Consider the following 56,997-nt stretch of genomic DNA (forward strand, 5'->3'; position numbering starts at 1 on the left):
GCGCCGCCGACGGGTGCGTCCTGGCAGACCAGCTCCCCGCCGTGGGCGCGGACGATGCCGCGCGCGATCGGCAGACCCAGCCCGGCGCCACCGGCGTGCCGCGATCGGGCGTCGTCCAGGCGCACCAGCCGCTCGAAGATCCGTTCGCGGTCCTCGGCCGGCACCCCGGACCCGTCGTCGTCGACGTCGACGACCACGTCGTCCGGTGCATCGGCGCGCACCGTGACCGAGACGGTGCCGGCCCCGGCGTGCAGCGCGTTGTCGACCAGGTTGCCCAGCACCTGGGTCAGCCGGTCCGGGTCGCCGCGCACCTCGACGTCGTCGCCGCTCACCTCGAGTCGGGCGGCCGGATGACGTGCGAGGGCGTCCTGCACCACCTGCTCGGCCAGCGGCCGCAGCGCGACTGGACGCGGCTCGAGCTGGAGGCCCTCGTCGATCCTGGCCATCAGCAGCATGTCCTCGACCAGCCGCGTCGCGCGACCGCTCTCGCGCAGCAGCGCGAGCAGCGTCGCCTCACGCTCGGTGCGCGGCGGGTCCTCGCGCAGCAGCAGCTCGCCCGAGGCCTGGATGCCGGTCAGCGGGGTGCGCAGCTCGTGCGCGACGTCGGAGAGGAACGCCCGGAGCCGGTCCTCTGAGTCCAGCGCCCGCCGCTCGGCGCCGACGACGTCGTCGAGCATCGCGTCGAAGGCCACCGCGGTGCGTCCCAGCTCGGTGCCCGGCTGTCGCGGTCGCAGCCGCCGGTCGCGGTCGCCGTGGCCGATCGACCGTGCGACGTCGGTGAAGGTGCGCAGCGGCGCGATCGCGCGCGAGACCACCAGCGGCACGGCGACCGCCGCCACCAGCAGCACGAGCGCGGCGGCCAGCCACAGCACCAGCCGCACCTGACGCAGGGTGGCGGCGGTGTCGCGGGTGTCGACGCTGAGCACCAGCGCGCTGCCATCGGTCAGCGTGTGCCGGATGACCAGCTCGCTGCCGCGTCGCGTGACGTCCTGCGTCGTGGCCGCCACCCCCGCCACCGGGCTCGGACGCGCGGCCGGCGGCGAGGCGGTGGGTCGGCTCCCCGGCGGCGGCGGACCCTCGGCGTACGTCTTCCCCGAGGCGGTGGTCAGCGCGACCGACACCCCGTCGCCGCTGAGCCGCCGGCTCAGGTCGCGGCCGCTGAGCCGGTCGACGAGCGCGTCGGCCACCACGGCACGGTCGACCAGCCGCTGTCGCAGCTGGTTCTCCAGCCGGCTGCGCAGCACCACCTCGCTGACCGCCACGAGCGTCACCAGCATCGCCGCGATGAGGACCAGCACCACCAGCGTCACCCGGCGCCGCAGCGACGGCGTACGCAGCGGCTCAGCCACCGGTGCTCCGGGCGTGCGCGGGCGTGCGCAGCACGTAGCCCAGGCCGCGCTCGGTGTGCACCAGCCGCTCGCCGTGCGCCTCGAGCTTGCGGCGCAGCGCGCTGATGTGGACCTGCACCAGGTTGTCGGCGTAGTCGTCGTAGCCCCACACCTGCGTCAGGATCTGCGCCGTCGAGAGCACCTGGTCGCGGTGGGCGGCCAGGTGGGTCAGCAGCCGGAACTCGGTGGCGGTCAACGCCACGCGCTCGCCGCCGCGCGTCACCGCGCCCGCCGCCTCGTCGATGACCAGGTCGTCGACCTCCACCCGTGCCGGGATGCTGCCAAGCCGACGCAGCACGGCCCGGATCCGCGCCACCAGCTCCTCGGTGACGAACGGCTTGGCCACGTAGTCGTCGACGCCGACGTCGAAGCCGCGCAGCCGGTCGGTCACCGACTCGCGCGCGGTGAGCATGACGATCCCGGCCGCGCTGCGGCGCCGGACCACCGTGACCAGGGCCGGTCCGTCGCGTCCGGGCAGCATCCAGTCGAGCACCACCAGGGCCGGCGCGAAGCGCTCCAGCGCCGCCTCGAGCGAGTCGCCGTCGGGCAGCGCCAGCACCTCGAAGCCGCGGGCCCGCAGGGCGGCGGCCAGTGACGTGCGGATCGACTCGTCGTCCTCGACGAGCAGCAGGCGGGCGGTGGCACTCACTCCACGAGCATGCCGGGCGCGTCTGAAGACCACCTGAAGAAGTCGCCTGCGCGCTGGGCGGATTGAGGTCGTCTTCAGGTCCGGCGCACAGGGTCGGAGACGTCCCCACAGGAAGGAAGCCCATGAACGACGACACCCAGCCCATGCGCCCCATCGGCCCCGCACCCGACGACCGGCCCGACGACACCACGGTGCTGCCCCGACGTCGCACCCCCCGGCGTCGCACCCTGGCGCTCGGCACCGGGGCCGCCGTGGCGGTGGGCGCCGTGGTGGCGTTCGCCGTCCCGGCCCTGGCCGGTGGCGCGAGCGGCGCCACCAGCTCGGTGGCCGGCAGCGGCACCGCCGCTGCGTCCGACTCCGCCTCGAGCTCCGCGTCGGGGTCGGCGAGCAGCTGCCCGAAGCCGAAGGCGGGGGAGAAGGCCCCGACGCCGCCCAGCGGAGCGCCCTCGCCCAAGGCGGGCGAGAAGGCGCCCACTCCGCCGAGCGGGGCGCCCTCGCCGAGGGCCGGTGAGAAGGCCCCGACGCCGCCGAGTGGCGCGCCCTCGCCCAAGGCCGGTGAGAAGGCGCCGAAGCCGCCGAGCGGCGGACCGAAGGCGGGGTGCGCTCCGGCACCGCGGGCCGGCTGCGGACCCGCGGCCGCACCGTCGGCCAGCCCCAGCAAGGGCTCCGACGACAGCTCCGGCAGCAGCTCCGACAGCGAGGGCTAGCCGGACGTCATACGTCCTGGTCGCTCGGGCGACCAGGGGGTATGACGCTGGAACCGCCGCGCGACCGGGTGCGTCCCACCGGCATGAGGATCGACGCAGCGAGGAACGCACCGAGGTACACGGCGCTGTCCGCGGCCCTGGCCACGACACTGCTCGCCGTCGGCGCCTGCGGCGCCCGACCGGCCTCGGAGTCCGCGGCCTCCTCGTCGTCGACCGCCCCGAAGGCCTCCCCGAGCGCGGAGCTCTGCGTCGGCGCCATCAGCAAGACCGGGACCGCCGATCTCGACGGCGACGGGAAGCCCGACCAGGTGAACTTCCAGGCCGCGAGCGGGAAGTGCCAGGCGCAGCTGGTGGCCGCGGACCTGAAGACCGCCACCGACGTCGGCTCGCTGCAGCCCACGTCGATCAAGCCGCTCACCGTGCCCGGGCGGACGGGCCAGCTGGTCATCGTCCGCGAGACGCACCCGCGGGGCGGCTACCAGGACCACCTCTACGGCTACGCCGACGGCAAGCTGGTCGAGCTGAAGGTCGACGGCCGCACGCTGCTGCCCTTCGTCGCCACCGACACCACCGACCCGGCCGCCGGCTACAAGCTGCAGTGCGCCGACGGCACCATCACCGTCATCCGGGCGGTGGCCCACAAGCCCGTCGGCATCGCGCCGGCCTACGACATCGTGTCCACGACCTACGCCGTCGACGGCACCGTCTTGAAGGTCGCCGGTCAGCGCGAGCTCAAGGACAACGTGCTGCACAACGACCTCGGTCAGGACTTCCCCGACATCCCGCAGCACCAGCTGCTCAGCTCCGGCTGCGCCTGACGTCGTCGGTGGTGCGAGGCCGGTCCAGGGCGAACACCTCGGGCGGGCGGCCCCACTCGTTGCGGCCGAGCCGTGAGAGCGGACGCAGCTCGTCCATCATCGGGTGGTCGCCGTCGAGCGCGGCGTCGTCGACGGTGACGGCCAGCACCTGGCCGATCACCACGGCGCTGCTGCCCACCGGCACCACCTCGAGCAGCCGGCACTCCAGCGACGCCGGGGAGTCGGCGACCCGGGGTGGCGCGACCATCTCCGAGGCCGCCAGCGCGATGCCGAGCTCGCCGGCCTCGTCCACGCCGGGCTCGAAAGGCGCACTGGAGTCGTTGACGAGGTCGAGCAGGTCGGCGGAGGCGATGCTCACCACGAACTCGCCGGTCGCGCGGACGTTGCGCAGCGTGTCCTTCTCGCCGACCGAGGTGAACATCAGCGCCGGCGGATCGGCGCTGGCCACGGAGAAGAACGAGTGGGGCGCGAGGTTGCCGCGTCCCTCGGCGTCCAGCGTGCTGACCCAGGCGATGGGTCGCGGGACGACCAGGGAGTTCAGCAGCGGGTAGGCGTCGACGTCGTCGTCGGCCAGGTCGAACACGCGGCGCGCCATGTCGCTCAGGATAGGTGGCGCTGCCGAGCCGCTTCGTAGAGGAGCACGGTGGCGGCGTTGGCCGCGTTCAGCGACGACGCCGAGCCCCGGATGGGGATGCGCAGCACGTGGTCGCACCGCTCGCGCCAGGCCGCGCTCATGCCGCGGGTCTCGTTGCCGACGACCAGCAGCACCGGTCCGGTCAGGTCCGCCGCGTGGAGGTCCAGGTCGCCGGTCTCGTCGCTGCCGAGCACGGTGACGCGGTCGCCGATTGCGTCGAGCACGTCGTCGGGTCGCTCGCTGCGCACCACCGGCAGCGAGAACAGCGACCCGGTGCTGGCGCGCACCGCCTGCGGGTCGTAGGGGTCGGCCGCGTGGCCGGCGACGACGACGCCGTGGGCACCGAAGGCGTCGGCCGAGCGGACCACGGAACCCAGGTTCCCGGGGGAGGAGGGCCGGTCGAGGCAGACCGCGAAGAGGTCGGGCACGTCGGGCGGCAGCTGCTCGTCGCGGGTGGCCACCACCGCGACCACCTCGGCGTCCTTGCCGGCCAGCTCGGCGAGCAGGTCGGCGGAGAGCCCGACCGCCTCGTGGCGCCCGACCAGAGCCCGGGCCCAGTCCGAGAGCCGGCGGTCGGCGTCGTAGAGCACGGTCCGCACCTGCCAGTCGTGCTCCTCGGCGAGGGTGATCGGCCGGACGCCCTGCACCAGGAAGGCGCCCTCGCGGTGGCGCTTGGTGCGGTTGGTCAGCAGCGCCTGCCACTGCTGGAACTGGGCGTTGGGCCTGGTCACACGCACCGGACCAGTCTGCCCGTCGCGAGGATGCGTAGACATTGCCCAGCTTCTTGTGGTCTGCGCCACATGGACGCCGTACGCTCGCGGCGTGAGTACCGGGCAGCTGGCGATGCCTCCGGGGACCGACCCCCAGGAGCTCAGCCGCCTGCTCGCGCTCGCCCACGACGCGTTCGTGGACTGCGGCGACCCGGGGAGCGCCGTGCGCCAGCTCGTGCTGGACTCCTGGCGCCGCAGCGTCGCCTCCGGTCTTGACCCCGAGCTCGCCCAGGCGCCGATCCGGCTCGACGACGAGGAGCTGGCCGCGATCCGCGAGGCGCACCCGCTGACCAGCGTGATGCCGGTGATCCGGCGGCTGCTGGTCGAGAGCGCCGCCGACGCAGGGCTGCTGGTGGCGGTCAGCGACGCCGCCGGGCAGCTGCTCTACGTCGAGGGCTCCTCCTCGCTGCGCTCGCGGGCGGAGTCGATGAACTTCCTGCCCGGCGCCGACTGGAGCGAGGCCGTGGCCGGTACCAACGCGCCGGGCACCGCGCTCGCGCTGGAGCGCCCGGTGCAGATCTTCGCCGGCGAGCACCTCTCACGACAGGTCACGCCGTGGAGCTGCTCGGCCGCGCCGATCCACGACCCCGACAGCCGCGCGATGCTGGGCGTCCTCGACGTGACCGGCAGCGCCGAGGTGGCGACGCCGTACGCCCTGCAGCTGGTGCGCGCCACGGCCGCAGCAGCCGAGGCGGAGCTGCGGATCGCGCGCCTGTCCGGCGCACGCGCCCACGTGGCCGTCAGTCCGGGCTGGAGCGCTCCACGGCTCGGCGTGCTGGGTCGCAACGCCGCCGTGGTGGAGCACAGCGGCAGCACCAGCCGGCTCTCGCTGCGGCACAGCGAGGTGCTGCTGGTGCTCGCGGGCGCGCGCGACGGGCTCAGCACGGCCCAGCTCGCCCTGGCGCTGAGCGAGGACGACCAGGCGGCCGTCACCGTGCGGGCCGAGGTGTCGCGGCTGCGCCAGATCCTGGCCGGGCTCACGGGCGGGCCCGAGCTGGCCTCGCGGCCCTACCGCCTCACCGCGGCGCTGCCCACCGACGTCGAGGAGGTGCGCTCGGCGCTGCGCGCGGGGCAGCTGCGCCGCGCGGTCGCGGCGTACCCGGGACCGGTGCTGCCGTCGTCGGTCGCGCCGGGTGTGGTGGAGATCCGCGACGCGCTGCACGCCGAGGTGCGCTCGGCGGTGCTCGCCGCCACCGACGCCGACGCCGTGCTCTCCTTCGCCGACACCGGCCACGGCCGCGACGACTACGAGGTCTGGCAGCACGCGCTGCAGGTGCTGCCGGCCTCCTCGCCGCGCTACGCGCAGGTGAGCGGGCACGTGGAGCGGCTCGACCTCGAGCTGGGGTAGCGGGCCCTCACAGGCACCGCAGAACCGCTGCAACGTCTGGGCAACGGGTCCGTGCCTAGCGTCACAGGCACACCCCAGCGACGAAGGAGTCAGCCATGCCGACGTATGCACAGCCGGGCACCGAGGGGAGCGTCGTCTCCTACAAGCCCCGCTACGACCACTGGATCGGCGGCGAGTACGTCGCCCCGGTCAAGGGCCAGTACTTCGAGAACGTCTCGCCGGTCAACGGCAAGGTGTTCACCGAGATCGCGCGCGGCACCGCCGAGGACATCGAGGCCGCCCTCGACGCAGCGCACGTCGCCGCACCGGCCTGGGGCAAGACCGCCGTGGCCGAGCGCGCCAACGTCCTCAACAAGATCGCCGACCGCATCGAGGCCAACCTCGAGATGCTGGCGGTGGGGGAGACCTGGGACAACGGCAAGCCGGTGCGCGAGACCATGGCCGCCGACCTGCCGCTCGCCGTCGACCACTTCCGGTACTTCGCCGGCGCGGTCCGCGCGCAGGAGGGACACCTCTCGCAGATCGACGACGACACCGTCGCCTACCACTTCCACGAGCCGCTGGGCGTCGTCGGCCAGATCATCCCGTGGAACTTCCCGCTGCTGATGGCGGTCTGGAAGCTGGCCCCCGCACTGGCCGCCGGCAACGCGGTCGTCATCAAGCCCGCCGAGCAGACCCCGGCCTCGATCATGCTGCTGATGGAGCTGATCGCCGACCTGCTGCCCGCGGGCGTGGTCAACGTCGTCAACGGGTTCGGCGCCGAGGCGGGCGCGCCGCTGGCGTCCTCGAGCCGCATCCGGAAGATCGCCTTCACCGGCGAGACCACGACCGGCCGGCTGATCATGCAGTACGCCAGCCAGAACCTCATCCCGGTCACCCTCGAGCTCGGCGGCAAGTCGCCGAACATCTTCTTCGAGGACGTCGCGGCCAAGGACGACGACTTCTACGACAAGGCGCTCGAGGGCTTCTCGATGTTCGCGCTCAACCAGGGCGAGGTCTGCACCTGCCCGAGCCGCTCGCTCATCCAGAACTCGATCCTCGAGCAGTTCCTGCCCGCCGCCACGGAGCGGACCAAGCGGATCGTGCAGGGCAACCCGCTCGACACCGACACGATGATCGGCGCGCAGGCCAGCAACGACCAGCTGGAGAAGATCCTGTCCTACATCGACATCGGCACCCAGGAAGGCGCCCGGATCATCACCGGCGGCGAGCGCGTCGACCTCGGCGGCGACCTGTCCGGCGGCTACTACGTGGCGCCGACGATCTTCCAGGGCACCAACAAGATGCGGATCTTCCAGGAGGAGATCTTCGGCCCGGTCGTCTCGGTCACCGGCTTCGACGGCTACGACGACGCGATGCAGATCGCCAACGACACCCTCTACGGGCTCGGCGCCGGCGTCTGGTCGCGCGACACCAACACCGCCTACCGCGCGGGCCGCGACATCCAGGCGGGTCGCGTGTGGACGAACTGCTACCACCTCTACCCGGCGCACGCGGCCTTCGGCGGCTACAAGTCCTCGGGCATCGGGCGGGAGAACCACTCGATGATGCTCGACCACTACCAGCAGACGAAGAATCTGCTGGTGAGCTACTCGCCCAAGGCGATGGGGTTCTTCTGATCGGTGCCGAGCGAAGCGAGGGACCGATCGATGGTGGTTGAGCAGCGAGCGCGGCTGAGGAACGAAGCCGCGACGGAGCGTGCCGAAACCAGATGCCGGGACGTCGGCACATGAGAGTCGAGCGCGTCGCGATCACCCCGGGGGCTGCGGACCTGCTCCGCAGCCTCCGGGCCGACCACGCCAAGCCGCTGATGTTCCACCAGTCCGGCGGCTGCTGCGACGGCTCCGCGCCGATGTGCTTCACCCAGGGGACCTACCTAGTGAGCCCGGCCGACGTGCACCTCGGCGACCTCGACATCGGTCCGCTCGACGATGTCGACGACACGGGCGTCGTGCCGGTCTACATCTCGCGCGAGCAGTTCCGGTACTGGTCGCACACCCACATCACCATCGACGTGGTGCCCGGACGGGGAGCGGGCTTCTCGATCGAGGGTCCGACCGGCCATCGGTTCATCATTCGCTCGCGGATCTTCACCGACGCTGAGGCCGATGAGCTCGCCACCGAACCGGCCGGCTAGCCGGTCGGACGGGCCGCCTCAGCCCTGGGTGACCTTGACCAGCTCGACGGAGACCACCGGCTTGCCGTCGTACCCGTCGGCCTCGCCCTTCGTGGCCTTCTTGGCCTCGGCCTGCACCAGCTTGATGCTGGCCGCGTCGAGCTGGCCGAACTGGGTGTAGTCCTTGGGCAGCTGGGTGGTGTCGTAGTCGATGAAGAACTGGCCGCCGGAGGTGTCGGCCTGGCCGGTGTTGGCCAGGGCGAGGCTGCCGATCTTGTAGTCCTCCTGGCCGGTGAGCTCCTCGGCGAAGGCGTAGCCGGGGGTGCCGGTGCCGGTGCCGGTCGGGTCGCCGCACTGCAGCACGTGGAATCCCCTGCTGTCGCTGGTGATCCGGTGGCACGGGGTCTTGTCGTAGTAGCCCTGCTTGGCCAAGGAGAGGAACGAGTTCACCGCGCACGGTGCGTTCTTGGCGTCGAGGGTGGCCTTGAGCGTGCCGAAGTTGGTCTGGATGGTGACGGCGACGTCGCCCGTGGCGACCGGCGTGCTCGGCGGCAGGTCCACCTTGCGGGCCACCTCGCCGTTCTGGGTCGGCGTGTAGGTGCACTGCCCGTCCTTGGACGCGCTGGCACTCGCGCTGCCGGACGCCGAGGACCCGGCGTCCTGGGAGCCCGACGCGCCACAGCCCGCGAGGCCGAGGCCGACGAGGGGGACCAGGACGCAGAGGCGGGCCAGGCGGGAACGTGTGCTCACAGGGCCCGAGACTATCCAGCAGGCCTATCCGCGACATGCCCCGGTTCGTCGCAGGATCTCCGCATACGCCGCGATGCGTCATCGAGGATTTACGGGAAGGGGGTTCCGCTGCGAGAGCCCGGTCGCTAGCGTGCAAAAGGTTCATCGGCCAGCCCGGGCCGATCTCGACGGGATGGACACCTCTATGAAGAACGCACGCAGACCACTGACCGCAGTGGTCGTCGTAGGCGCACTGGCAGCAGCCGGCGTCGCCGCCACGACTCCGGGGGCGCAGGCGAGCAGTCGTCGCAACGTGCCTCACAGCAGGCCCGGCTGGGTCGCCAGGTCGCACAGCCTCGGCAAGCCGGCCGCCTCGAAGCAGACCACGCTGAAGGTGTACCTGGCCCCCCACGGTGGGCTGGCCGCGCTCAAGGACGACGTCGCCGCGGTGTCCACGCCCGGCAACGCGCGCTACGGCAAGTTCCTCAGCGCCTCGCAGTACCACGCCACCTACGACCCGACCAGTGCCGAGGTCAAGGCGGTCAAGACCTACCTCAAGGACCAGCACGTCACCACCACCGGCGTCGCGGCCCACCACGCCTACCTCACGGTGCGGGGCACCAACGCCCACATCAGCAAGGCCTTCGGTGTCTCCCTGGCGAAGTTCCAGCACCAGGGCCAGGCCGTGCAGGCCAACACCGACGCCGTCACCCTGCCGGGCACCATCGCCTCCAGCGTGCTCACCGTCACCGGTCTGGACACGACCAAGACCAAGATCCAGCACCTCAGCTCCACCCCGGCGCCGCCGCCGGCCGGCTTCAACAACGCCCGGCCGTGCTCGACGTTCTACGGGCAGGTGCTGGCCACCAAGCAGGCCGACTACAAGACCCCGCTGCCCAAGTTCAACGGCAAGTCGTTGCCCTACGCGGTGTGCGGCTACACCGGTCCGCAGCTGCGTGCTGCCTACCAGGGCGCCAACCCCAGCGGTCTCGACGGCAGCGGCGTCACCGTCGGCATCCTCGACGCCTACGCCTCGCCGACGATCGCCCAGGACGCGCAGACCTACGCCACCAACCACGGCGACGGCAGCTACGCCAAGAACCAGCTGACCCAGGTCACTCCGAGCGCCTACACCAACCAGGCCGACTGCGACCCCTCCGGCTGGTTCGGCGAGGAGACCCTCGACGTGGAGGCCGTGCACGCCATGGCTCCCGGCTCGAAGGTCCGTTACTACGCGGCGGCCAGCTGCTACGACGACGACTTCCTCAACGGGCTGACCAAGATCGTCAACCAGAACAAGGTGCAGGTCGTCAGCAACTCGTGGGGCGAGCCCGACGAGGGTGAGAACGGCGACGCGCTCGCGGCCTACCAGGAGGTCTTCATGCAGGCCTCGATGCAGGGCATCAGCGTGCTGTTCTCCTCCGGTGACAACGGTGACGAGCTGGCCAACACCGCCATCAAGCAGACCGACTCCCCGGCCTCGAGCCCGTACGTCACCGCCGTGGGCGGCACCGCCGCCGGCATCGGCTCCGACGGTTCAATGACCTTCCAGACCGGTTGGGGCACCCAGAAGTACAGCCTGAGCGCCAGCGGTCAGGCCTGGACCCCGGTGGGTTACCTCTACGGCGCCGGTGGTGGCACCTCGTCTCTGTTCAACCAGCCCAGCTACCAGAAGGGTGTCGTGCCGTCGTCGCAGGCCAACGGCCGTGCGGTTCCTGACGTCGCGATGGACGCCGACCCGACCACGGGCATGCTGGTCGGTGAGACGCAGACCTTCACCGACGGCGTGCGCTACGGCGAGTACCGCATCGGCGGCACCAGCCTGGCCTCGCCGCTGTTCGCGGGCCAGACCGCGCTGATGCTGCAGAACAGCGGGGGCAAGTCCGCCGGACTGCTGAACCCGCTGCTCTACAAGCAGCTGAACAAGGCGGCCTACGTCGACGACGTCAGCGGACCCGGCCCCGACGCCGGCAACGTGCGCGTCGACTACTCCAACGGCGAGAACGCCTCGGACGGCCTGCTGTACTCCATCCGGACCTTCAACCAGGATTCGTCCCTGACCGTCACGAAGGGTTGGGACAACGTCACCGGTGTGGGTTCGCCGAACGCGGGCTACATCAACTACAAGCTGAAGTAGCACCTCGCGTGTGGCCCAGGACGTGCTCGGCACGTCCTGGGCCACACGTCTGTCCACACCTAGAGTGAGGGCGTGGACCCGATCGCGAGGCGGCTGGCCAAGGTGGGCGGCTCGATGCTCATCGTCGCCGCGTTCCTCGTGCTGATCCTGGTGCTGGCACGCCACCTGACGTGGTTCACCCTCGTCGCGCTGCTGGTCGCGATGGCGGTGGTGCTGCGCCTCAACATCGCCCGGGTGGACCGCAAGTTCGACCGCGCTCCGCGCTGAGGCCCCTCTAGTCCGGGCTCATACTGAGCGGCTTGCTCTCGATCACCTGAGGAGCCGCGGCCGTGCCGGAACATCACGGCAGCGGGTCCGGTTGCCACGGACATGCGTGTACTACTCACCGGAGGAACAGGTCTCATCGGCTCGGCGACGCTGCAGGCGCTGCGCGACTCGGGGCACGAGGTGATCGCCGCGGTCCGCAGCGACAGCTCGGCGCAGACGGTGGCGGCGGGCGGTGCGACGCCCCTGGTCGGCGACATCACCGACGTCGCGTGGCTGACCGAGCAGCTGCGAGGTGTCGACGGCGCGGTCCACCTGGCCGCCGACAACCGGGGCCCGGCCATGGACGAGGCCGTCACCGACGCGGTCATCGCCGCGTTCGACGGCACCGACAAGCCGTACGTCCACACCGGCGGCGTGTGGGTGTGGGGGAGTGGCTCGGACCTCAGCGAAGACGACCCGCAGAACCCGCCCGCCATCACGGCGTGGCGCTCGGGACCGGAGACCAAGATCCTGCAGTCCGGCGTCAAGGCCAGCCTGGTGGCGCCCGGCATCGTCTACGGCGCGGGCGGGGAAGGCATTCCCCGCATGCTGGTCGACGGACCCCGCGACGAGAGCGGTGCTCTCACGCTGATCGGCACAGGGGAGCAGCACTGGACCACCGTGGCCGCCTCCGACCTCGGCGAGCTCTACGTGCTGGCGCTGGAGCGCTCGAGCGGTGGCACCTACATCGGCGCCAGCGGGCAGAACCCCACCGTGCGCGAGCTCGGCGAGGCGGCTGCGGACAGCGTCGTGGCCGGCAGTGCCGACGAGGCGCGCGAGCGGCTGGGCGAGGGCTTCGGCGACGCGCTGTTGCTGGATCAGCAGGCCAGCGGGGCCAAGGCCCGCTCGGAGCTGGGCTGGGAGCCCAACGCGCGCTCGCTGGTCGAGGAGCTCAGAGGCTGACCTCGTCGCCGATCCGGACGGTGCCGCCGCGAACGGTGCGGAACACCGTGCCGGCCCGGCGGCGCAGAGCGGCGGCGGCGCCCGGCGCGATCTCGTCGTCGAGGATCCGGCACGGCGCGGCCACCCGCACGACCTCCAGCTCCACCTCACCGATCCGCACCCGGGCGCCGGGAGTCGTCGGCACTTGGCCGTGGTCGATCGTGATGTTGCGGCGGGTGCCGGCCGGCTTCACCTCGAGCCCGAGGTCGACGGCCGCCGCCGCGAGCCCGTCGGCCGACTGCACGGTGACCTGCCGGTGTCTGGCGTTCTCGTAGCGGTCGCCGGTGATGCCGTGACCGGTCTCGACGACGACCTCGTCGACGGCCTTCATCGGCAACCGCCGGCCGGGGGAGAGGTGGAGCGCGGCGACGGTCGGCACCCGACCATTGTGGATGGCGCACGGTGAGGTTGTGATGCCATCAGGTTTCCTGTCAAACTTCGGGACGTGACGACCCCGACGACGGGCGAGACCCCGGTGAACCGGGAGGGACTGCCGCCGACCCTCGAGCTGGCCCGCGTCGACGACGTGCTGGTCGTGCGCCTGAACCGCGCCGCGAAGCGCAACGCGCTGGACCTGGCGACGGTCGACGGGCTGGAGGCGGTCTTCGCCGACCCGCCGGAGTGGGCGCGTGCGGCGGTCGTCGACGCCGACGGCGAGCACTTCTCCGCGGGCCTGGACTTCGCCTCGCTGACCGACCTGGACCCGGTGGCCAGCCTGCACCACTCGCGTCGTTGGCATGCCGCCTTCGACACCATCGAACGGGGCCGGATCGCCGTCGTGGCGGTCCTGCGGGGGGCGGTCATCGGCGGCGGTCTGGAGCTGGCGAGCGCCTGCCACCTCAGGGTCGCGGAGCCGTCGGCGTACTTCGCGCTGCCCGAAGGGCAGCGTGGTCTCTTCGTGGGGGGAGGCGCCTCGGTACGGGTGCCGCGCCTCATCGGCGTGCACCGGGTGATGGACATGATGCTCACCGGCCGTGTCATCTCGGCCGCGGACGCGGTGCCGCTGGGGCTGGCGCAGTACGCCGCCGACGAGGGCGCCGGCTACGGGCTCGCGCTCGAGCTGGCCTCCAAGATCGCGACCACCCCGACGATGACGACGTACGCGGCGCTGCACGCGCTGCCCCGCATCGCCGACGCCGACCCCGACAAGGGCCTCTACCTGGAGTCGCTCATGGCCGCCATCGCCAGCAGCAGCGAGGAGGCGCAAGCGCTGATGGGGGAGTTCCTGGCCGGCCGCGGGGCGCGGGTGACTCAGCACGATCGGTGAGCGTTGCTTATCGAGAGCAGGCTCGATGACAGCATGCGGTCAGCATCTACGATGCTATGCCGTCACCGTGCGTACGACGGTCACGTTGGACTCCGACACCGAGTCACTCGTTCGCCAGCTGATGGAGGAGCGAGGCGACTCCTTCAAGCAGGCTCTCAATGACGCCATCCGCGACGGTGCGTAGCGCCGCCCACAGGTCGCGTTCGAGACCACGGTGCGTCGCCTCGGTCGACCGACGGTGAACCTCGACCAGGCGTTGCGCCTGGCAGGTGAGTTCGAGGATGAGGAGCTGGTTCGTCGCATGCGCACCGGACGATGAAGCTCGTCGATGCGAACGTGCACCTGGCCGGCCCTGGCCGTCGAGTTGACATAATGTAGCTTATCGGCGACGAATGACGATCGCGGGCCACGCAAGAACTGAGAGCTGTCGGTGGGCTGGTGGAGACTCGGCCCGTGGACGAGTACTCCGAGACCGACCGGTTCCGTGGCGCGCGGATCCACCTGAGCGACCTGGCCGGCCTGGAGATCCGAGACTGCGAGGTCAGCGGGCTCAAGATCGTCGACTGCTACGGCGAGCAGATCAGCATCGGCGGCGGCTTCGATCGCGTGGTGGTCAACGACGTCGACGTGACGGCCTTCGTGGAGGGCGAGCTCGACCGGCAGCACCCGGCGCGGGCCCTGGCGCGCGAGGCCGTCACCGCCGAGGACTACCGGGCGGCGTGGTCGGTGATCGGCGACGACTGGCGCCGCACGTTCGAGCGTGCCGGCCGGCTGCCGCAGGACCTGCTGCACGAGCGGGTCGACGACGAGTGGTCGTTCGTGGAGACCCACCGTCACCTGCTCTTCGCCGCCGACGCCTGGGTGGGCAACGCCGTGCTCGAGGAGGACGACCCCTACCACCCGCTGGGCTTCCCGGCCGGCGCGATGCCCGAGGCGGACGCCGCTGGGCTCGGGCTGCGGCTCTCGGCGCGGCCGAGCCTCGAGGAGGTGCTCGCGGCACGGCGGGACCGGACCAGCAGCGTCCAGCGGTTCCTCGACTCCCTCACCGACGACGAGCTCGACCGGGTGTGCGGGCGCAAGCCGGCCGACCCCTACCCCGACGACCGCTACGTCGTGCGGCGGTGCCTCACGGTGGTGCTCAAGGAGGAGGCCGAGCACCACCGGTACGCCGTGCGCGACCTGGCCGTGCTCGAGTCGCGCTGAGCGGAGCCGGAAACCCCTCAGACCGCGCCCCGAGGTGCCGATCCACTTCTCGTGGTCTCTCCCCTGCCTCTCGTCGAGACGCCACGCCCTAGCCGCCTCCCTATCCGCATCGGCCCCCTGCGCTCGCTGACGGACCTGGTCCGCTCGTGGCTCCCCCGCGGCAACATGCTGCGCCCGGCCAGCTTCGAGCATCGCCACCGCCTCATCACGCGCTTCGCGCTGATCCAGGGCTTCGGGCTGATGCTGCTCGGCCCGGTGCTGCACCAGGGGGTCGTCGAGTCGGTGTTCGTCGGCTTCGTCGCCGTCGCGCCCGCCCTGCTGGCGCTGGGCAGTACGGTGCCGCGCCGCGTGCGGATGCTCTCGACCGTGGTCAGCTTGATGTTCGCCTCGGCCGGGCTGGTCGACCTGTGCCAGGGACTGACCGAGGCGCACTTCCACTTCTTCGTGATGGTCGGCGTGGTCTCGCTCTACCAGGACTGGGCCGCCTTCGGTATGTGCGTGCTGATCACCGTCGTGCACCACGCGGTGATGGGTCTGACCGTGCCCGACCTGGTGTTCGCCTCGGCTGCCGAGCGCGCCGACCCGGTCGGCTGGGCCTGCCTGCACGGCGGGTTCGTGCTGGCTGCGAGCGTGACCCACCTCATCGCCTGGCGGCTCAACGAGCAGCAGGAGCTGCGCGACCCGCTGACCCAGCTGCCCAACCGAGCGGCGTTCCTCCACGGGCTCACGACGATGCTGCGCGAGAGCGACGCCCCGGTCTCGGTGCTGTTCGTCGACATCGACGACTTCAAGACCATCAACGACTCCGGCGGCCACCACGTCGGCGATCAGGCGCTCTTCCACGCGGCGCACAAGATGGCGGACTCGTTGCGCTCCGGTGACCTGATCGCCCGCATCGGCGGCGACGAGTTCGCGGTGCTGATCCCCGCCACGGCCGACGTCGCCACCGAGGCTGCCGACCGCATGGCCAAGGCGCTCCAGGCGCCCATGGTGGTCGACGGTCGCGAGGTGTTCGTGACCGCGAGCATCGGCGTCGCCGATAGCGAGCTGGCCCGCTCCCGCGACGGCGAGGACCTGCTGCGCGACGCCGACCTGGCCATGTACACGGCCAAGTCCGAGGGCAAGAACAACGTCGTCACCTACACCGCCGGCATCGACCGTCGCGTGCGCGAGCAGGCCGAGCTGACCCAGGACCTGCGGGTCGCGCTGGACCTCGGCCAGTTCGAGGTGCACTACCAGCCGGTGTTCTGCAGCAGCGGTGAGCGACTGTGCGGCGTCGAGGCGCTGCTGCGCTGGCACCACCCCGAGCGCGGCCCGGTCTCCCCCGCCGTCTTCATCCCGCTGGCCGAGCGCAGCGGCAGCATCAAGGAGATCGGCGAGTGGGTGCTGCGCACGGCCGCGCACCAGGTCGCCGCCTGGCAGCGCGAGCTGCCCGGCTGCGCCGACCTGGAGCTGGCGGTCAACCTCTCCCCCGCGCAGCTGCGCGACCCCGCGCTGCTCACCACGATCGCCTCAGCCCTCCACGACAGCGGGCTGGCGGCGCACGATCTGATCCTGGAGGTCACCGAGTCGATGCTGCTCTCCGACCTCGACCTCGCCCGGCGTCAGCTCAACGCCGCACGCACGATGGGCGCCCAGGTGGCCATCGACGACTTCGGCACCGGCTATTCCTCGCTGTCCTACCTGGCGAAGCTGCCGGCCGACCAGGTCAAGATCGACCAGTCGTTCGTGCGTGAGCTGGAATCGGGCGCGACGTCGGTGGCGCTGGTGCGCACCATCGTCGACATGGCCCGCGCCCTGAACCTCGACGTGCAGGCCGAGGGCGTCGAGGAGGTCATGCAGCAAGACATCCTGGCCGAGCTCGGCTGCCCGCGCTCACAGGGCTACCTGTACTCCCGGCCGCTGCCGGTCGCCGGCTTCGCGAGCTTCGCGACCGAACGGGCCACGCTGCCCGAGCGGGCCGGCGTCGCCCAGCTGCCTTTCGCGCCCGTGGTCGACCCGGTGGAGCAGGTCTCGTGAACGTCGCCGAGGCGCGCAGCTTCTGGGACGTGCACCTGGGCCACGTGCTCATGCTCGGCGGCTGGCTGCTGGTGGTGGCGGTGTGCTGCCTGCGCAACGCCCGCGACGTGCACCTGCGCCGCTCGCCGTGGCTCTACGCCGCGGCCGCCGCGACGGTGCTCTCCGGCGCCGTCCACCTGGCCGTGACCCGCGAGCACTTCGAGGAGTCCGCGCTCTACGGCTGGTTCTTCCTCGTGCTGACGATCGTGCAGCTCGCCTGGGCCGCCCGGCTGGTGCTGCGACCGCGGCTCGCGTGGCTGTTCGCGGGCGCCGCCGGCTCGCTCCTGGTGGTCCTGCTCTGGCTGGCCACCCGCACCATCGGCATCCCGCTGGGCGCAGCGGCAGGCGAGCGCGAGGCGTTCGGTTTGCCCGACCTCATCGCCTCGGGCGCCGAGGTGGGCGTGGTGGTGTTCGCGCTGCTGGCGATGTGGCCCGTCCTGCGACCCGTGCCTGGCATCGTCCGGCCGGCGTGACCCCTCCTGGTCTGTCCGGCCGCGTCGACGGGCCTTGGGTCAGCAGGCGTAGTCGTACGTCGTCGTGCGCGGTGCCGGGGCCTTCACCGGCCTGGTGTGGCCGCGTAGCGGGTAGTAGCGCGTCCAGTCGACCTGCATCGTCGACCGCGCCAGCCCTGCGGGCTGGAACGCGTCGAGCTGGAGGTCGAGTGCGAGCGGGATGCCGGAGGTCATCGTGGCGTCGCGGTCGGTGACCACCGCACGCCCGTCGACGAACCAGGTGACGCTGCGCCGGGTGACCTCCACCGCGTAGGTGTGCCAGCGGGTGGTGTCGCGGCGCACGGAGGCGTAGTGCTGGCGGGCCGGCAGCGCATGCAGGAAGAAGCCGACCGGGGCGCCCAGGTCGTACTCGGCGACGTCGATGTCGGTGGCGCCGCAGTGGTAGCGGGCGAGGTCGTGCGGGATCAGGGCGAGCACCGCGTGGTAAGGGCTACCGGTGCCACTCGAGCGGGTGCGCAACCGCGTCTCCCAGCGGCCGTAGCGGTGCAGCCCGCGGTCGAGCGCGAGTCCGCCCGTGAGCGCCTCAGGGGTGCCGGCGATGGTGAGCACCCCGCCGCCGAGGCGCACCTGCGAGGGGCGTCGCAGCCCGTTGCCGCCGTTGCCGGGCGAGTCGAAGACGCCCCACACCGAGCGCAGCCGCGAGCGGTCGAACTCCTCGCGCCAGGCCGGCTGGCCCCAGCCGTACGCCCTCGCCGCGGTGCTGGCACGCGTACGGTCGGCGTGTACGGCGGGCGTTGCGTGGGCGGGCGGCGAGGCCAGCGCGAGAGCCGGGCCGAGTGCGGCCAGGCAGGCCGCAAGCAGCAGCGAACGTCGTCCAGCCATCACTCCCCCGTCGGCTGAGATCCGGACCTTCCGCCCATGATCTCAGACGCCGGGTGCTCTCAGGCGTGGATGTAGGAAGCCAGGTGCTGCCCGGTGAGGGTCGAGCCGTCGGCCACGAGGTCGGCCGGGGTGCCCTCGAAGACCACGGTGCCGCCGTTGTGGCCGGCGCCCGGGCCGAGGTCGATGATCCAGTCTGCGTGGGCCATCACGGCCTGGTGGTGCTCGATGACGACGACCGAGCGGCCGGCCTCGACGATGCGGTCGAGCAGCCCCAGCAGCTGCTCCACGTCGGCCAGGTGGAGGCCGCTGGTGGGTTCGTCGAGCACCACGACCTCGCCCTTGTCGCCCAGGTGCGTGGCCAGCTTGATCCGCTGCCGCTCGCCGCCGGAGAGGGTCGTCAGCGGCTGGCCGAGCCGGAGGTAGCCCAGGCCGACGTCGTCGAGCCGTTGCAGGATGGCGTGAGCGGCCGGCACCTTCGACGGGCCGTCGGCGAAGAACGCGAGCGCCTCGGCCACCGGCATCGCCAGGACCTCGCTGATGTCGCGCTCGCCCAGCGTGTAGTCGAGCACCGAGGCGTCGAACCGCCTGCCCTCGCACACCTCGCAGGTCACCGCGACGCCGGCCAGGATGCCGAGGTCGGTGTAGGTCACGCCGGCGCCGTCGCAGTGCGGGCAGGCACCCTCGGAGTTCGCGCTGAACAGCGCCGGCTTGACGCCGTTGGCCTTGGCGAACGCCTTGCGGATCGGCTCGAGCAGCCCGGTGTAGGTGGCCGGGTTGCTGCGCCGCGAACCGCGGATCGCGCTCTGGTCGACGGTCACGACGCCCTCGCGGCCCGACACCGAGCCGTGGATCAGCGAGCTCTTGCCCGAGCCGGCGACGCCGGTGACGACGACCAGCACGCCGAGCGGGATGTCGACGTCGACCACGCGCAGGTTGTGGCTGCTCGCGCCACGCACCTCGAGCGCGCCGGTGGCCTGGCGCACCTCGTCCTTGAGCGAGGCCCGGTCGTCGAGGTGCCGTCCGGTGAGGGTGTCGCTCCTGCGCAGCTGGGGGACCGTGCCCTCGAAGACGATCTCGCCGCCCTCGGTGCCCGCCTTCGGACCGAGGTCGACGACGTGGTCGGCGATGGCGATGGCCTCCGGCTTGTGCTCGACGACCAGCACCGTGTTGCCCTTGTCGCGCAGCCGCAGCAGGAGATCGTTCATGCGCGCGATGTCGTGCGGGTGCAGGCCGACGGTCGGCTCGTCGAAGACGTAGGTGACGTCGGTGAGCGAGGAGCTGAGCTGCTTGACCATCTTGACCCGCTGCGCCTCGCCGCCCGAGAGCGTGCCCGAGGGCCGGTCCAGGCTGAGGTAGCCCAGCCCGATCTCCACCATCGCCTCGAGGCTCTCGGTCAGGGCGGTCAGCAGGGGCGCCACCGAGGCGTCGTCGAGGCCGCGCACCCAGTCGGCGAGATCGGAGATCTGCAGGCCGCTGACCTCGGCGATGCTGCGGCCCTGGATCTTCGAGGAGCGCGCCAGCTCGCTGAGCCGCGTGCCGTCGCACTCGGGGCAGGTCGCGAAGGTCACCGCGCGCTCGACGAACGCGCGGATGTGCGGCTGCAGGGAGTCGATGTCCTTGGACAGCATGGACTTCTGGATGCGCCCGACGATGCCCTCGTAGGTCAGGTTGATGCCCTCGACCTTGATCCTCGTCGGCTCCTTGTAGAGCAGGTCCTCGAGCTGACGCTTGGAGTACTTCTTGATCGGCTTGGCGGTGTCGAAGAAGCCGCAGCCCTTGAAGATGCGGCCGTACCAGCCGTCCATCGTGTAACCGGGCACGAGGAACGGGCCGTCCTCGAGCGACTTCTCCTCGTCGTAGACCTGCGTCAGGTCGATGTCCTCGACGCGCCCGCGCCCCTCGCAGCGCGAGCACATGCCGCCGACGACGCTGAAGCTGCGGCGCTCCTTGGTCTGCCGGCCGGCCTTGGTCGTCGTCACCGCACCGGCGCCGCTCATCGAGGCGACGTTGAAGGAGTACGCCTGCTGGGTGCCGATGTGCGGCTCGGCCAGGCGGCTGAACAGGATGCGGAGCAGTGCCCCGGTGTCGGTGGCGGTGCCCACCGTGGAGCGCGGGTCGGCGCCGAGCCGCTCCTGGTCGACGACGATCGCCGTCGTCAGACCCTCGAGCACGTCGACGTCGGGGCGCGCCATCGTGGGCATGAAGCCCTGTACGAACGCGCTGTAGGTCTCGTTGATCATCCGCTGGGACTCCGCGGCGATGGTGCCGAACACCAGCGAGCTCTTGCCCGAGCCGGACACGCCGGTGAACGCGGTCAGCCGCCGCTTGGGCAGCTCGACGGTGACGTCGCGGAGGTTGTTGACCCGGGCGCCGACCACCCGGATCCGGTCGTGGCGGTCGGCCTCACGACTGCTCGTCATCGGGCGATCGTGACAGATGCAGCCGCGAACAGAGGAACGTCGCGAGATCGCGCTGGAGCCGGCGCGCGTCGTCGAGCACGGCGTCCATCCACCAGAACCCGTGGATCATGCCGTCGTAACGACGCTCCTGCACCTCGACCCCGGCCCCGCGCAGCCGCGCGGCGTAGGCCTCGCCCTCGTCGCGCAGCACGTCGGAGCCGGCGGTGGCCACGAACGTGGGTGGCAGCGCGGACACGTCGTCGGCGAGCAGGGGTGAGACGCGGGGGTCGCCGCCCTGCTCGTCGTCGACGTACTGGCGCCAGAACCAGGCCATGTCGGCGGCGTCGAGGCCGAAGCCGGTGGCGAACTCGGTGTACGACGCGGTGGTGCGGGCGTGGTCGAGCGCCGGGTACAACAGCGCTTGGGCGGCGATCGGCACGCCGTCGGCGACGAGCTCGGCGGTGGTGGCTGCGGCCAGGTTGCCGCCGGCGCTGTCACCGACCACCGCGACGGCGGCCGGGTCCACTCCCAGGTCGTCCGCGTGCTCGACCACCCACCTGACCGCGGCGACGCAGTCCTCCAGCGGCACGGGGAACCGGTGCTCGGGCGCCTTCTGGTAGTTGACCGTCACCACGGTGAAGCCGGTGTCGACCGCGAGCACCCGGGCCGGCTCGTCGACCACGTCGAGGTTGGCGATCACCCAGCCGCTGCCGTGGAGCACCACGACCGCCGGCCCGGGTGCGCCGGCCAGCCTCGGCCGGATGACCCGGATCGGCAGGTCGCCGTGCGGACCGGGGATGAAGCGGTGCTCGACGTGCGCCACCGCCGGCGCGGGCCGCTGCAGCTGCAGGTAGCCCAGGCCTGCCGCCCGGGCCTGGGCCACCGTCGACTCGGCGATGGTGGGCAGTCCGGCGATGCCGGCCAGGTGGGCGGCGGCTTGCGGGTGCAGGGCGCTCATCGGTCGGCCTCGTGCGTCGTCGAGAACACCAGGACGCTGCCGGCCAGCGCCATCGCGGCGCCGACCCACACCGGTGAGCGCCAGCCCAGACCGAGCGCGATGGTCAGCCCGCCGAGCGCCGAGCCGATCGCGTTGCCGAGGTTGAAGGCCGCGATGTTGGCCGCCGAGGCCATGGTCGGGGCGTCTCCTGCGAACTGCATCACCCGCACCTGCAGGGCGGGCGTGGCGGCGAACCCGACCAGGCCCATGGCCAGGAGCAGCACCACCACGGCCGGACGCCAGGACGCGGTGAGGGCGTACGCCACGAGGACCAGCGGCAGCAGTACGGCGAGCACCCGGAAGGTCGTGGTGAGGCTGCGGTCCGCGGCGCGGCCGCCGAGCAGGTTGCCGGCGAACAGCCCGACGCCGAAGACCACCAGCAGCCAGGGCACGGCCGTCTCGGAGAAGCCGGTGACGTGACGCACGAGTGGCTCGACGTAGATGAAGGCGCCGAAGAGGCCGCCGAACATCGTCATCGTCAACAGCATCGAGACGATCACCTGAGGCCGGAGCAGCACGCCCAGGTGCGAGCCGGCCGTCGGCGGCGCGGGACGCCGGGGAACCAGGAGCCGGACGCCGGCCATGGCCACCACGCCGATGGCGGCGATGCACCAGAACGCCGCTCGCCAGCCGAGCTGCTGGCCCACGAAGGTGCCGAACGGCACGCCGAGGACGTTGGCCAGGGTGAGGCCGCCGAACATCACCGCGACGGCGCTGGCCCGGCGGTGGACCGGTACCAGGTCGCCGGCCAGCACGGCGCCGATGCCGAAGAAGCCGCCGTGGCACAACGCCGTCACCACGCGGCCGGCCACTGCGACGGTGAAGTCGGGTGCGGCCGCCGTCGCAGCGTTGCCCACCACGAACAGGCCGAGCAGCACCAGCAACGCCGCGCGCGGTGGTCGTCGGGTGAGGGCGGCGGTCACCGTGAACGCCCCCACCACCACGGCGAGGGCGTAGCCCCACACCAGGGCACCCGCGGCGGGGACGCCGACGTGGAGGTCGCGGGCCACTTCGCTGAGCAGCCCGGAGATCACGAACTCGGTGAGCCCGATCCCGAAGCCGCCGACCGCGAGCGCCAGCAGGCCGGGCGGGAGGGAGCGATGCTCCTCGACGACAGGTGGGGCGCACGCGGGCAGGGCAGAGCTGTCCATCACGGGGTCTCCTCGACGGATGGGTGGAGCGGACGGGTGGAACGAACGGGCTAGAGGGGCGGGCGGCCGCTAGCCGGTGACGGTGCGGCTGGCCAGCAGGCGCAGCGCGTCGTCGTCCGGGCTGCCGGGCACGGCGTGCTGGAGCAGCAGCCGGTGGCCGTCTTCCTCGGGCAGGTGGAGCACCTCGAAGCGCAGGTCGAGCCGGCCGACGTCGGGGTGGTGGTAGCGCTTGAGGCCGTGGGTGCACAGCTGGACCGGGTGCTCGGCCCACAGCCGCGCGAAGTCGGTGCTGGCCAGGCTGAGCTCGCCGATCAGTCGGGCCAGGGCGGGGTCCTCGGCGCGGGTGGCGCTGAGGAACTGCAGCGAGGCGACCGCGAGCGTGGCCTCGTACTCCCACTCGCGGTGCAACACTCGCGAGGCCGGGTCGGTGAAGAGCAGGGCCACCTTGTTCGGCGGCGTGGGGCCGGCCGGGGCGTCGGCGTCGAGGTGGGGAGCGACGACGGCGTGACCGAGCCGGTTCCAGGCGACGATGTCTTGTCGCGGCGAGAGCACGATCGCGGCGACGTCGGGCATCCGGTCCAGCAGCATCGGCAGATCAGTGCGCAGCCGCTCCCCCGGCGTCGCCACCGGGGCCGGCACGCCGGAGAGCCGGTAGAGGTGCGCCCGCTCGTCGGCGGAGAGACCGAGGGCCCGGGCCAGCGCGTCGAGCACCTGGGTGGACGGGTGGGTGGCCAGGCCCTGCTCGAGGCGCGTGTAGTACGTCAGCGACACGCCGGCCGCGTCGGCGAGCTCCTCGCGCCGCAGCCCGGGCACGCGGCGGGTCCCATACCCGCGCTCGCCGAGCGACTCGGGTCCGACGGCGGCGCGCCGGCTGCGGAGGAAGCCGGCCAGGTCCGGGGCCGCAGCGGTGGTCATGACTCCATCGTGCCCGGCGAGCCGGTCACGTGCCTGTCCCCCTCAGTGACAGTTGGGGAATTGCCCTGTGGACAACGCGTTCGGTGGGTTGCTCGACCAGGACGACGGCGCGCGACGTGCGGCAAGCGAGTCGTGTGCTGGAGTGGTCGCTCTGGCGACCGCTGGAGCACACGACCTGCTGCTGTGCGGCTCGATCAGGTGGGCGGCGCCTCGTAGACGACCCACCGCGTCCGAGCGGCGACATCGTCGTAGAGGCGCTGCGCGGTGCCGTTGTCCTCGGCGGTGATCCACCGCACCAGCGATCGGCCCTGCTCCCGCGCCAGCTCCTGCAACCGCCCGATCAGCGCCCGACCGACACCACGACCGCGCGCCGCGGGATCGGCGAAGAGGTCGTCGAGCCAAAGACCGACGGTGCCGGTCGAGGGGCGTGCGAACGGTCGGTGGTGGGCGATCCCGACCACCGCGCCCTCGACCTCGGCGACCAGACCCGACAGCTCGTGGGCGGGATCGAGCAGCCAGCCCCACACCCGGTCGATGACCGCGTCGTCGGGAGCGAGGCGGTAGAACGCGCGGTAGGCCGCGAAGAGCTCGCGCCAACGGTCGTGGTCGTCGGCCTCAAGCGGGCGCACCAGGGTCACGCGGCCGAGTATCGGCTCGGACCTGCGCGGCCGCCAACATCCGGGCCACCACCTCGCCCATGGTCTCGACCTCGAGCGGTGGACGCCCGGCAGACTGGTGCCGTGCCCCTGCCGCTGCCCGCTCCCCTGCTGACCACCAGCCACCTGATCGAGCTGGTCGTGCTCGCGGTGCTGGTGCTGGCCGTCGGGGCCGCGCTGCTGACCCGCTGGTTCGTCCGGCGCGGCCTGCAGAGCCCCTGGGCCGTCCGGCTGGTCAATCACGCCACCGACCGCGTCGTCGGCGTGGTCAAGCGGCCGATCACCATCGCCGTGCTCGACGAGGTGGCCGATGTCATCCAGACCGGGCACTACACGAAGAACATCTCCGACGCCCTGCTGGAGAACCGCCGCGAGCTGCGCGACCTGGTGGCCGAGAAGGTCAAGCACGACCCCAACGTGCGGCTGATCGGCAAGCTGCCCGGCTACGACCTGGTGGTGCAGGAGGTCACCGAGACCACCATGCGGGTGCTGGTGGAGATGCTCGCCGACCCGCGGATGGACGAGCTGGTCTCGGACCTGCTGCGCAACAACCTCCAGCAGATCAAGCGCGCCGTACGCGAGCGCCAGCACGAGAGCGTCAGCGTCAGCCCGCCCGATCCCGCCCCCAACTCGGCCCGTTCCACCAGCGCCACCCGTGCCCCCCGGACGCAGCGAGGCCGCTGACCCGTCGCAGACGTAGCTGCGCCGGGTCAGCGGCCCGTGGGCGGACGGATCAGCCGTGCTGCTGGGCGGCCGCCAGGATCTGCCGGACCTCGGACCAGCCCGTGCTCGACGCGGACCGATCGGACGTGGACCGACCCGAGCTGCGCTCGGCCGCGGGCCGCGGCACCGGCGGGCAGGTCTTGTCCGACCGGTTGCCGGCCTGGCGGGCCGGCAGGGTGCCGTTGATCAGGTAGGTCGCGATCGTGTCGTCGGTGCACGCGACGCCGCTGAGCGAGCCGGCGTGGGTGGTGCCGTTCTTGCCCTCGATCATCACCGAGTTGGAGAAGATCCGGCGGGCCTGCAGCGCGCCCTTGAACGGGGTGGCCGGGTCGAAGGTCTCCTCGACCATGAGGATCGGCGCAACCCCGTTGTCGGCGATCTTCACCGGTGCCGGGTCGGCCTTGCCCTTCCAGGTGCGGCAGGGACCGTTGAACTGGGCGTTGGAGTACGTCAGGTAGTGGAAGCCCTTGTTGTACAGCCGCTTGTTGTCACGGTCGATCTTCTTCTGCGAGCTGGGCCACGGGCCGTCGGTGCACTCGGTGGCCAGGTACATCGCGAAGCCGTTGTCGGAGCCCGGGCCGGTGCCGTTCACGCTCGGGTACTCACGCACCGCCGGCTTGTAGTTGCCGCGGGCGGTGGCCCGGAAGAGTGTCGCGGTCTCGGCCCAGCCGTAGACGTAGTAGCCGGCGCCCTGGAACAGGTCGGTCCACTCGTCGGGCCCGATCTTGCCGGCGAACGGGTGGCGCTTGGACTTGGCCAGCAGTGCGTACCAGCGGTGCTTGACCTGCTTCTTCGTCGTGCCGAGCTGGTAGACCTTGTGATGGCGGGCCACCCAGCCGAAGAAGGTGTTGATGGTCTTCTCGAACGCCTTGTCCTGAGCCTGGTTGGACTTGTAGAAGGTGTCGGTGGGGCTCACGACGCCGTCCCACACCATGCGGCGCACGTGCGAGGGGTACACGGTCGCGTAGACCTGGCCCAGGTAGGTGCCGTAGGAGAAGCCGTAGTAGTTGATCTGGTTCTGCCCCAGCGCTTTGCGGATGCTCTCCATGTCGTAGACGTTGTCGAGGGTGCGCACGTGGTCGAGCAGCGCGCCGCCCTTCTTCTGGCAGGCCTTGGAGTAGCGCAGTGCCTTCGCCAGCCAGAAGTGGCGCAGCTTCTGGGTGAAGGTGCGGTAGTCGGGCCGGTCGAAGCCGAAGTAGTGGGTGTTGCACGACAGCGACGGGACGCTGTCGCCCACGCCGCGCGGGTCGAAGCCGATCCAGTCGTAGTAGCCGCCCGCACCGCCGGGGATGTAGGCAGTGCCGGTGGAGTCCTTGCCGCCGAGCACCGAGAGCCCGAGGCCGGAACCGCCCGGGCCGCCGGGGTTGACCAGCATGATGCCCTGGCTCTGTGCGTCGGGGACGGTGTGCGCCAGCCGCGAGACGGCGAGCTGGATCTTCGCGCCCGTGGGGTTCGCGTAGTCCAGGGGCACGGTCAGCAGGCCGCACTGCGCGCCGACGCGCTGCAGGCCGGGCTGGTCGTCGCCGCACGGACCGAAGCTGATCGGCGGCGGGGTGGGAACGTCGATCGGAGTCGTGGGTCCGACCGCGGGCCGCGACGGCGCCGCGGACGCCGTGGATCCGGCCGCCACCGCGCCGGTCGCCACGAGGGCGACGGACACTAATCCTGTGAGGAGTCGATGAGTTCTAGGCACCGCAGCACCCAACCACCAACCGGTCCGGACCGCCACACCCTGGTGACGCGACTGTGGACAGCAGGTTGCGTGTTCGCCGAGGAGGAGGTCGACCTGCTGCTCGGCGCCGCCTCCGGTCCCGAGCTGGCCGAGCTCCTCGAGCGGCGGGTGGCCGGTGAGCCGCTGGAGCACCTGCTGGGCCGCGTCGACTTCTGCGGGCTGCGGCTGGCCGTCGCTGCGGGGGTGTTCGTCCCGCGCCAGCGCACGGCACACCTGGCCCGGTTGGCTGCCGACCTGGCCCCCCACGTCGCGGTGGACCTGTGCTGCGGTGTCGGTGCTGTCGCGGCGGTGGTCGCGGCGCGCCGGCCGGACTCGCGGGTGGTCGCGGCCGACATGGACCCGGCGGCCGTCGCCTGCGCCGAGCGCAACCTGCCCGGGGCCGAGGTGTGCTGCGGCGACCTCTTCGACCCGCTCCCCGCCGACCTGCGCGGGCGGGTCGACGTGCTCGCGGTCAACGCCCCGTACGTGCCCACCGGCGAGCTGGCCACGATGCCGCCGGAGGCCCGCGATCACGAACCGTGGCTGGCGCTCGACGGTGGTCCCGACGGCCTCGACGTGCACCGCCGCGTCGCGGCCGAGGCGCCGAGCTGGCTGAGGTCCGGCGGCCACCTGCTGGCCGAGGTCGGCGAGCCCCAGGTCGAGGCCGCCCTCGCGCTGCTGACGAGCGTCGGACTGGTGCCGCGCGTCGACCACGACGAGGAGCTCGGCGCCACCGTGGTGCTGGCACGGCGGACCTAGATCGGGCACCGGCGGGCGTAGATTCGTGCTGTGACGGACCCGGTGCGGGCAATCGACGAGGCGGTGCCCAACGCGCCCGCCGACCGGCTGCTGCGCGACACCTCGCGAGCGCTGCCCTGGGTGGGCGTGGTGCTCGGGCTGTGCGCTGTCTTGCTGGTGCCGTGGGTGTTCTACCTCGGCTTCAGCCTGCCCGAGCGGCAGACCTCGGCCCACTACGACGTCGCCTGGGCCGGCTTCGACGTCTTCTTGTTCCTCGGCCTGGCCGGCACCGCGATCACCGTGCTGCGCCGCTCGCCGTGGATGGGCATCTGGGCCGGGGCGGTGGCCGCGCTGCTGATCACCGACGCCTGGTTCGACGTCGTCACCTCCCCCACCGGTCACGACTTCTGGCAGGCGCTGGTGCTCGCCGTGCTGGTCGAGCTGCCGCTGGCCGGCACCTGCGTGTGGGTCGTCGGCCACGCCCGCCGGATGGCCCGGCGGCGGATCCGGCACCTGCTGCGATCCGCAGCGCGGCGAGCCGACTAGGCGTTATCTCATATGTGAGATACGTTCGACCCTCGTGGAGAGCGACTACCTCAAGCGCATCGGCGCGCTGATCCGTGATGCCCGCAAGCACCGCGGCTGGACGCAGGCCCAGCTGGCCGAGGAGCTGAGCACCAGCCAGAGCGCGGTCAACCGCATCGAGCGCGGCCACCAGAACATCAGCCTGGAGATGATCGCCCGGATCGGCGAGGCGCTCGACAGTCCCATCGTCCAGCTAGGGGCCGGGCCTACGCACCTGCGCGTCACCGGCCCGACGACGCTGAGCGGCAGCATCGAGGTGAAGACCTCCAAGAACGCCGGGGTCGCGCTGCTGTGCGCCTCGCTGCTCAACCGCGGCCGCACGGTGCTGCGCCGGGTGGCGCGGATCGAGGAGGTGAACCGCCTCCTGGAGGTGCTGCAGAGCATCGGCGTGCAGACCCGCTGGCTCAACGACGCCGGCGACCTGGAGATCATCCCGCCCGCCCAGCTCGACCTCGGCGCCATCGACGCAGCCGCTGCCCGCCGCACCCGTTCGGTCATCATGTTCCTGGGCCCCCTGATGCACCGCGAGGGCTCCTTCCTGCTGCCCTACGCCGGCGGTTGCGATCTGGGCAAGCGCACCGTGGAGCCGCACCTGACGGCCCTGCGTCCCTTCGGCCTGGAGGTGGTGGCCACCGACGGCCACTACCGCGCCAGCGTGCACGAGGACGTCTCCCCCGCCCGGCCGATCGTCCTCACCGAGCGTGGCGACACCGTCACCGAGAACGCCCTCATGGCCGCGGCGCTGCACGACGGCACCACCGTCATCCGCAACGCCAGCTCCAACTACATGGTTCAGGACCTGTGCTTCTACCTCGACAAGCTGGGGGTGAAGATCGACGGCGTCGGCACCACCACGCTGACCGTCATCGGCCGCCCCGACATCGACGTCGACGTCGACTACGCACCCAGCGAGGACCCGATCGAGGCGATGAGCCTGCTGGCCGCCGCCATCGTCACCGGCTCGCAGATCACGGTGCGGCGGGTGCCGATCGAGTTCCTCGAGATCGAGCTCGCGCTGCTGGAGGAGATGGGGTTCCGCTACGACCGGTCGCCGGAGTACGCCGCCGCGAACGGCCAGACCCGGCTGGTCGACATCACCACCCAGCGCTCCAACCTCACCGCGCCGCTGGACAAGATCCACCCGATGCCGTTCCCCGGCCTCAACATCGACAACCTGCCGTTCTTCGCCGTCATCGCGGCCACCGCTCAGGGCAGCACGATGCTGCACGACTGGGTGTACGAGAACCGCGCCATCTACCTCACCGAGCTCACCCGCCTCGGTGCCAAGGTGCAGCTGCTCGACCCGCACCGGGTGATGATCGAGGGGCCGACGCACTGGTCGGGCACCGAGATCGTCTGCCCGCCGGCGCTGCGGCCGGCGGTGGTCATCCTGCTGGCGATGCTGGCCTCGAAGGGCACCTCGGTGCTGCGCTCGGTCTACGTCATCGACCGGGGGTACGAGGACCTGGCCGAGCGGCTGAACCAGCTCGGCGCCCAGATCGAGACGTTTCGTGACGCGCGTGGCGAGATCTGAGGCGGTCCGCACCGGCTACGCCTACCTCGACGACGTCGGCGTCGTCGCGATGGCGCACCGCGGCGGTGCCCAGCACCCCGACCTGCTAGGACTGGAGAACACCGCCGAGGCGTTCAGCCACGCCACGCGGCTGGGCTACCGCTACCTGGAGACAGACGTCCACGCCACCCGTGACGGCGTCCTGGTGGCCTTCCACGACGAGGTGCTCGACCGCGTCACCGACCGCACCGGGCGGATCGAGTCGCTGACCTCGGCGCAGCTGGCCGAGGCGCTCATCGGCGGCCGCCACGCCGTCCCGCGCTTCGCCGAGCTGCTCGCCGACCTGCCCGACGCCCGGTTCAACGTCGACCTGAAGTCCGAGAGCGCCGTACGCCCGCTGGCCGACCTCCTGCGCAGCACCGGCGCCGAGGACCGGGTGTGCGTCGGGGCGTTCTCGCTGCCGCGGATCCGTTCCTTCCGTCGCCTGACCGGGGGCCGGGTGGCGACCGCCGCCGCCCCCGCCGAGGTGGCCCGGGTGGTGGCCGGACTGCCCTGCCGCGGTCCGGCGGTGCTCCAGGTGCCGCACCGACGCGGCCGTGTCCGGGTGGTGACGCCGAGGCTGGTCCGGCGGGCGCACGCCGCGCGGATGCACGTGCACGTGTGGACCGTCGACGACCCGGCCGAGATGGCCGAGCTGCTCGACCTCGGCGTCGACGGCCTCATCACCGATCGCACCGACCTGCTGCGAGAGGTGCTCGAGCAGCGCGGGTCGTGGTCGTGAGCGGGTTCGCCGACCTCGCCCCGCTGCGTCGACGCAGCCAGCAACGGGCCTGGAACTGGTACGACTGGGCCAACTCGGCCTACTACACGACCGTCCTCTCGGTGCTGTTCGCGCCGTACATGATCACCGTCGCGGGTCGCGCGGCCGGCTGCACGGACCCGGACGAGACCTGCGACCGGACGGTCTCGGTGCTCGGGCTGCACCTGGCCGCGGGCTCGCTGCCGGCGTACCTCACCAGCTTCGCCACCATCGCCAGCGCCTTCGTGCTGCCGGTGGTGGGCGCCTTCGTGGACCGCTCGCCGCGCAAGAAGTGGAACATGGCCGGGTTCGCCTTCGCCGGCTCGGCCTGCTGCATGCTGCTGTTCTGGCTGCGCGGCGACCAGTGGCAGATCGGCGCTTTCGCGGTGGTCTCCAGCAGCATCCTCGGCGGCTGCTCACTGGTGGCCTACTACGCCATCCTGGTCGACATCTCCACCGAGGCCGAGCGAGACGCCGTGTCCTCGCGCGGCTGGGCGTTCGGCTACCTGGGCGGCGGGCTGCTGCTGGCGATCAACCTGGGCGTGTTCCTGGGGCACTCCGCCCTCGGCATCGGCTCGGGGCTCGCGGTGCGGCTCAGCCTGCTCAGCGCCGGCGTGTGGTGGGCCGGGTTCACGCTCATCCCGCTGCTGCGGCTGCGCGACGTGGCTCCCCAGGACGTCGTCGCGGTCCAGGGTGGGCTGTGGGCGCGCAGCTTCGGCCAGCTGGCGACCACGCTGCGCGAGATGCGCGCCTACCCGATGACGCTGACGTTCCTGGGCGCCTACCTCTTCTACAACGACGGCATCCAGACGGTGATCGCCGAGGCCTCGACCTACGGGGCCAAGCAGCTCCACATCGCCCAGACCGTGCTCATCGCGACCATCCTGCTCATCCAGTTCGTCGCGTTCGGCGGTGCACTGTTCTTCGGTCGGCTCGCCGCCCGCTACGGCGGCTACCGCGCGATCCTCGGCGGCACGTTCGCGTGGATGGTCGTCGTGGTCGCGGCCATCGCGCTGCCCGAGCGCAACGTGCCGCTCTTCATGGTGCTGGCAGTGGCGATCGGCGTCGTGCTGGGCGGCACCCAGGCACTCTCGCGATCCTTCTTCAGCCTGCTCATCCCCCGCGGCCGCGAGGGCGAGTACTTCAGCCTCTACAACGCCTGCGAGCGCGGCACATCGTGGTTCGGCACGTTGCTGTTCGGCGTCGTCTTCCAGGTCACCGGCTCCTACCGACCGGCGATCTTCGCCCTCATCGTGTTCTTCGTCCTCGGCGCCGCGCTGCTGCTGCGGCTCGATCCGCGCCGCGGCGTGGAGGAGGCCGGCAACCGGGTGCCGGCGGCACTGGCCCGGTGAGGAGGCTGTCACCGCACCGCACCGTGACGCGATCGACGCATCCGATTCCGTTTGCGCAACGAATACACCGGAAAGAACGTGAGGTGAGATGAAGGTTCGGGAATCCTGAACCCGGCACAAACGTTCAACAGATCACGTAGGCCACACACGGGAAGGTGCTCACATGGCAGAGCGCACACTACGGGGGGCCAGGCTCGGAGGACAGAGCTTCGAGGACGAGCGCGGGATCGAGTTCGCGGCACGGCAGCAGGTCGGATACCGCTGTCCCCAGGGCCACGAGTTCGAGATCACGATGTCGACCGAGGCCGACATCCCGGCGACCTGGGAATGCCCCCGCTGCGGCGAGGAGGGGCTGTCGACCGACGGCGTCAAGCCGGAGGAGAAGCCGGAGAAGCCGGTCCGCACGCACTGGGACATGCTCCTGGAGCGGCGATCGGTCAAGGAGCTCGAGGACATCCTCACCGAGCGGCTGGAGCTGCTGCGGGGCGGCGAGATCGGCCCCGCTCACCTGCACCGGCCGCGCAAGCGGACGACGAAGGCCTAGCCGCCTACTCGTCGACGACGTCGCCCCGGACCACGCGTGGTCCGGGGGGTTCGTCGTTCCGGGCCCCGGTGTCGTTGGCGAAGCCGGGATAACCGGGGTAGCCGGTCGTGGCCGCGGTCAGCCGTCGTCCGATGAAGCCGGCGAGCAGCCGTCGTCCGACCGGCCGGGTCATCGGGAGCACGCACAGGGCGCCGAGGATGTCGAGGACGAAGCCGGGGGTGAGCATCAACAGCCCACCGGTCAGGACGAGGACGCCGTCGGCCAGCTCCTTGGCGGGCATCCGGCGCTCGGCCAGCGCGAAGCGCAGCGCCTCGAAGGCACGGCGGCCCTCCCGCTTGACCAGCCAGGAGCCCAGCACGCTGTCGGCGATGAGCAGCACGATGGTCCACCAGGCGCCGACGACCTGGCCCACCTGGATGATCACGTAGACCTCGACCAGCGGCACCACGACGAAGGCGACCAGCAGCAGCCACCAGGGGAAACGTCGGGTGCGGGAGCTCACATGGGGATTAACGAACCGCGACGGGCGTTTGTTTCGCGCCCGCCTCGCGACGCCCGGAGGCCCGGCGCAGCTGCTGGCGGCGCTCGGCCAGGCCCCAGCGCGTGATCAGCTTCAGCGACTCCGAGGCGACCTGCGGGGTCATCTTGGAGGCCCCGCGCATCCGCTCGACGAACTCGATGGGCACCTCGACCACGCGCAGCCCGGCCTGCAGCGCCCGGAAGGCCATGTCGGCCTGGAACACGTAGCCGGTGGAGAGCACGGTCGCGAGGTCGATGCGCTCCAGCGTGGAGCGGCGGAACAGCCGGTAGCCGGCGGTGGCGTCGCGGATGCCGATGCCCAGCAGCAGCCGGACGTAGAGGTTGCCGCCGCGCGAGAGGAGCTCTCGCCGCAGCGGCCAGTTGACCACCGATCCACCGGGCACCCAGCGCGAGCCGATGACGAGGTCGGCCGGGTCGTCGGGGTTCTCCAGCGCGGCGATCAGCCGCGGCAGCGCCTCGGGGGCGTGGGAGCCGTCGGCGTCGATCTCGCCCAGCACCTCATAGCCCCGCTCGAGGCCCCACCCGAAGCCGGCGATGTAGGCGCGGCCGAGGCCCTCCTTGCCGGCCCGGTGCAGCACGTGGATCCGCTCGTCGGCGGCGGCCAGGGCGTCGGCGATCTCGCCGGTGCCGTCGGGTGAGTCGTCGTCGACCACCAGGACGTGAGCGGTCGGGACCGCGGCCAGGATGCGCCCGGTGATCCAGGCGACGTTCTCGGCCTCGTTGTAGGTGGGCACCACCATGAGCACTGACACGCCCACCACGGTAGGGCTGCCGTCCTGACGAGAAGCTGAAAACCCCAAAATCGGACTAACCCGACGTTGCAGGCAGGAACGGGGGGAGCTCGCCGGCCTTCGGACCGCACCCGCCGCCGCCGGCTGCGACGAGGGGCGCGTTGTCTACTGGACGACCATCTCCCCCCGCGTTCTCCCGGCCCGATCGTGGCGGAGAGGACCCGGAGCGGGACGTCGGATCGTGGCTGTCGATCCGGTGCCCCGCCCTCCATCTACGCCCGTGGCGGACCGTTCTGCCTGGAGGAACTAGGCGGAAACCCTTCCAAGAGCCGCACCCACTGTCAACCGCGGCGTTGACCTGCGGTTTCGCTCCGGTCGACGACGAAACCGCAGGTCAGAGGGTCAGTCAGGCGGTGAACCCCGGGTGACGCGCACGCGAATCGACGGCGTGTCGGGTCCGACACGCCCGGGGGGTCTGGACCTGTGTGACGGGTGGGTCAGCCGGGAACGACGACGGTGCCGACGGCGGTGGTGACCAGCAGCGGCGGGTCGAGCACGGTGGCCGCCGACTCGCGCTCGGGAGTGCCGGCGCCGCGCGCGATCACGTGCACGCTGAACCGCATCTCACGCGAGCGCCGACCCACTCGGACCAGCTCCGCGGTCGCCTCGACGACGTCGCCGGCGCGCACCGGTCCGATGAACTGGACGTCGGAGTAGGAGGCGAAGAGCCCCTCGTCGCCGTCGGTGCGGATGCACAGCTCGGTGGCGACGTCGCCGAAGAGGCCCAGGCTGTAGGCGCCGTCGACCAGGTGGCCGGCGTAGTGGGCGTGCGCGTAGGGCACGTAGCGCCGGTGCGTGACCACGGTCCCGACCTCGGGACTGCTCATGCCGCGCTCCTGGTGGTGACGCGGTGGACCAGGAAGCTGGCCACCTCCCCCGGTGTGGTGCCCCGGCCGAAGACCCGGTCGACCCCGAGATCGCCGGCCATCGTCTCGTCGAAGCGCGGGCCGCCGACCACCAGCAGCGGGCGACGCTCGGCGGCGAAGGCCTCGCGGAAGGCGGCCGACATCTCGCGGGTGTTGAGGAGGTGGGCGTCGCGCTGGGTGACGACCTGGGAGACCAGGACGGCGTCGGCCCGCTCGGCGACCGCCCGCTCGACCAGCTCGGGCACGGCCACCTGGGCGCCGAGGTTGACCACCTTCAGCTCGCGGTAGTACTCCAGGCCCTTCTCCCCCGCGAACCCCTTGATGTTGAGGATCGCGTCGATGCCGACGGTGTGGGCGTCGGTACCGATGCAGCCGCCGACGACGACCAGGCGTCGGCGCAGCGAGCGCTTGACCGCGGCGTTGACCTCCTTGGGCGTCAGCAGCGGATAGTCGCGCTCGACCACCTCGACCAGGCTGGGGTCGACCAGGTGGTGGACGCGGCCGTAGACGACGAAGAAGGTGAAGTCGGGGCCCATCGGCTTGGCGTGCACCACCAGCGCTGGGTCCATGCCCATCTTCGCCGCCAGCTGCGCCGCGGCGCCCTCGGCGACCTTGTCGTGGGGCAGCGGCAAGGTGAAGGAGAGCTGCACCATGCCGTCGCCGGTGGTGTCGCCGTAGGGACGCACCAGGCGTTGCTCGCTCATCGCTCGTTCTCCAGGATCTGCGTGGCGGGGTTCAGGTAGGCGGCCGACTTCCTCGCGACGCCGTCCAGGCCGCGTCCGCCGTCGGCCGGTCGCCGCATCAGCCCGAACGTGCCGTCGGCGATCGCGTCGAGCAGGCCGTCGTCGGCCATGCGGGTCAGCAGGTCGACCGACTCCCCCAGCACCTGCCGGGCCCGGGTGGCGATGAGCCCGTCGGGAGCGGGGCGGAAGTCCTCGCGCAGGCCACCCGCGGCGTCGAGCACGTAGCGGACGTTCTGCAGTGCCAGGTCGCGGTCGGAGAGCCACGGGGTCACGACCGCCTCGGTCATCATGCCGACGAGGAGGATCCCCTGTCCGGTGAGCGCACCGGCCAGGTTGAAGAAGCCGTCGAGCAGGTAGCCGCGGAACACGTCGCCGGTCATGTGGCGGGTGGGGGGCATCCACTTCAGCGGCGCCTTGGGGAACAGCTCGCGCGCCAGCAGCGCGTGCGCCAGCTCCAAGCGGAACGACTCGGGCACCGCAGGGTCGATCTCGAAGGCGTGGCCCAGGCCGAGCTGCCAGTCCTCGAGACCGGCCTCCTTGGCGAAGTACTCGTTGAGCAGCTGGGAGACGGTGACGGTGTGCGCGGCCTCGACCGCGTCGGCGGTGGTGAGGTAGTTGTCCTCGCCGGTGTTGATGATGATGCCGGCGCGGGCGTGGACCTGGCGGCTGAAGCGCTGGTCGACGAAGGTGCGCACCGGGTTGATGTCGCGAAAGAGGATCCCGTACATCGAGTCGTTGAGCATCATGTCCAGCCGCTCGAGCCCGGCCAGCGCGGCGATCTCGGGCATGCACAGCCCCGAGGCGTAGTTGGTCAGCCGCACGTAGCGGCCCAGCTCGCGGCTGGTCTCGTCCAGCGCCGCTCGCATCAGCTTGAAGTTCTCCTGCGTGGCGTACGTGCCCGCGTACCCCTCGCGGGTGGCGCCCTCGGGCACGTAGTCCAGGAGCGACTGGCCGGTCGAGCGGATGACCGCGATCACGTCGGCGCCCTCGCGAGCAGCGGCCTGGGCCTGCGGGATGTCCTCGTAGATGTCGCCGGTGGCCACGATGAGGTAGATCCAGGGCTGGCGCGGCGCGTCGCCGATGCGCCGGACCAACCGCTCGCGTTCGGTGCGCCGCTTGTCGATCGCCTTGATGCCGGCGCCGACGGCGCGGCGGGAGGCCGCGGCGGCGCGGGTGGCGTCGCGGCCCTCGGGCAGCCGGAAGCGCACCGACCCCGCGGCCGCCTTCTGGGCCAAGGTGAGCAGGTCCTCTGACTCCTCGCGCAGCAGCGCGTCCCAGACCGGAAGTGCGACGCCGTGGCCGAGGTCGACGTCGGCACGCACGGCGTCGAGCAGCCGGTTCACCCAGGGCGTGCCCTCGGCGTCGGCGCCGGACAGACCGGCCAGCCGCAGCGTGGCCCGTTCCACCGAGACGGTGGTGTGCGCCTTGGCCAGCCTGACGATCGGACGGCCGACCTTGCGGGCCAGGGTGCGTGCCTGCCGGACGGTGGTGCGGTCGAGGTCGAGCACCATCACAGCCGCCGCTCGAACAGCGACCGCACGCCGGGCTCCTCGCGCAGCAGGCGCAGCGCGAGGTCGGCGTGACCGGGCATGTAGCCGTTGCCCACCAGCATCGTCACGTCGGCGGCGAGTCCCTCGGCGCCCAGGGCGGCGGCACTGAAGGAGGTGGCCATGGAGAAGAACACGACCGTGCCCCGGTCGGCGGTGGCCAGCACGGCCCCGCCCTCGCAACCGGGCACGTCGACGCACACGACCGTGACGTCGGCCGGCCCGCCCGCCGCCCTCACCGCGTCGCGCAACGCGAGCGGGTCGCGGGCGTCGGCGACGACGACGTCGTCGGCCAGGCCGCTCTCGCGCAGCAGCGAGGCCTCGCGGTCGTGCGGCACCACGCCGATGGTGCCGTACGCCCCGGCCTGGCGGGCCGCGGCGAGCGAGAGCGAGCCGGACTTACCCGCTCCCCCGACCACGGCCACCACCGGACCGCGATGGTCGGGGCCGGTGTAGGAGCGCACCACCCGGTCGACCAGGGCCGGGGCGCCGCAGACGTCCAGCACGGCTAGCGAGAGCTCCTCGGGCAGGTCGTCGGGCAGTCGTGCCGCGATGGAGCGGCCGAAGAGGATGGCGTAGCCGTCGGTGGGCACCTGCTCGGAGCGGCCGTCCCAGCCGGCGAGCGCGTCCTCGACGACGAGCGGGGTGAGGGTCAGCGAGACCAGCGTGGCGACGCGGTCGCCGACGGCCAGGCCCAGGGGCGAGTCGGGCCCAACCTCCTCGACGACCCCGACGAGCATGCCGCCCGAGCCGGTGACGGGGTTCTGCATCTTGCCGCGGCTGCGGACGATGTCGAGCACCTCGGCGCGCACCTGTCCGCCGTCGCCGCGGTGCTTCTCGCTGAGCTGGCGAAACGACGCGGCGTCGAGGTTGAGCCGGCGTACGCGCACCCGGACCTCGTCGTCCCAGATCTCGCGTCGGGCGTCGAGGCGCAGCGCCTGCTGCGGCAGCACGCCCGCGGGCTCGAGCACCCGGTGGGTGCCGACCGGATCGGCGGCCTGGGGCGGGCTCACGATGTGGGACACCGGAGATCCTTTCGTGTATCTGCCTTGTGAGCGGACGATCTCGCGCGTTGCGGTGGACGCTTCGTTGATCGTCCACCTATCGTGGCACTCGTGACTCTGCTCTCACAACCGACGCGCCCCGGGTCCGCCGACGGGCAGCCCTACCGCTACGCCCAGGTGGAGCTGGTCGAGCCGGACTGGACCCGCTTCCCCGGCTGGCGCGACGTCACGCGGGCGGAGTGGGAGTCGGCGCAGTGGCAGCGCTCGCACTGCGTGAAGAACGTGCGCCAGCTGCGCGAGCTGCTCGGCGACCTGCTCGACGAGCGCTTCTACGCCGACCTCGAGCGCGACCAGGCCGAGCGCGCGACGATGTCGATGCTGGTGCCGCCGCAGATGATGAACACGATGGTGCCCAGCGGCCCCCTCACCACGGAGGCGTTCTACGCCGACCCGGTGCGCCGCTACATGCTCCCGGTGTTCTCCGACCGCCGTACCGACTGGCCCTCGCACCCGCACGCCACCCGCGACTCCCTCCACGAGCACGACATGTGGGTGGCCGAGGGGCTCACCCACCGCTACCCCACCAAGGTGCTGGCCGAGCTGCTGCCGACCTGCCCGCAGTACTGCGGGCACTGCACGCGGATGGACCTGGTGGGCAACTCCACCGCCGTCATCGACAAGCTGAAATTCCTCGGCAAGCCCAACGACCGGCTCGACGACATGCTCGACTACCTGCGCCGCACCCCGCAGGTGCGCGATGTCGTGGTCTCCGGCGGCGACGTCGCCAACATGCCGTGGCCGCGGTTGGAGGACTTCCTCACCCGGCTGCTGGAGATCGAGAACATCCGCGACGTCCGGCTGGCCACCAAGGCGCTCATGGGCCTGCCGCAGCACTGGCTGCAGGACGAGGTACGCGCCGGCGTCGAACGGGTGGCGCTGGTCGCCCGCCAGCGCGGCGTCTCGCTCGCCGTGCACACCCACGTCAACCACGCGAACTCCGTGACGCCGCTGGTGGCCGAGGCGGCGCGCGGCCTGCTGGAGGCCGGCGTCCGCGACGTCCGCAACCAGGGCGTCCTGCTGGGCGGCGTGAACGACGACCCCCACGCGCTGCTGGATCTGTGCTTCGCGCTGCTCGACGGTGCCTCGGTCATGCCCTACTACTTCTACATGTGCGACATGATCCCGTTCAGCGAGCACTGGCGGGTCTCGGTGGCGCGGGCGCAGGAGCTGCAGCACGCGATCATGGGCTACCTGCCCGGCTTCGCGACGCCGCGGATCGTGTGCGACGTGCCTTTCGTCGGCAAGCGGTGGGTGCACCAGCTCGAGGACTACGACCGCGTGCACGGGATCTCCTACTGGACGAAGAACTACCGCACCTCCATCGAGGCCGAGGACGCCCAGGCACTGACGCGCGGCTACGAGTACTACGACCCGATCCATACGCTGCCGGACGAGGGGCAGGCGTGGTGGAACGAGCACGGGCGGATGGACGAGGCCGGGCTCAAGGCCGCTGAGATGGCCGAGGCGTCGCGTCGGACGGCGGCGCTGCAGGTGTACTGACTCGCCCCCAGAGCGCCAAAGTCGCGCACTTGCGAAGTTGTGGTGGGTACATATCGGGCACGTTGCCGATTTCCCTCGCAAGTGTGGAGTTTTGGCGAGCGCGACCCGATGACTTCCAGCACTCCCCCGGGTCTGTCCCGGGCATGAAGACCATCGTTCCCAACCTCTGGTTCGACGACAACGCCGAGGAGGCCATCGCCTTCTACGTCTCGCTCGTCGACAACAGCCGCGTCACCCGCACCACGAAGCTCGAGAACGTCGGGCCCGAGGGCGACGACACGGTCACCTACGTCGAGTTCGAGCTGAACGGACAGCCCTACGGCGCCATCAACGGCGGCCCGCAGTTCACCTTCAATGAGGCGCTCTCGCTGGAGCTGCCGTGCGAGACCCAGGACGAGATCGACCGGGTCTGGGCAGCGCTGTCCGAGGGTGGCGAGCCCGGGCCGTGCGGGTGGATCAAGGACCGCTACGGCCTCTCCTGGCAGGTCACCCCCGCGGCGCTCGGCGACATGCTCACCGACCCCGATGCGGACAAGGTGCGCCGCGCCACCGCGTACTTCATGGGGCTGGACGGGGTCCCCTTCGACCTGGCCGACCTCGAGGCCGCGTTCGAAGGTGCCGCTCAGCAGACGACGTAGCGGTCCCCGCGACGCTGGACGCCGACGGTGAAGGTCGCGGTCGGGCGACGGTTCGAGCCGCAGCCGCACCTGCCAGTACCCGCTTCTCGTGCGGGTGACCGACTGCGCGGTCACGCCCGAGACCTGGTCGACGGTGAGCTGCATCGTGCGCACGTTCTTCTCCACGCCGCGGCCGCACTTCAGCGCGGCGGCGTCGTCGGCGCGACCGGCCACGACCGCCTGAGCCCACACCCGGGGCGTCGCCCCCGGCGTGGCGGGCTGCGGGTCGCGCCGCACCAGCACGGTGACGACCGCGACCACGACCGCCGGCGCGAGGACGCCGGCGACCAGCAGCGGGAAGGCCGGGCCGGGTCAGTCGGCCGCGCGCGGCTCGGAGCCCACGGGCCGGTTCTCGTACGGCGTGGAGAGGACGATCGTGGTGCGCGTCGAGACGTTGGCGGCGGCGCGGATGCGCGCCAGGAGGTCCTCGAGGTCGGCCGGCGTCGGCACGCGCACCTTCAGGATGTAGGACTCCTGACCGGCCACCGACCAGCAGCTCTCGATCTCGGTGATGTCCTGAAGCCGCTGCGGAGCGTCGTCGGGGGCCGCGGCGTCGATGGGCCGGATCGAGACGAACGCGGTGAGCGGCAGGCCGAGCTCGTCGTGGGCGACGATCGCGGTGTAGCCCTGGATCAGGCCCCGCTTCTCCAGTCGCTTGACCCGGTGGTGGACGGCCGAGGTCGACAGTCCGGTCTGCTTGCCCAGGTCCGTGAACGACATGCGGCCGTCGGCCGCGAGCAGCGCGAGCAGGCGGCGGTCGATCTCCTCCATGGCCGAAGAGTAGTCGTGCGAGGATCCCGACGTGCCTGACCGCCTCATGCTGCTGGACACCGCGTCGATGTACTTCCGCGCGTTCTACGGCGTCCCGGACTCGATCACGTCCCCGCAGGGCGAGCCCGTCAATGCGGTGCGCGGGCTGCTGGACTTCATCGCGCGGATGGTCGGTGAGTACCACCCGACCCATCTGGCCTGCTGCTGGGACAACGACTGGCGCCCCGCGTGGCGGGTGGCGCTGCTGCCGACGTACAAGGCGCACCGGGTGGAGTCGCCGCGGCCGGGGGACGTCCCCGACGTCGAGGAGGTGCCCGACCCGCTGCAGGCGCAGGTGCCGGTGATCCTCGAGGTGCTCGACGCACTGGGGATCGCGGTGGTCGGCGCCGACGGGTACGAGGCCGACGACGTCATCGGCACGCTGGCCACCGGCGCGGGCATGCCGGTCGACGTCGTCACCGGCGACCGCGACCTGTTCCAGCTCGTCGACGACGCCTCGGGTGTCCGCGTGCTCTACATCGCCCGCGGCGTCAGCAAGCACGAGCGGCTCACCGACGAGGTGGTGGTGGCCAAGTACGCCGTGCTGCCCTCGCAGTACGCCGACTTCGCGACGCTGCGCGGCGACACCTCCGACGGCCTGCCCGGCGTCGCCGGCGTGGGTGAGAAGACGGCCGCCTCGCTGCTGCTCAAGCACGGCGACCTGCGGGGCATCATCGACGCCGCCGCCGACGACTCCTCCGACCTCGCACCCGGGCCGCGCCGCAAGATCCGCGACGCCGCCGACTACCTGGCCGTCGCGCCGCAGGTGGTGGCGGTCGCCCGCGACATCGACCTCGGCTCCCCCGACCTGCGGCTGCCGGCGACGCCGGCGCACCCCGAGGCCCTCGAGGCGCTGGCCGAGCGGTGGGGCCTCGGCTCCTCGGTGGAGCGCGTGGTCGCGGCGCTCAGCTCGTCGTGACCGGGTCGCGCAGCAGGTAGAAGATCTTGTGCCTGGTGGCGCCCCCGGCGCCGGTGTAGGTGGCGATGGCGCGGGTGAAGACGAGCTCGCCGGTGCCGTGACGGCTGGGCCGGGCGTGGTAGAGCCGGATCCGCGCCTTGGTGTAGCTGTACGTGCCCTCGGCGCAGTCGGGCTCGCAGTCGTTCTGCCGGATGGCGCCGAAGCCGACCGCGCTGGTCGCGCTCCAGTATTTGTAGCGCTTGATGCCGAGAAACAGCCCGCCGTCGCCGCAGGCGATGATGACCCGCTTCGGCTCGACCTTGTGGTCCACGCAGTTCGAGATGACCGTGGTGGTGCCGGTGGCCGCCGGGTTCGCCGCGTGGGCGGGTGCCGCGAGGGTGGTCAGCAGGGCGGCGAGGGCCGGCACGAGGAGGCGGTACGACGTCACCGGGCGAATCTAGGCGCTCGGGCCGGCGGTCGAGCTCGGCCGCGCGGGAACGGCGGGTGCGAGTTCACGACGACCGGCAAATCGGGCGACCGGCGCGCGAACCCGGTCGCTGCCGCACCCTTTCGCACCGGTTCGTCCCCCGGTTTCACCCGCCGGCCGGTGAAACCGGGAACCCGCCCGCGGCCTACCCCGCCAGCGACGAGTACGCCACCACCCCGCGCCGCAGCGAGCCGACGGCTAGCCGGGCGGTCTCGCGGAGGGGGCCGGGGCCGGCGGCGTCGGCGGTCTGGCCGGCGAGGTCGACCAGCTGCTTGATCCAGCGGACGAAGTCGCCGGCGGAGAGGCCGGTGGCGTCGAGGACGTCGTCGAGCTCGTCGCCCTCGGCCCAGCGGTAGGCGGCGTAGGCGAAGCCGAGGTCGGGCTCGCGGCTGAACTCGACGTGGTGCTCGCGCTGCAGGCCCTCCAGCTCGCCCCACAGCTTCACCGTCGCCGCGATCGCGTCCTTGGTGGCGCCGCCGGGCAGCCGGGGCGGGCCGGCGTCGTCGGCGCGACGGGATTCGTACACCAGGCAGGAGAGCACCGCAGCCAGGCCCGAGGGCGAGAGGTCCTCCCACAGGCCCTGCTCGAGTGCCTCGGCGGCCACCAGGTCGAGCTCGGCGTAGATCCGCTGCAGCCGACGGCCCTTGACGGTCACCTCGGTGGCGTCGGCGGTGCCGCTGAGGTAGTCCAGGCGGCCGAGCACCTCGCAGATCCGGTCGAAGCGCCGGGCGATGGTGTTGGTGCGCTGCTCGATGCGCCGCCGCAGCGTCTGGGCGTCGCGGTCGAGCTTGAACCAGCGCTCGGCCCAGCGGGCGTGGTCCTCCCGGTCGGGGCAGGAGTGGCAAGGGTGCTCGCGCATCTGGGTCCGCAGCTCGGCGACGCGGGGGTCCTCACCGCCGCCGCTGCGGCGCCGCTCGACGGCGGTGGGCGGCAGGTCGCGGGTGCGCTGCTGCAGCAGCGCGGCCAGGTCGCGCCGCGACTTCGCGTCGCGGGTGTTGAACCCGCGGGGCACCTTGAGCCGGGTCAGCGGTGCCACCGGGGTCGGGAAGTCGGTCATGGAGAGCCGCCGCGCGTGCCGGTCGAGGGTGAGCACCATCGGGCGCGGGCCCTCTCGGTCGGCGCGCACCCCGGCGTCGACCACCACCGCGATGCCCGCGAAACGGCCCGAGGGCACGTCGATAACGTCTCCTGGCCGCAGGGCCTCCACCGACTCCTCCGCCTCGGCCCGCCGGTCGCGACGCCGCGAGCGAGCCTGCTCGGCCTCGAGGTCGGAGATCCGTCGCCGCAGGCCGGCGTACTCCATGAAGTCGCCGCGGTCGCAGGCCGCGGCGTCGCGGTACCCGTCGAGGGCCTCCTCGGCCTTGCGCAGCTGCCGGGCCAACCCGACGACGGCCTTGTCGGCCTGGAACTGGGCGAAGGACTGCTCGAGCAGCTCGCGCGCGGTGTCGCGGCCGAACTGGTGCACCAGGTTGACCGCCATGTTGTACGACGGCCGGAACGACGAGCGGAGCGGGTAGGTACGGGTCGAGGCCAGCCCGGCCACGGACTTGGGCTCGATGCCGGGCTGCCAGAGCACCACGCCGTGGCCCTCGACGTCGATGCCGCGGCGCCCGGCGCGCCCGGTGAGCTGGGTGTACTCCCCCGGGGTGATGTCGGCGTGCGTCTCGCCGTTCCACTTCGAGAGCCGCTCGATGACCACCGACCGGGCCGGCATGTTGATGCCCAGCGCGAGCGTCTCGGTCGCGAAGACGACCCGGCACAGGTTGCGCAGGAACAGCTCCTCGACGCACTCCTTGAACCGCGGCAGCATCCCCGCGTGGTGCGCGGCGACGCCACGCGAGAGCCCGTCGAGGAAGTCGTGGTAGCCCAGGACGTGCAGGTCGTCGCTGGGCAGGTCGGCACAGCGCTCCTCGACGAAGGCGACGATCTCGTCGCGCTCGGCGGGCGTGGTCAGCCGCAGGTTGGCCTCCAGGCATTGCTGCACGGCGGCGTCGCAGCCCACGCGGCTGAAGATGAACACGATGGCGGGCAGCAGCGCGGCGCGGTCGAGCTGCTCGACGACGTCGCTGCGCCGGGGCGTCCAGACGCCGCGGGTGCCGCTCGGGCCACGGTTCGGGCGCTTGCCGCCGCGCTTGGGGCGCCGGTCCTTCATCCGGTGGCGGGCCCAGTCGTCGCGGGCCACCCGCAGCAGCTCGGGGTTCACCTGGGCGTCGGGTCCGTCGTCGGCCCCCGTCCCGTCGAACTCCGTGGCGAACAGGTCGTAGAGCCGCCGGCCGACCATGACGTGCTGGAACAGCGGCACCGGGCGCCGCTCCTCGACGATCGTGGTGGTGGCTCCTCGCACGGTCTGCAGCCACTCGCCGAACTCCTCGGCGTTGGACACCGTGGCCGAGAGCGAGACCACCGAGACGCTCTCGGGGAGGTGGATGATGACCTCCTCCCACACCGCACCGCGGTCGCGGTCGGCGAGGTAGTGGACCTCGTCCATCACCACGTAGGCGAGGCCGTCGAGGGTGTGCGAGCCCGCGTAGAGCATGTTGCGCAGCACCTCGGTGGTCATCACCACCACCGGCGCCTCGCCGTTGACGGTGTTGTCGCCGGTGAGCAGGCCCACTTGCTCGGCGCCGTAGCGCTCGACCAGGTCGTGGAACTTCTGGTTCGACAGCGCCTTGATCGGGGTGGTGTAGAAGCATTTGCGGCCGGTCTCAAGGGCCAGGTGGACCGCGAACTCCCCCACCAGCGTCTTGCCCGACCCCGTGGGGGCCGCGACCAGGACCCCGCGGCCCTCCTCGAGCTCGTGGCAGGCGCGCACCTGGAAGTCGTCGAGGGTGAAGTCGTAGAGCGAGGCGAACCCGGCGAAGAAGGGGTGACGCTGCCGCTCCTTCATCCGCGCGTACTGCTCCGCGGCGCTCACCGGCACTCCTGAGTAGCTAGGGGACGAGGACGCGCAGGGCGCCCGGGGCGACCTCGACGGTCAGCGGAAGCGCACCGATCCGCTCACCATCAGCGTAGGCGACCACGCCAGGCGCGGCGACGGTCACCCGCCGCACCCGGTGGCGCACGTAGCCGGGATGGTGCACGTGCGTGCCGCGGAACAGCTGCGGGTACGTCCGCACCAGCTCGCGGCGACCCATCGGGGCCACCACGACGACGTCGAGCAGCCCGTCGTCGGGCTCGGCGCCCTCGGTGATCCGCAGGCCCCCGCCGAAGGACGGCCCGTTGCCCACCGCGACCAGCGTGGCGTCGGTGTGGACCTCTCCACTGACCTCGGGGCCGTCGAGATCGAGGGTGTAGGAGATCGGCGCCAGCACCCGCAGCTCGGCCAGCGTCGCCAGCGAGTAGCGGGCCTGACCGCGCGGCCAGCGCATCGCGTTCGCTCGCTCGTTCACCACCGCGTCGAAACCGGCGGCCATGACGGTGACGAAGTACGTGGCGCCCACGCGCGCCAGGTCCAGGGCCCGCTCACGGCCGGCGAGCAGCACGTCGGCGGCGGCCAGCGGGTCGCGCCGCGGCACGCCGAGCATCCGGGCGACGTCGTTGCCGGTACCCGCCGGGATCAGTCCCAGCCGGGTCGAGGATCCAGCGAGCGCCTGCACCGCGGTGTGGACCAGCCCGTCGCCGCCGCACACCGCCAGCGTGCCGACGCCCGCGGCCACCACCTCGCGGACGATGTCGAGGGCGTCGTCGGCGTCGCGGCCGGCCACCGCCTGCACCTCTCGTCCCGACGCCTGCAGCCGCGGCAGCACGAGCCGCGCCGCGCGGGCACCGGCACCCTTGCCCGACGTCGGGTTGACCAGCAGTACGACGTCGTCGGAGGGCACGCGCGGAGACTAGTCGTAGCCGGGCAGCTCGGACTTCTCGTCGGGGTCGGCGCCCTCGGCCTCGCGGCGGCCGCGGGCACGGTCGACCGAGCGGGCGATGATCTCGGAGATCATGAACAGCACCAGCATCGGCGCGGCGAGCAGGCACATCGAGATCGGGTCCGTGGAGGGCGTGGCGACGGCGGCGAAGACGAAGACGCCGAGGATGATCCACGGCCGGTGCTTGGCCAGGCTCCGGCCCTTGACCAGCCCGACCAGGTTGAGCAGCACCACGAAGAACGGGATCTCGAAGGCGAGACCGAACACCAGCAGCATGCGGCTGACGAAGGTGATGAAGTCGTTGAAGTCGACCAGGTTGGTGACGTCGGCCTGGGTGAAGTTGATGAGGACCTGCAGGCCCTTGGGCAGCACGTAGTAGCCCAGCGCGACGCCGCACAGGAACAGCGGGCCCGCCACGGCGACGAAGATGCGCGTCCACTTGCGCTCGCGGGGGTGCAGGCCCGGCAGGATGAAGGCCCAGATCTGGTAGAGCCAGTACGGGCAGGTCGCGATCACCGCGGCCAGGGCGCTCAGCTTGAGCTGGATCGAGAGGCCGGCGCCGACACCGTTGAAGGTCAGCTCGGTCTTCACGCCGGGCTTGAGCTGTTGGCGCGCTTCGACGTAGGGGTGCTTCATGAGGTCGAAGATGTAGTTGTAAAAGACCAGCGCCACGATGATCGCCACGATCAGGACGAACACCGAGCGCATCAGCCGTGCGCGGAGCTCACGGAAGTGGTCCGAGAGCGCCATGCGCCCGTCGGAGCCGATCGGGTGAGCCGGTTTGGCGCTGAACAGGCCGAGGACGCCAAAGGTTGCCATCGTCGGGTGGTTCGGCGCGGGTCAGGCGTTCGGGTTGGAGCGGGGCTCCTGCTCCTGCGCCTCGCGAGCCACCTTCTCCTGGGCCAGCCGCAGCTCGGCCTGCTTGGCCTCGAGCTCGCGCTGCGCCTCGGTCTTGGTGGACTCCTTCTTCTCGTCCTCCTCCATCAGGCCCTTGGTCTCGGCCTTGAAGATGCGCAGCGCCTGACCGCTGCCGCGGGCGAGCTCGGGCAACTTCTTCGCACCGAAGAGCAGGATGACCACGACCAGGATGATGACGATCTCTTGGGTACCGAGACCGGCGAGAAGCGGGTTCACCATGACGTCCTCTGGGTTGACGAGTGTGCCGAATCGAATATACGCCGCCGTCTGGCGAAACAACCTTCGGACCGGCGAAGTCGACCCGAACGGTGGGCGACGCTCAGGATCGGTACCGCTCCAAGGTGGCGCCGGCGGCGGCCGCGACCCGCTCTGCCAGCTCGCTCGGTGAGACGACCGCGGCGTGCGGGGCCAGCCGCAGCACCAGGCGCACCAGCCACTGCGGGTCGCCGACGCGCAGCGTGACCTCCAGCCCGTGGTCGGCCAGCTCGCGGCTGGACTCCACGGGGTAGTACTCGGCCACCCAGCGGGCCGGGGCCGCGAGCCGCACGGTGGCCACGACGTCGTCGGGACCCGGCTCGAAGAGGCCGTCGGAGAGATCACGGGACGGCACGTGGTGCCGCGCGGCGGGCTCCTCGAGCACCTCGGCGGCGCTCACCCGGTCGAGCCGGAAGAGCCGACGCGCCTCGGCCAGGTGGCACCAGGCGTCGAGATAGGTGTGCCCCTCGGCCACGAGCACCGCCAGCGGGTCGACCACCCGCTCGGTGGTCTCGTCGCGGCTCGGCACGAAGTAGGTCAGCCGCACGGCGTGCCCGCCGCGGACGGCCTCCTCGAGCATCGCCGCCGTGGGGGCCGTGGCCAGCACGTGAGGCGGCACCTCCACCACCGCGCTCGCGGACGCCTCCGGGGCGCCGTCGGCGGTGGCGTCCTCCAGCTTGGCCAGGGCGCGGTCGATCGCGTCGCGCGAGCTCTCGGGGCTGCCCTCGCGCATCGCGCGCAGGGCCACGATCAGCGCCGAGGCCTCGGTACTGCCCAGCCGCAGCGGCCGGCTGAGGTAGTCGGCGTTGCTGAGCCGGATGACGCCGTCGCCCTCGTCCTCGAAGGCGTCCATGTCGACGTCGATCATGTCGCCCGGCCCGAGCCCCGGGAGGCCGCAGAACCACAGCACCTGCAGGTCGCGGACGATCTGGGCCGGGGTGACCCCGAACGCCGCGGCGGCGTCGTCGAGACGCACCTCCTCGTGCGACTGCAGGTACGGCACCAACGCGAGGAGCCGGTTGACCTGGTCGCGCGCGGAGCTCACGCCAGCACCCCTTCCAGCCGGGCCACGACGACGTCGCGCAGCTCGGCCGGCTCGAGGACCTCGACGGCGTCGAGCGCGGCGAGCACCTCGCCGGCGAACTGGTCCAGGTTCGCGAACGGCACCTCGGCCCGGTCCCAGCCCTCGGTCCCGTCGTGAGGGTCGGGGTCGGGGCCGATGCTGCTCGCCCGACGACGCAGGTCGTGGGCGGCGTCGGCGCGTAGCCGGAGCACGGCGGTGCCGACGGCGCGGTCGCGCTGCAGCTCGCGGGTCAGCGCCCGCAGGTCGGTGCCCTCGGGCACCGCGTAGGAGCCCGGAGCGCCGTGAGCCACGACGTCGCCGCTGACCCGGGAGAGCCGGAACAGCCGTGGCTCGCCCCGGTCGACGTCGTGGCCGACGACGTACCAGCGCCCCAGGGCCGAGACCATCCCCCACGGCTGCAGGCGCCGGGGGCTGGGGGTCATGGCGCTGGCACGGCGGTAGTCGAAGCTCACCTCGGTGCGCGTCTGGGTGGCCTGCCACAGCGCGTCGAAAGACGGCTCGTCGGCCACCAGCCGCGGCTGGACGACGTCGAGCACCTCGCGGTCGGTCTCGATGCCCGCCGCCTTGAGCTTCAATAAGGCCTGCGAGGTCGCGCTGGCCAGCCCCGCGTGCTGCCACACCCGGGCGGCCAGGCCGACGACGGCTGCCTCGTCGGGCTCGAGCTGCAGGTCGGGCAGCTCGAAGGCGTCGCGGGCCACCCGGTAGCCGTGCTCGTCGTCGAAGTACGCGTCGGCGCTGCCGTGCTCCACCGGGATCCCCAGCGCGCGCAGCTCGTCCTTGTCGCGCTCGAACATCTTCTCGAACGCCTCGCGCGAGGACTGCTGGCGGTACTCCTCCACCGCGTCGCGGATCTTGTCCTTGGAGACGTAGGTGCGCGAGACCAGCAGCAGGATGAGCAGGTTGAGCAGCCGCTCTGACTTGTTGGCCGTCACGGAGGACTTTCTACTACATACCCTCGATCAGGCGTTCGACCCGCTCGTCGTGGGAGCGGAACGGGTCCTTGCACAGCACCGTGCGCTGGGCCTGGTCGTTGAGCTTGAGGTGCACCCAGTCCACTGTGAAGTCGCGACGCCGCTCCTGGGCACGCTTGATGAAGTCGCCGCGCAGCCGCGCCCGGGTGGTCTGCGGCGGCACCGACTTGGCGGCGAAGACCGCGAGGTCGGTGGTGACGCGGGTGACCGCGCCGCGCTTCTCCAGCAGGTAGTACAGGCCGCGGTCGCGGTGGATGTCGTGGTAGGCCAGGTCGAGCTGGGCGATGCGCGGGTGGCCCAGCGGCAGGCCGTGTTGCGCGCGGTAGCGCTCGATCAGGCTCCACTTGGTGACCCAGTCGATCTCGCGGTCGACCAGGCTCAGGTCGCCGGAGTCGATGGCCTTCAGGCCGCGCTCCCACAGGTCCAGGGCGCGGTCGATGATTGGCGTGTGGGCCTGGCGCCGGTCGACGAAGTCGCGGACCCGGGTCAGGTACTCCTCCTGGATCTCCAGCGCGCTGGCCTCGCGGCCGTTGGCCAGCCGGACCTTGCGCCGCCCGGTCATGTCGTGGCTGATCTCGCGGATGGCGCGGATCGGGTTCTCCATCGTGAGGTCGCGCATCACCACGCCCTCCTCGATCATCCGCAGCACGAGGTGGCAGGAGGCGACCTTGAGCAGCGTCGTCGACTCGTTCATGTTCGAGTCGCCGACGATGACGTGCAGCCGCCGGAAGCGCTCGGCGTCGGCGTGCGGCTCGTCGCGGGTGTTGATGATGGGGCGCGAGCGGGTGGTGGCGCTGGAGACGCCCTCCCAGATGTGCTCGGCGCGCTGGCTGACCGAGTAGGAGGCGCCGCGGGGGGTCTGGATGACCTTGCCGGCGCCGACCAGGATCTGCCGCGTCACCAGGAACGGGATGAGGACGTCGGCCAGGGTGCTGAACTCGCCGTGGCGGCCCACCAGGTAGTTCTCGTGGCAGCCGTAGGAGTTCCCGGCGGAGTCGGTGTTGTTCTTGAACAGGTAGACGTCGCCGGCGATGCCCTCCTCGTGCAGCCGCCGCTCAGCGTCGACCAGCAGGCCCTCGAGGACCCGCTCCCCCGCCTTGTCGTGGGTGACCAGGTCGACGATGTCGTCGCACTCGGGGGTGGCGTACTCGGGGTGGCTGCCGACGTCGAGGTAGAGCCGGGCGCCGTTGCGCAGGAAGACGTTGCTGCTGCGCCCCCAGCTGACGACCTTGCGGAACAGGTATCGCGCGACCTCGTCGGGCGAGAGGCGTCGCTGGCCCTTGAACGTGCACGTGACCCCGTACTCGTTCTCGATCCCGAAGATGCGCCGTTCCACAAGTCCGAGCGTAATCGGTGCGGTGTTGCAGGAAGGTGCACTGCACGAGTCCGGGGCTGTCGATTCTTGTTCGAGAGTCGCTTGGCTGGGCGGAATGCCCGGCGATCCCGGGCGTCACGACAAGGAAGGCAGCACGTTGAGACGAGCACATCTCGGGACATGTGCCGGCGCGATGGGTGCGCTGGTACTCGGCTCTCTGGGGCTGGCCGGCACCCCGGCCCAGGCATCGGGTGCATCAGACCGCGCCCGCTCCGACCACGGCCTGTCGGCGCACAGCGCCGACCGCAGCTTCGGCCCGTCGCAGGAGCGCACGGCGATGAAGGAGGCACGACGCTCGGCCAAGCGGGTGGCCCGGCAGCTCAAGCTGGGCTCCGGCCAGCGGCTGGTCGCGAAGGACGTCGCGCAGGACGTCGACGGCGCACGCCACGTGCACTACGACCGCACCTTCCACGGGCTGCCCGTGGTCGGCGGCGACCTCGTCGTGCACGAGTCCAAGGCCGGCGCGCCGAAGCGGGTCAGCTGGGCGGCGTCGCGCGCGATCAAGGTCGCGAAGCTGACGCCGAGGCTGAAGGCCGCGCAGGTGGCGGGCACTGGTGACCGCAAGGTCATCTACGCCGCGCACCACCGCCCGCGTCTGGCCTGGGCCAGCAAGGTCACCGGCACCGCGAAGGACGGCACGCCGATCAACGACGCCGTCTACACCGACGCGCGCTCCGGCAAGCGGCTCGGCGTCGACCACCTGGTCAAGACCGACACCGGCACCGGCAACTCGCTCTACCTCGGCTCGGTCTCGCTCACCACGACGGCCGGTGGCGACGGATGGAACCTGGTCGACGGCGACCGCGGCGGCCACGCCACCTACGACGCCAACAACTCCGAGAGCGACGCCAAGGGCACGCTGTTCACCGACGCCGACAACACCTGGGGCGACGGCACCACCTCGGACCGGCAGAGCGCAGCGGTCGACGCGGCCTACGGCGCGGCGAAGACCTGGGACTACTACCTCGACACCTTCGGCCGCAACGGCATCGCCGACGACGGCCAGGCCGCGTACTCCCGGGTGCACTACGGCAACAGCTACGAGAACGCCTTCTGGGACGACTCCTGCTTCTGCATGACCTACGGCGACGGCGGCTCGACGTTCAAGCCACTCGTGGCGCTCGACGTCGCGGGCCACGAGATGACCCACGGCGTCACGGCCAACTCCGCCGGCCTCGACTACTCCGGCGACGCCGGCGGGCTGAACGAATCGACCTCCGACGTGTTCGGGACGATGGTCGAGTTCAGCGCGAACGACGCCAACGACCCCGGTGACTACCTGATCGGTGAGACCATCGCTAAGGACGGCACCTGGCTGCGCCGCATGGACGACCCGTCGGCCGACGGCGGCTCGGTGAACTGCTACGACTCCAGCACCGGCGACCTCGACCCGCACTACTCCTCGGGCGTGGGCAACCACCTGTTCTACCTGCTGGCCGAGGGCACCGGTGCGAAGACCATCGGCGGGAAGGCGCACGACGGAGAGACCTGCGACGGCACCTCGCTGACCGGCATCGGCCGCGACGCCGCCGCCGCGATCTGGTACCGCGCGCTGACGACGTACTGGACCTCCACGACCACCTACCCCGAGGCCGCCGACGGCCAGGTGCAGGCGGCGAAGGACCTCTACGGTGCCGGCTCGACCGAGTGCGAGGCCACGGTGTCCGCGTGGAGCGGCGTGGACGTGACGCCGTCGACCAGCTGCAGCTAGCTAGTCGACCACCTGGCCGGGGTGGCGGGGGTCGGAGCCCTTGGTGGGCTCGATGCGACCCCTGCTGCCCCGGTTCAGCACCGAGTGCTTGCGGCCGTAGAAGCCGTAGACGACCAAGCCGATCACCAGCCAGACCAGGAACCGCAGCCAGGTCTCGGTGGCCAGGCTGGCCATCAGGCCCACGCACAGCACGGCCGAGAGGATCGGCAGCAGCGGCACCTGCGGGGTACGGAACGGGCGGTCCATGCGCGGCTTCGTCTTGCGCAGCACGGCGACGGCGACCGCGACCACCACGAACGCGAACAGCGTGCCGATGCTGACCATCTCGGCCAGCGTCGCCAGCGGCACGAACGCGGCGATGACCGCGACCACGATCGTGGTGCCGATGGTGATGCGGAACGGCGTTTGGTACTTCTCGTGCACCTTGCCGATGGCCGGCGGCAGCAGGCCGTCGCGGCACAGTGCGAAGCCGATGCGGCCCATGGCCACGATGTCGACCAGGATCACCGAGCTCAGCCCGCAGATCGCGGCCAGGCCGATGAGGAAGCCGGCCCAGCCCAGGCCGACCTGGTGGAAGGCATCGGAGATCGGGGCGCCCTCGGAGAGGCTCTTGAAGTTCACCATGCCGGTGAGCACGAAGCAGACGCCCAGGTACAGCACCGTGCAGATCACCAGGGTGCCGATGAGGCCGCGCGGCATGTCGCGTCCGGGGTTCTCGGTCTCCTCGCCCAGGTTCGCCACCGCCTCGAACCCGGAGTAGGCGAAGAACACGACGGCGGCGGCCACCAGCACGCCGGCGATGCCGTAGGCCGACGGGTCGGCGCCGGAGATCCACTGCCACAGCGGCTGGGCGAGGCCGCTCTTGTTCTCCGGGTCGGGACGCGACGGCGGGAAGAACGGCGTGAGGTTGCTGGCCTTGAGGAAGAAGAGGCCCGCGACGATGACGAAGAGGCAGACAGTGACCTTGATCGCGACCAGCGCGTTGGTCACCCACTTCGACTCCCGGATGCCGACCGCCGCGACGACGCCGAGCACCAGCGAGATGAAGACCGCGCCCAGGTTCACCACCGAGCTCTCGCCGAAGATGCTGGTCGGCAGGCCGAGCGAGTCCTGCAGGTACCCCGACCAGCCGCGCGCGACCACCGCCGCGCCCAGCGCGAACTCCAAGATCAGGTCCCAGGCGATGATCCAGGCGAAGATCTCGCCGATCGTGGCGTAGGCGTAGGTGTAGGAGCTGCCGGCCGTCGGGACCGCGGAGGCCAGCTCGGCGTAGCACAGCGCCGCCAGCATGCTGATCACGCCGGCGATGAGGAACGAGACCACGATCGCCGGCCCGGCGTGGTTCTTCGCCTCGACGCCGGTCAGGGTGAAGATGCCGGTGCCGATGACGATCCCGATGCCGAAACCCATCAGGTCGCGCGCGGAGAGCCGCTTGCTGAGCGAGCTTCCCTCTTCGACGTCGTCGTTTTGGTGGATGACGGTGTCGATGTCCTTGGTGCGGACCAAATTCCCGAGGAAGCTCATCGCGGCACCCTAGGGCATCGGGTGCCGCGGAGGGCGCGGCGCGACGGCGGGGACGGCGGGGCCGGCGGGGCGGTTTCCCCGCCCAGGCGGGGAAACCGGCCTCCGAAGCCGGACAAACGGGGGCACCGGCGGGGCGGTTTCCCCCTCGCGTGTCCGTTCTGAGCGATACGCGGCCACGCCTGCGACCAGCAGGCGTCTCACCCGACGAGCGTGCCGCCGAACACCAGTGCCGGGCTGCCGTGCCACCTCACCTCGCGGTCGACGGTGAAGCCGAGCCTGCGGGCCACCGCCTGCGAGGCGTGGTTGTCCGGCGCGATGATCGCCACGAGGTGGTCGATGCCGGCGTCGCGAGCGCAGGTCAGGACCGACGTCGCGGCCTCGGTGGCGTAGCCGCGACCGCGTAGCTCGGGGTGCACGTGCCAGCCGATCTCGGTCAGCCACTCCCCCTGCACCTCCTGCCGGGTCAGCCCGCAGTCGCCGACCAGCGTGCCGTCGTGGGTCTCGACGACCCACAGCCCGAAGCCGTGCTCGGCGTAGAGGCCCCGGGTCCACGCCACCCACCGGTGCGGGTCGCGGCCGGCGTACCGGCTCGCGGGCGAGCCCACCTCGAGCACCTCGCCGAGTGCGTCGGCGTCGGCCTCGGCCATCTCCCGGAAGCGCAGCCGGGAGGTGGGGGCCGGCAGCACCCGCGCACGCTAACCCACCAGCGCCAGCCCGTTGTGCGGCCGTGAGGACCTCGTTACGGGCGATTCACCGCCGCGACTCGCCGACGATCCCGTGCCCGGATGGAGTGGACCATCCGCCACCGCCCGCCACCGTCGAGAGGGTCACCGTGCCGCACCTCTTCAGCCCCTACACGCTCAAGGACGTCACGTTGCGCAACCGCATCGCGATGTCGCCCATGACGATGTACCGCTCGACCGAGGGGAGGCTGGACGACTTCCACCTGATGTACCTCGGGGCGCGGGCCGCCGGCGGCTTCGGCCTGATCTTCCCCGAGCAGGTCGCCATCGCCCCGGAGGGCCGTACCACCCCGCACTGCGCGGGCATCTGGGACGACCAGCAGGTCGAGGGCCATGCGCGGGTGACGTCGATGATCGACGCCATGGGCTCCGTGGCGGCGATCCAGCTGGGCCACACCGGCCGCAACGGCAGCGAGCTCAAGCCCTGGGTGGGCGGCGACCTGGGCGTCCAGATCCCGCCGGAGCACCCCGAGGGCTGGCAGGTCGTCGGTCCCTCCGACGTGCCCTACGGCTTCGGCAAGCGCGTCTACCCCGTGCACCCGCTGAGCGTGGCGGAGATCAAGGCCATCCATCGTCAGTACGCCGAGGCGGCCAGGCGCGCCCTCGACGCGGGCTACCGCTGGTTGGAGATGCACTTCGCCCACGGCTACCTCGCCGCCAGCTTCTACTCCCCGCTGGCCAACAAGCGCGAGGACCAGTACGGCGGCAGCCTGGAGAACCGGGCACGTTTCCTCATCGAGGCCCTCGACGCCGTCCGCGAGGTGTGGCCCGAGCACCTGCCGCTCACCGCGCGCCTGGGCTGCGACGACTTCCACCCCGACGGGGCCCAGTTCGAGGAGTCGTTCGAGACGGTCGGCTGGCTCAAGGAGCACGGCCTGGACATGATCGACCTGTCCATGGGCGGCAACACCGACGACATGCGCGAGCCCTTCTTCCCCACCCCCTCGGCCTGGGTCGAGCGCGGTGCCCGCATGCGGGCCGAGGTGGGCATCCCGACCACCGTCAGCTGGAACCTCGGGGTGCCCCAGAACGCCGACCGCGCGATCCGCGAGGAGAAGATCGACCTGGTGCTGCTGGGACGTCCGGCGCTGGCGAACCCGCACTGGCCGGTCTGGGCCGCGCGCGAGCTGGGTCACGAGGACCCCTTCGAGCTCGTCCCCGAGGACTGGGGCTGGTGGCTGCAGAACTTCCGCGGCCACGACCCGAGCATCGGGTGGCCCGGGATCACCGAGGTGGCCGAGCTCGAGCAGAGCGCCTGATCAGTCGTCGAGCTCGCGCGGGAACCCACCGGTGGCGATCGGGCCCCACCGGTCGACGGTGATGCGGATCAGGGACTTTCCCTGGTCTCGCATCGCCTGGCGGTACTCCTCCCAGTCCGGATGCTCGCCGGAGATGCTGCGGAAGTACTCCACCAGCGGCTCCAGCGACTCCGGTAGGTCGAGCACCTCGGCCGTGCCGTCGACCTGGACGTAGGGCCCGTTCCAGTCCTCGGAGTGGACCAGCGCCGTGACCTCGGGGTCACGGCGCAGGTTGGCCACCTTGGCCCGCTGTGGGTAGGTGGCGATGACGATCCGGCCCGTCTCGTCGACTCCGGCGCTGACCGGGGAGACCTGCGGTCGGCCGTCGCGGCGCCGCGTGATGAGGGTGACGCGGTGGCGCGGGCGGACGAACGCGAGCAGCTCCTCGCGCTCGACCCGGTCGGTGGTGGCGTAGCTGCGCGGCATCAGTGCCTCCTCCTCACGCCAGGGGGTCGTCGGGGTCGACCGGCGGGGCGACCGGTGGCCGGTCCTCGCCGATCGGGCCGCCCAGTGGGTCGCTCGGCGGCGGGGTCGGAGCCGTGGTGGTGGGCGAAGCGACCGCGGGCGAGGCGGGAGCCTGCGGCGCTGCCGCTGTCTCGGCCGCCGGTGAGCCCGGGTCGGAGGCCGGAGCCGCGGCCGGCGTCGGGTCCGGGTCCGGGTCCGGGCCGAGGATCTCGCCCAGCGCGGCGTCGCCGAGCCGGCGGAACTTGCGCTGCTGGGGCCGGTCGCGGTCGAGCACGGCCACCTCGAGGTCGGCCACCGGGATCCGGCGCACCTTGGCCTCGCCCTCCGAGCTGCCCCCGTGGCCCAGGGCCCCGACGGCGAGCGTTACGGCCTCGGCCAGGG

General features: G+C 71.7%; 57 protein-coding genes (2 of these 57 cut by a window edge). 25 read left to right on the forward strand and 32 right to left on the reverse strand.

Translation table 11 applies throughout. The annotated features are described in order from the left end of the window. Together D9V37_RS13040 and D9V37_RS13045 are read right to left on the reverse strand one after the other, a co-directional pair. On the reverse strand, window positions 1–1,349 hold the 5' portion of the coding sequence (locus D9V37_RS13040; RefSeq protein ID WP_198412534.1) for a sensor histidine kinase. 49 nt of this gene lie to the left of the window's left edge; the window shows 1,349 of its 1,398 coding nt (coding positions 1–1,349); its start codon is at window positions 1,347–1,349; its stop codon lies beyond the left edge, outside the window. After that, window positions 1,342–2,037 carry a response regulator transcription factor gene (locus D9V37_RS13045; protein WP_121806623.1) on the reverse strand — a complete coding sequence of 232 codons (696 nt, stop codon included), beginning with the start codon at window positions 2,035–2,037 and terminating at the stop codon, window positions 1,342–1,344. Before D9V37_RS13045 ends, D9V37_RS13040 begins: the two co-directional genes overlap by 8 nt. A 122-nt stretch (window positions 2,038–2,159) precedes the next feature. On the opposite strand from D9V37_RS13045, the gene D9V37_RS13050 reads away from it, so the two are divergent. Further along, on the forward strand, window positions 2,160–2,744 hold the full coding sequence (locus tag D9V37_RS13050; protein WP_121806624.1) for a hypothetical protein: 585 nt from the start codon (window positions 2,160–2,162) through the stop codon (window positions 2,742–2,744). Between the two features lie 41 nt (window positions 2,745–2,785). After that, the gene (locus D9V37_RS13055; protein WP_121806625.1) at window positions 2,786–3,562 is read left to right on the forward strand and encodes a hypothetical protein; all 777 of its coding nucleotides are present in this window, start codon (window positions 2,786–2,788) and stop codon (window positions 3,560–3,562) included. On the opposite strand, the gene D9V37_RS13060 is transcribed toward D9V37_RS13055, so the two are convergent. Further along, window positions 3,543–4,157, reverse strand: coding sequence for a flavin reductase family protein (locus D9V37_RS13060; RefSeq protein ID WP_121806626.1), 615 nt, complete (start codon window positions 4,155–4,157; stop codon window positions 3,543–3,545). The two genes, D9V37_RS13055 and D9V37_RS13060, sit on opposite strands and share 20 nt — an antisense overlap. Before the next feature lie 5 nt (window positions 4,158–4,162). Continuing rightward, entirely contained in the window at window positions 4,163–4,933 is a 771-nt protein-coding gene (locus tag D9V37_RS13065; RefSeq protein ID WP_232524904.1) for a TrmH family RNA methyltransferase, read from the reverse strand. Between the two features lie 85 nt (window positions 4,934–5,018). Here D9V37_RS13065 and D9V37_RS13070 point away from each other — a divergent pair, with 85 nt between their 5' ends. The 3 genes from D9V37_RS13070 (at window position 5,019) to D9V37_RS13080 (ending at window position 8,451) form a co-directional block, all read left to right on the forward strand. Then, window positions 5,019–6,314 (forward strand): GAF domain-containing protein, encoded by a 1,296-nt coding sequence (locus D9V37_RS13070; RefSeq protein ID WP_232524905.1) that lies wholly within the window; start codon window positions 5,019–5,021, stop codon window positions 6,312–6,314. A gap of 95 nt (window positions 6,315–6,409) precedes the next feature. Next, window positions 6,410–7,933, forward strand: a complete 1,524-nt coding sequence (gene exaC / locus D9V37_RS13075; RefSeq protein ID WP_121806628.1) for an acetaldehyde dehydrogenase ExaC — start codon at window positions 6,410–6,412, stop codon at window positions 7,931–7,933. A gap of 110 nt (window positions 7,934–8,043) precedes the next feature. Then, a complete protein-coding gene (locus D9V37_RS13080) occupies window positions 8,044–8,451 on the forward strand; it encodes a DUF779 domain-containing protein (protein ID WP_198412535.1) in 408 nt (135 codons plus the stop codon). Between the two features lie 18 nt (window positions 8,452–8,469). Here D9V37_RS13080 and D9V37_RS13085 read toward each other — a convergent pair whose 3' ends face one another. After that, on the reverse strand, window positions 8,470–9,180 hold the full coding sequence (locus tag D9V37_RS13085; RefSeq protein WP_158604469.1) for a peptidylprolyl isomerase: 711 nt from the start codon (window positions 9,178–9,180) through the stop codon (window positions 8,470–8,472). A gap of 292 nt (window positions 9,181–9,472) precedes the next feature. Between D9V37_RS13085 and D9V37_RS13090 the strand changes: the two genes are divergently transcribed. The 3 genes from D9V37_RS13090 (at window position 9,473) to D9V37_RS13100 (ending at window position 12,505) form a co-directional block, all read left to right on the forward strand. Further along, on the forward strand, window positions 9,473–11,296 hold the full coding sequence (locus tag D9V37_RS13090) for a S53 family peptidase (RefSeq protein WP_158604470.1): 1,824 nt from the start codon (window positions 9,473–9,475) through the stop codon (window positions 11,294–11,296). Between the two features lie 72 nt (window positions 11,297–11,368). Next, window positions 11,369–11,563: a hypothetical protein gene (locus D9V37_RS13095; protein ID WP_121806632.1), complete on the forward strand. Its 195-nt coding sequence runs from the start codon at window positions 11,369–11,371 to the stop codon at window positions 11,561–11,563. Between the two features lie 102 nt (window positions 11,564–11,665). Then, complete coding sequence (locus D9V37_RS13100; RefSeq protein ID WP_121806633.1) at window positions 11,666–12,505, forward strand: NAD-dependent epimerase/dehydratase family protein; 840 nt, start codon at window positions 11,666–11,668, stop codon at window positions 12,503–12,505. On the opposite strand, the gene D9V37_RS13105 is transcribed toward D9V37_RS13100, so the two are convergent. Beyond that, the gene (locus D9V37_RS13105; RefSeq protein WP_198412536.1) at window positions 12,495–12,923 is read right to left on the reverse strand and encodes an MOSC domain-containing protein; all 429 of its coding nucleotides are present in this window, start codon (window positions 12,921–12,923) and stop codon (window positions 12,495–12,497) included. The genes D9V37_RS13100 and D9V37_RS13105 overlap by 11 nt on opposite strands. A gap of 66 nt (window positions 12,924–12,989) precedes the next feature. On the opposite strand from D9V37_RS13105, the gene D9V37_RS13110 reads away from it, so the two are divergent. From D9V37_RS13110 to D9V37_RS13130, 4 genes are all read left to right on the forward strand, one after another. Further along, window positions 12,990–13,811, forward strand: a complete 822-nt coding sequence (locus D9V37_RS13110) for a crotonase/enoyl-CoA hydratase family protein (protein WP_232524906.1) — start codon at window positions 12,990–12,992, stop codon at window positions 13,809–13,811. A gap of 453 nt (window positions 13,812–14,264) precedes the next feature. Continuing rightward, window positions 14,265–15,014, forward strand: coding sequence for a DinB family protein (locus D9V37_RS13120; RefSeq protein WP_232524907.1), 750 nt, complete (start codon window positions 14,265–14,267; stop codon window positions 15,012–15,014). A gap of 165 nt (window positions 15,015–15,179) precedes the next feature. Further along, window positions 15,180–17,033 (forward strand): putative bifunctional diguanylate cyclase/phosphodiesterase, encoded by a 1,854-nt coding sequence (locus D9V37_RS13125; protein WP_121806634.1) that lies wholly within the window; start codon window positions 15,180–15,182, stop codon window positions 17,031–17,033. Continuing rightward, a complete protein-coding gene (locus tag D9V37_RS13130) occupies window positions 17,030–17,545 on the forward strand; it encodes a hypothetical protein (protein WP_121806635.1) in 516 nt (171 codons plus the stop codon). The genes D9V37_RS13125 and D9V37_RS13130 overlap by 4 nt, the downstream gene beginning before the upstream one ends. 39 nt (window positions 17,546–17,584) lie before the next feature. Here D9V37_RS13130 and D9V37_RS13135 read toward each other — a convergent pair whose 3' ends face one another. The 6 genes from D9V37_RS13135 to D9V37_RS13160 form a co-directional block, all read right to left on the reverse strand. Further along, window positions 17,585–18,406, reverse strand: coding sequence for a glycoside hydrolase family 16 protein (locus tag D9V37_RS13135; protein ID WP_147455942.1), 822 nt, complete (start codon window positions 18,404–18,406; stop codon window positions 17,585–17,587). Window positions 18,407–18,465: 59 nt separating this feature from the next. Beyond that, the gene (locus D9V37_RS13140) at window positions 18,466–20,826 is read right to left on the reverse strand and encodes an ATP-binding cassette domain-containing protein (RefSeq protein WP_121806637.1); all 2,361 of its coding nucleotides are present in this window, start codon (window positions 20,824–20,826) and stop codon (window positions 18,466–18,468) included. Beyond that, on the reverse strand, window positions 20,810–21,763 hold the full coding sequence (locus tag D9V37_RS13145; protein ID WP_121806638.1) for an alpha/beta hydrolase: 954 nt from the start codon (window positions 21,761–21,763) through the stop codon (window positions 20,810–20,812). Before D9V37_RS13145 ends, D9V37_RS13140 begins: the two co-directional genes overlap by 17 nt. Further along, window positions 21,760–22,953 (reverse strand): MFS transporter, encoded by a 1,194-nt coding sequence (locus D9V37_RS13150; protein ID WP_121806639.1) that lies wholly within the window; start codon window positions 22,951–22,953, stop codon window positions 21,760–21,762. Before D9V37_RS13150 ends, D9V37_RS13145 begins: the two co-directional genes overlap by 4 nt. A gap of 69 nt (window positions 22,954–23,022) precedes the next feature. Then, window positions 23,023–23,868: a helix-turn-helix domain-containing protein gene (locus D9V37_RS13155; protein WP_121806640.1), complete on the reverse strand. Its 846-nt coding sequence runs from the start codon at window positions 23,866–23,868 to the stop codon at window positions 23,023–23,025. Window positions 23,869–24,062: 194 nt separating this feature from the next. Continuing rightward, window positions 24,063–24,506: a GNAT family N-acetyltransferase gene (locus D9V37_RS13160; protein WP_232524908.1), complete on the reverse strand. Its 444-nt coding sequence runs from the start codon at window positions 24,504–24,506 to the stop codon at window positions 24,063–24,065. Window positions 24,507–24,608: 102 nt separating this feature from the next. Here D9V37_RS13160 and D9V37_RS13165 point away from each other — a divergent pair, with 102 nt between their 5' ends. Then, entirely contained in the window at window positions 24,609–25,208 is a 600-nt protein-coding gene (locus D9V37_RS13165) for a hypothetical protein (RefSeq protein ID WP_147455943.1), read from the forward strand. Between the two features lie 49 nt (window positions 25,209–25,257). On the opposite strand, the gene D9V37_RS13170 is transcribed toward D9V37_RS13165, so the two are convergent. Beyond that, complete coding sequence (locus tag D9V37_RS13170; RefSeq protein WP_121806642.1) at window positions 25,258–26,907, reverse strand: alpha/beta hydrolase; 1,650 nt, start codon at window positions 26,905–26,907, stop codon at window positions 25,258–25,260. An 18-nt stretch (window positions 26,908–26,925) separates the two neighbouring features. Between D9V37_RS13170 and D9V37_RS13175 the strand changes: the two genes are divergently transcribed. The 6 genes from D9V37_RS13175 to D9V37_RS13200 all read left to right on the forward strand — a co-directional run bounded on the left by D9V37_RS13175 (window position 26,926) and on the right by D9V37_RS13200 (window position 32,489). Next, complete coding sequence (locus D9V37_RS13175; protein WP_121806643.1) at window positions 26,926–27,717, forward strand: putative protein N(5)-glutamine methyltransferase; 792 nt, start codon at window positions 26,926–26,928, stop codon at window positions 27,715–27,717. Between the two features lie 30 nt (window positions 27,718–27,747). Next, window positions 27,748–28,242: a hypothetical protein gene (locus tag D9V37_RS13180; protein ID WP_121806644.1), complete on the forward strand. Its 495-nt coding sequence runs from the start codon at window positions 27,748–27,750 to the stop codon at window positions 28,240–28,242. Window positions 28,243–28,276: 34 nt separating this feature from the next. Further along, window positions 28,277–29,815 carry a helix-turn-helix domain-containing protein gene (locus tag D9V37_RS13185; protein ID WP_121806645.1) on the forward strand — a complete coding sequence of 513 codons (1,539 nt, stop codon included), beginning with the start codon at window positions 28,277–28,279 and terminating at the stop codon, window positions 29,813–29,815. After that, complete coding sequence (locus D9V37_RS13190) at window positions 29,802–30,575, forward strand: glycerophosphodiester phosphodiesterase family protein (RefSeq protein WP_232524910.1); 774 nt, start codon at window positions 29,802–29,804, stop codon at window positions 30,573–30,575. The genes D9V37_RS13185 and D9V37_RS13190 overlap by 14 nt, the downstream gene beginning before the upstream one ends. Continuing rightward, the gene (locus tag D9V37_RS13195) at window positions 30,572–31,945 is read left to right on the forward strand and encodes an MFS transporter (RefSeq protein ID WP_332835751.1); all 1,374 of its coding nucleotides are present in this window, start codon (window positions 30,572–30,574) and stop codon (window positions 31,943–31,945) included. Before D9V37_RS13190 ends, D9V37_RS13195 begins: the two co-directional genes overlap by 4 nt. A gap of 163 nt (window positions 31,946–32,108) precedes the next feature. Further along, a complete protein-coding gene (locus D9V37_RS13200) occupies window positions 32,109–32,489 on the forward strand; it encodes an RNA polymerase-binding protein RbpA (RefSeq protein WP_121806647.1) in 381 nt (126 codons plus the stop codon). A gap of 4 nt (window positions 32,490–32,493) precedes the next feature. On the opposite strand, the gene D9V37_RS13205 is transcribed toward D9V37_RS13200, so the two are convergent. From D9V37_RS13205 to kdd, 6 genes are all read right to left on the reverse strand, one after another. Further along, a complete protein-coding gene (locus D9V37_RS13205) occupies window positions 32,494–32,991 on the reverse strand; it encodes an FxsA family protein (protein ID WP_121806648.1) in 498 nt (165 codons plus the stop codon). A gap of 7 nt (window positions 32,992–32,998) precedes the next feature. Continuing rightward, window positions 32,999–33,781, reverse strand: a complete 783-nt coding sequence (locus D9V37_RS13210; protein WP_332835752.1) for a polyprenol monophosphomannose synthase — start codon at window positions 33,779–33,781, stop codon at window positions 32,999–33,001. A 476-nt stretch (window positions 33,782–34,257) separates the two neighbouring features. Continuing rightward, window positions 34,258–34,647, reverse strand: a complete 390-nt coding sequence (kal, locus tag D9V37_RS13215; protein WP_121806649.1) for a 3-aminobutyryl-CoA ammonia lyase — start codon at window positions 34,645–34,647, stop codon at window positions 34,258–34,260. Continuing rightward, window positions 34,644–35,390, reverse strand: coding sequence for a lysine 5,6-aminomutase subunit beta (kamE, locus tag D9V37_RS13220; protein WP_121806650.1), 747 nt, complete (start codon window positions 35,388–35,390; stop codon window positions 34,644–34,646). Before kamE ends, kal begins: the two co-directional genes overlap by 4 nt. Continuing rightward, a complete protein-coding gene (gene kamD / locus D9V37_RS13225) occupies window positions 35,387–36,940 on the reverse strand; it encodes a lysine 5,6-aminomutase subunit alpha (protein WP_121806774.1) in 1,554 nt (517 codons plus the stop codon). The genes kamE and kamD overlap by 4 nt, the downstream gene beginning before the upstream one ends. After that, window positions 36,940–38,001: an L-erythro-3,5-diaminohexanoate dehydrogenase gene (kdd, locus tag D9V37_RS13230; protein ID WP_232524911.1), complete on the reverse strand. Its 1,062-nt coding sequence runs from the start codon at window positions 37,999–38,001 to the stop codon at window positions 36,940–36,942. Before kdd ends, kamD begins: the two co-directional genes overlap by 1 nt. 96 nt (window positions 38,002–38,097) lie before the next feature. Here kdd and D9V37_RS13235 point away from each other — a divergent pair, with 96 nt between their 5' ends. From D9V37_RS13235 to D9V37_RS20905, 3 genes are all read left to right on the forward strand, one after another. Further along, complete coding sequence (locus D9V37_RS13235) at window positions 38,098–39,540, forward strand: KamA family radical SAM protein (RefSeq protein ID WP_121806776.1); 1,443 nt, start codon at window positions 38,098–38,100, stop codon at window positions 39,538–39,540. A 143-nt stretch (window positions 39,541–39,683) separates the two neighbouring features. Further along, complete coding sequence (locus tag D9V37_RS13240; protein WP_121806651.1) at window positions 39,684–40,178, forward strand: VOC family protein; 495 nt, start codon at window positions 39,684–39,686, stop codon at window positions 40,176–40,178. Window positions 40,179–40,266: 88 nt separating this feature from the next. Further along, entirely contained in the window at window positions 40,267–40,401 is a 135-nt protein-coding gene (locus D9V37_RS20905) for a hypothetical protein (protein WP_269778382.1), read from the forward strand. 128 nt (window positions 40,402–40,529) lie between these two features. On the opposite strand, the gene D9V37_RS13245 is transcribed toward D9V37_RS20905, so the two are convergent. Then, window positions 40,530–40,988 carry an Lrp/AsnC family transcriptional regulator gene (locus tag D9V37_RS13245; RefSeq protein WP_121806652.1) on the reverse strand — a complete coding sequence of 153 codons (459 nt, stop codon included), beginning with the start codon at window positions 40,986–40,988 and terminating at the stop codon, window positions 40,530–40,532. A gap of 31 nt (window positions 40,989–41,019) precedes the next feature. On the opposite strand from D9V37_RS13245, the gene D9V37_RS13250 reads away from it, so the two are divergent. Further along, window positions 41,020–41,946: a 5'-3' exonuclease gene (locus D9V37_RS13250; RefSeq protein ID WP_332835753.1), complete on the forward strand. Its 927-nt coding sequence runs from the start codon at window positions 41,020–41,022 to the stop codon at window positions 41,944–41,946. Here D9V37_RS13250 and D9V37_RS13255 read toward each other — a convergent pair. The 8 genes from D9V37_RS13255 to pafA form a co-directional block, all read right to left on the reverse strand. Beyond that, entirely contained in the window at window positions 41,933–42,373 is a 441-nt protein-coding gene (locus D9V37_RS13255) for a hypothetical protein (protein ID WP_121806654.1), read from the reverse strand. The genes D9V37_RS13250 and D9V37_RS13255 overlap by 14 nt on opposite strands. Before the next feature lie 184 nt (window positions 42,374–42,557). Then, window positions 42,558–45,299 (reverse strand): DEAD/DEAH box helicase, encoded by a 2,742-nt coding sequence (locus tag D9V37_RS13260; RefSeq protein ID WP_121806777.1) that lies wholly within the window; start codon window positions 45,297–45,299, stop codon window positions 42,558–42,560. Between the two features lie 43 nt (window positions 45,300–45,342). Continuing rightward, a complete protein-coding gene (locus D9V37_RS13265) occupies window positions 45,343–46,233 on the reverse strand; it encodes a YegS/Rv2252/BmrU family lipid kinase (protein WP_121806655.1) in 891 nt (296 codons plus the stop codon). Window positions 46,234–46,242: 9 nt separating this feature from the next. Further along, entirely contained in the window at window positions 46,243–47,091 is an 849-nt protein-coding gene (gene tatC, locus D9V37_RS13270) for a twin-arginine translocase subunit TatC (protein ID WP_121806656.1), read from the reverse strand. Between the two features lie 21 nt (window positions 47,092–47,112). After that, on the reverse strand, window positions 47,113–47,406 hold the full coding sequence (gene tatA / locus D9V37_RS13275; RefSeq protein WP_408636202.1) for a Sec-independent protein translocase subunit TatA: 294 nt from the start codon (window positions 47,404–47,406) through the stop codon (window positions 47,113–47,115). A gap of 103 nt (window positions 47,407–47,509) precedes the next feature. Then, window positions 47,510–48,490, reverse strand: a complete 981-nt coding sequence (locus D9V37_RS13280) for a helix-turn-helix transcriptional regulator (RefSeq protein WP_121806658.1) — start codon at window positions 48,488–48,490, stop codon at window positions 47,510–47,512. Next, entirely contained in the window at window positions 48,487–49,461 is a 975-nt protein-coding gene (locus D9V37_RS13285) for a helix-turn-helix transcriptional regulator (RefSeq protein WP_121806659.1), read from the reverse strand. Before D9V37_RS13285 ends, D9V37_RS13280 begins: the two co-directional genes overlap by 4 nt. A gap of 13 nt (window positions 49,462–49,474) precedes the next feature. Beyond that, window positions 49,475–50,836, reverse strand: coding sequence for a Pup--protein ligase (gene pafA, locus D9V37_RS13290; protein WP_121806660.1), 1,362 nt, complete (start codon window positions 50,834–50,836; stop codon window positions 49,475–49,477). Between the two features lie 172 nt (window positions 50,837–51,008). Between pafA and D9V37_RS13295 the strand changes: the two genes are divergently transcribed. Next, window positions 51,009–52,586, forward strand: coding sequence for a M4 family metallopeptidase (locus D9V37_RS13295; RefSeq protein WP_198412538.1), 1,578 nt, complete (start codon window positions 51,009–51,011; stop codon window positions 52,584–52,586). Here D9V37_RS13295 and D9V37_RS13300 read toward each other — a convergent pair whose 3' ends face one another. After that, on the reverse strand, window positions 52,587–54,110 hold the full coding sequence (locus D9V37_RS13300) for an APC family permease (RefSeq protein WP_121806662.1): 1,524 nt from the start codon (window positions 54,108–54,110) through the stop codon (window positions 52,587–52,589). A gap of 197 nt (window positions 54,111–54,307) precedes the next feature. Next, window positions 54,308–54,796, reverse strand: coding sequence for a GNAT family N-acetyltransferase (locus D9V37_RS13305; protein WP_232524912.1), 489 nt, complete (start codon window positions 54,794–54,796; stop codon window positions 54,308–54,310). 146 nt (window positions 54,797–54,942) lie between these two features. Between D9V37_RS13305 and D9V37_RS13310 the strand changes: the two genes are divergently transcribed. After that, the gene (locus D9V37_RS13310) at window positions 54,943–56,112 is read left to right on the forward strand and encodes an NADH:flavin oxidoreductase/NADH oxidase (RefSeq protein WP_121806779.1); all 1,170 of its coding nucleotides are present in this window, start codon (window positions 54,943–54,945) and stop codon (window positions 56,110–56,112) included. Here D9V37_RS13310 and D9V37_RS13315 read toward each other — a convergent pair whose 3' ends face one another. Beyond that, window positions 56,113–56,577 carry a PPOX class F420-dependent oxidoreductase gene (locus tag D9V37_RS13315; RefSeq protein WP_121806663.1) on the reverse strand — a complete coding sequence of 155 codons (465 nt, stop codon included), beginning with the start codon at window positions 56,575–56,577 and terminating at the stop codon, window positions 56,113–56,115. A gap of 13 nt (window positions 56,578–56,590) precedes the next feature. Further along, on the reverse strand, window positions 56,591–56,997 hold the 3' portion of the coding sequence (prcA, locus tag D9V37_RS13320; RefSeq protein ID WP_121806664.1) for a proteasome subunit alpha. It continues 523 nt past the right edge of the window; the window shows 407 of its 930 coding nt (coding positions 524–930); the start codon falls outside the window, past its right edge — the gene reads right to left on this strand; its stop codon occupies window positions 56,591–56,593.

The sequence above is a fragment of the Nocardioides mangrovicus genome, assembly GCF_003674065.1.
GTDB lineage: Bacteria > Actinomycetota > Actinomycetes > Propionibacteriales > Nocardioidaceae > Marmoricola > Marmoricola mangrovicus.

Bases quoted from the DNA above. Each gene is read 5' to 3' on its own strand.
- D9V37_RS13145 (WP_121806638.1), bottom strand. From the start codon at position 21,763: ATGAGCGCCCTGCACCCGCAAGCCGCCGCCCACCTGGCCGGCATCGCC.
- D9V37_RS13135 (WP_147455942.1), bottom strand. From the start codon at position 18,406: ATGGCTGGACGACGTTCGCTGCTGCTTGCGGCCTGCCTGGCCGCACTC.
- D9V37_RS13295 (WP_198412538.1), top strand. From the start codon at position 51,009: ATGGGTGCGCTGGTACTCGGCTCTCTGGGGCTGGCCGGCACCCCGGCC.
- kamE (WP_121806650.1), bottom strand. From the start codon at position 35,390: ATGAGCGAGCAACGCCTGGTGCGTCCCTACGGCGACACCACCGGCGAC.
- D9V37_RS13100 (WP_121806633.1), top strand. From the start codon at position 11,666: ATGCGTGTACTACTCACCGGAGGAACAGGTCTCATCGGCTCGGCGACG.
- D9V37_RS13060 (WP_121806626.1), bottom strand. From the start codon at position 4,157: ATGGCGCGCCGCGTGTTCGACCTGGCCGACGACGACGTCGACGCCTAC.
- D9V37_RS13080 (WP_198412535.1), top strand. From the start codon at position 8,044: ATGAGAGTCGAGCGCGTCGCGATCACCCCGGGGGCTGCGGACCTGCTC.
- D9V37_RS13175 (WP_121806643.1), top strand. From the start codon at position 26,926: ATGAGTTCTAGGCACCGCAGCACCCAACCACCAACCGGTCCGGACCGC.
- kal (WP_121806649.1), bottom strand. From the start codon at position 34,647: ATGAGCAGTCCCGAGGTCGGGACCGTGGTCACGCACCGGCGCTACGTG.
- D9V37_RS13260 (WP_121806777.1), bottom strand. From the start codon at position 45,299: ATGAAGGAGCGGCAGCGTCACCCCTTCTTCGCCGGGTTCGCCTCGCTC.
- D9V37_RS13140 (WP_121806637.1), bottom strand. From the start codon at position 20,826: ATGACGAGCAGTCGTGAGGCCGACCGCCACGACCGGATCCGGGTGGTC.
- D9V37_RS13240 (WP_121806651.1), top strand. From the start codon at position 39,684: ATGAAGACCATCGTTCCCAACCTCTGGTTCGACGACAACGCCGAGGAG.
- exaC (WP_121806628.1), top strand. From the start codon at position 6,410: ATGCCGACGTATGCACAGCCGGGCACCGAGGGGAGCGTCGTCTCCTAC.
- D9V37_RS13200 (WP_121806647.1), top strand. From the start codon at position 32,109: ATGGCAGAGCGCACACTACGGGGGGCCAGGCTCGGAGGACAGAGCTTC.
- D9V37_RS13050 (WP_121806624.1), top strand. From the start codon at position 2,160: ATGAACGACGACACCCAGCCCATGCGCCCCATCGGCCCCGCACCCGAC.
- D9V37_RS13315 (WP_121806663.1), bottom strand. From the start codon at position 56,577: ATGCCGCGCAGCTACGCCACCACCGACCGGGTCGAGCGCGAGGAGCTG.
- D9V37_RS13300 (WP_121806662.1), bottom strand. From the start codon at position 54,110: ATGAGCTTCCTCGGGAATTTGGTCCGCACCAAGGACATCGACACCGTC.
- tatC (WP_121806656.1), bottom strand. From the start codon at position 47,091: ATGGCAACCTTTGGCGTCCTCGGCCTGTTCAGCGCCAAACCGGCTCAC.
- D9V37_RS13055 (WP_121806625.1), top strand. From the start codon at position 2,786: ATGACGCTGGAACCGCCGCGCGACCGGGTGCGTCCCACCGGCATGAGG.
- D9V37_RS13125 (WP_121806634.1), top strand. From the start codon at position 15,180: ATGCTGCGCCCGGCCAGCTTCGAGCATCGCCACCGCCTCATCACGCGC.
- D9V37_RS13150 (WP_121806639.1), bottom strand. From the start codon at position 22,953: ATGGACAGCTCTGCCCTGCCCGCGTGCGCCCCACCTGTCGTCGAGGAG.
- kamD (WP_121806774.1), bottom strand. From the start codon at position 36,940: ATGGTGCTCGACCTCGACCGCACCACCGTCCGGCAGGCACGCACCCTG.
- D9V37_RS13245 (WP_121806652.1), bottom strand. From the start codon at position 40,988: ATGGAGGAGATCGACCGCCGCCTGCTCGCGCTGCTCGCGGCCGACGGC.
- D9V37_RS13155 (WP_121806640.1), bottom strand. From the start codon at position 23,868: ATGACCACCGCTGCGGCCCCGGACCTGGCCGGCTTCCTCCGCAGCCGG.